Consider the following 57,522-nt stretch of genomic DNA (forward strand, 5'->3'; position numbering starts at 1 on the left):
ATCCTGAAGAACGGTGCCAAGGAGATTGCCGAGTCCGAAGGCAAGGCGATTTCCTTCATGTCCAAGTACAATTACGGGCTGGCCGGCAATTCCAGCCATATCCACAATTCGCTGTGGAGCGCCGACGGCAAGACGCCGCTGTTCTTCGACAAGAAGGCCGACTGGACGCTGTCGGCGCTTGGCCAGCAATGGGCGGCTGGACAGCTGAAATACGCCAAGGAATTCACCTGGTTCCTGGCGCCCTACATCAACTCCTACAAGCGCTTCCAGGTCGGCACCTTCGCGCCGACCAAGATCATGTGGAGCGAGGACAACCGCACCGCCGGCTTCCGCCTATGCGGTGAAGGCACCAAGGGCATCCGCATGGAATGCCGCATCGGCGGCGCAGACCTCAACCCCTATCTCGCCTTTGCGGCGCTGATCGCCGCCGGCCTTGCCGGCATCGACGAGAAGCTGGAACTGCAGAAGCCATTCGTCGGCGATGCCTATCAAGCGTCGCGTTTGCCGGAGATCCCGAAGACGCTGCGCGACGCCACCGAGACGCTGGCGAAGTCGAAGATGCTCAAGCAGGCGCTCGGCGAGGATGTGCTCGAACACTATGTCCACACCGCAAAGTGGGAGCAGTTTGAATACGACCGCCGCATAACTGATTGGGAACTGCACAGAGGGTTCGAGCGGTATTAAACTAGTTCGCGAACGTAGGCGCCGCCTCTCTCCGTACCCCTCCCGTGAAACACGGGCAGGGGACGCCCGCGCCGGAGCACTTCCCTTCTCCCCGTGACCATACGAGGCGAAGGTGCAGGGCGGGCGGATGAGGGGCGGCGCCAAGCCATAAGATTTTGTTGTAGAATGCGAGGACTAACAAAATGACCGAGACGGTCAAACTCAAATCCCCCATTGATGGCTCGATCTATGCCGAGCGGCCCGTGGCAACGGACCAGGCGATCAATGCCGCGGTCGAGCGCGCCAAGGCAGCGCAGGAGAAATGGGCCGAGACGCCGATCGTCGAGCGCGGCAAGTACATGCTGGCGATGCTGGAATCGCTGGTCGCGATGACCGACGAGATCGTGCCGGAGATCGCCTGGCAGATGGGGCGCCCGGTGCGCTATGGCGGCGAGTTCGGTGGCGTCAAGGAACGCACCAACTATATGGTCGAGATCGCCGAGGCGGCGCTCAAGGCGGTGCCGGCTTCCAACCCGAAGGACGGCTTCCGTCGCTATGTGAAAAAGGACCCGCTTGGCGTGGTCATGGTGATCGCGCCGTGGAACTATCCTTACCTTACCGCGGTCAACACCATCGTGCCGGCGCTGATGGCCGGCAACGCCGTCATCCTCAAGCATGCGGCGCAGACGCTGCTGGTCGGCGAGCGTTTCCAACAGGCTTTCGACAGGGTCGGCCTGCCCAAGGGCGTGTTCCAGAATGTCGTGCTCAACCATGCGCAGACCGAGAAGCTGCTCGGTTCGGGCAAGATCGACCACGTCAACTTCACCGGTTCGGTCGGCGGTGGCCGCGCCATTGAAAAGGCGGCGGCGGGCACCTTCATGACGCTCGGCCTCGAGCTTGGCGGCAAGGATCCGGCCTATGTGTTGCCTGATGCCAAGATGGATCATGCGGTCGCCAATCTGGTCGACGGCGCCTTCTACAATTCCGGCCAGTGCTGCTGCGGTATCGAGCGCGTCTATGTGCACGAAAAGGTCTATGACGAGTTCGTCGAGGGCTTCATCGCCGAGACCAAGAACTATGTCGTCGGCAATCCGCTCGACCAGGCAACGACGATGGGCCCGATGGCGCAGGCGCGTTTCGCCGACCTGATCCGCGAGCAGAAGGCCGAGGCGCTGCGCAAGGGCGCGGTGGCGCACATCAACATGAGGGTGGCCAACGACAAGGCCGGCTCGCCCTATCTGGCGCCGGAAGTGCTGACGCAAGTCGACCATCAGATGAGCGTCATGCGCGAGGAGAGCTTTGGGCCGATCGTCGGCATCATGAAGGTGCGCAACGATGAAGAGGCGATCGCGCTGATGAACGACAGTCCCTATGGGCTGACCGCTTCGATCTGGACCCGCGATACAGAGCATGCCGTGGCGATCGGCAACCGCGTCGAGACCGGCACGGTGTTCATGAACCGCTGCGACTACCTCGATCCGGCCCTGGTCTGGACCGGCGTCAAGGACACCGGCAAGGGTGCTGCCCTGTCGGCCATTGGCTACGACAACCTGACCAGGCCGAAGTCGTTCCACCTGCGCGAAGCCATCTGATTTTTCGAAAGACAAAAAATGTCCAAGCTCATCTCCAAATGGAACTATCCCACCACCGTTCGCTTCGGCGCCGGACGCATCAAGGAACTGCCTGAGGTGTTGGCGGCCACCGGCATCAAGCGGCCGTTGTTCGTCACCGATCCCGGGCTGGCGAAACTGCCGGTCGTTGCCTCGACCCTGAAGATCCTCGACGATGCCAAGGTCCCCTACGGCGTCTTCTCCGAAGTGAGGCCGAACCCGGTCGAGTCCAATCTGACCGCGGGTATCGCGGTGTTCAAGAAAGGCAAGCATGACGGCGTCATCGCCTTCGGCGGCGGCTCGGCGCTCGATCTCGGCAAGCTGATCGCCTTCCAGGCTGGCCAGACGCGTCCGGTGTGGGACTTCGAGGATGTCGACGACTGGTGGACGCGCGCCAATTCCGACGCGATCGCGCCGATCATCGCGGTGCCGACCACGGCCGGCACCGGATCGGAAGTCGGACGCGCCGGCGTCATCACCAATGAAGCGACGCACACCAAGAAGGTCATCTTCCATCCCAAATTGCTGCCAGCCATCGTCATTGCCGATCCGGAATTGTCGGTCGGCATGCCTGGCTTCATCACCGCCGGCACCGGCATGGATGCGCTTGCCCACTGCCTCGAGGCCTATTGCGCGCCGGGTTACCATCCGATGGCCGACGGCATCGCCGTCGAAGGTGTCCGGCTGGTCTTCGAGAACCTGCCGAAGGCCTATGCCAACGGCAAGGATCTCGTCGCGCGCGCCCATATGATGAGCGCCGCCGCGATGGGCGCCACCGCCTTCCAGAAGGGGCTGGGCGCCATCCACTCGCTGTCGCATCCGGTCGGCGCGCTCTACGACACTCATCACGGCATGACCAATGCGGTGTTCATGCCCTATGTGCTGGCCTTCAACAGGGACTCCATCGAGGAGCGCATCGGCCGGCTTGCCGCCTATTGCGGCATCAAGGGCGGCTTCGACGGCTTCGCCAAGGCGATCATCAAACTGCGCAAGGAACTCAAGGTGCCGCATGCGCTTCCGGGCCTGATCAAGGGGCTCGACATGGACAAGAAGCGCAAGGGGCTCATCGCCGACATGGCGGTGGTCGATCCGACCGCAGGCGGCAACCCGGTCAAGCTGACCAAGAAGGCGGCCCTGACCTTGCTTGAAAACGCTATCGCCGGCACGGTGTAAGACGGCTTTCTTGTTGAAAATTGATCTGGAAAATCAGGGCAAACCAAGGGGGAAAGGATGAAACACATGGCGGAAAGTAATTAGCCGGAAAAATAAGTGATGGCTAATTGCTACAGCCGGTTAAAAAGAGTTAAATTTTCGCGCTGCGAGCAGCCGGTTTCACAAAGCTTTCATCTGGCTGTCACATGAAAACGATACCGGATCGCAGGCGTCCAACGGCGTCAGTTCAACGGAGAGAACACATGTTCAAATTCACGGGGAAAGTGCTTTCCCTTACGGCCGCGACCCTTATGGCGTCGTCGGTGATTTCGTCCGCAGCTTCGCTGGACGATCTCGTCAAGGCCGCTAAGGCTGAAGGCCAGCTCACCACCATCGCCTTGCCACATGACTGGTGCGGCTACGGTGACGTCATCGCCGGCTTCAAGGCGAAGTATCCCGAAATCACTGTCAACGAGCTCAACCCCGATGCCGGCTCCGGCGACGAGGTCGAGGCAATCAAGGCGAACAAGGACAACAAGGGTCCGCAGGCGCCTGACGTCATCGACGTCGGCCTGTCCTTCGGCCCGTCCGCCAAGAAGGATGGTCTGATCCAGCCTTACAAGGTGTCGACCTGGGACTCGATCCCCGACAGCGCCAAGGATGCTGAAGGCTACTGGACCGGCGACTATTACGGCGTGCTGTCCTTCCAGGTGAACAAGGACATCGTCAAGGAAGCTCCGGCTGACTGGGCCGATCTGCTGAAGCCGGAATTCGCCAACACGGTCGCACTCGCCGGCGATCCGCGCGCGTCGAACCAGGCCATCCAGGGCGTCTATGCTGCTGGCCTGTCGTCGGGCGCCGCTGCTGGTGAAGCCGCCGGCACCGCTGGTCTCGACTTCTTCAAGAAGCTCAACGCCGCCGGCAATTTCGTCCCGGTCATCGGTAAAGCCGCGACGCTGGCCCAGGGCCAGACTCCGATCCTGATCACCTGGGACTACAACGCGCTCGCCGGCCGTGACACGCTGAAGGGCAATCCGCCCGTCGACGTCGTCGTGCCGAAGACCGGTGTCGTCGCCGGTGTCTACGTGCAGGCGATCAGCGCCTACGCGCCGCATCCGAACGCTGCCAAGCTGTGGCTGGAATACCTCTACTCCGACGAAGGCCAGATCGGCTGGCTCAAGGGCTATTGCCACCCGATCCGCTTCAATGATCTCGCCAAGAATGGCAAGATCCCCGCGGACGTGCTGGCCAAGCTGCCGCCGGCCGAATCCTACGCCGCGGCGGTGTTCCCGACGCTGGACGAGCAGGCCAAGTCCAAGGAAGCCATCACCAAGAACTGGGATGCCGTCGTCGGCGCCAACGTCAAGTAACTCACACCATGCCGGGCGGCCTCGAGGCCGCCCGGCCCTTTTCTCAAAGACGGTAGCCGGCGCATGACCGATATCCCAATGTCAGACCACGCTGTTGCCGGGAAGACCGCGCCTCCCGCCGAGGCACGCAGCATGAGGCTGCCGACGCAATGGCTCGGCGTTGCCCCCTTCTTCATCTTCGCCATCATGTTCCTGATCCTGCCCACGCTCTATCTGATGCTGGGCGCTTTCCAGAACGATGCGGGTGAGTTCACCTTCGAAAATATCGCAGCACTGGCGCAGCCGTCGATCGTTGCCGCCTACTGGATCTCGATCAAGGTCAGCCTTGCCTCATCGTTGATTGGTGCCTTCGCCGGTCTCGCCATCGCCATCGCCATCGTGCGCGGCGGTCTGCCGGAATGGATACGCTCCGCGACGTTGACCTTCTCCGGGGTCGCTTCCAATTTCGCCGGTGTGCCGCTGGCCTTCGCCTTTATCGCCACACTCGGCCGGCTGGGCCTTGCCACGGTGATCCTGAACACCTTGTTTGGCCTCAATATTTACGCTCACGGCTTCAACATCCTGTCGTTCTGGGGGCTGACGCTGACCTATGTCTACTTCCAGATCCCGCTGATGGTGGTGATCATCGTGCCGGCCATCGACGGCTTGAAGAAGGAATGGGGCGAGGCCGCCGCGACCCTCGGTGCAACCATGGCGCAGTACTGGCGCATGGTGGTCATTCCGGTGATCTGGCCAAGTTTCCTTGGCACCGTCATCCTGCTGTTCGCCAACGCCTTCGGCGCTATCGCCACCGCCTATGCGCTGACAGGCTCGTCGCTCAACATCGTGCCGATCCTGCTCTACGCGCAGATTCGCGGCGACGTGCTGCATAATGCCCATCTTGGCTACGCGATCGCTTTCGGCATGATCTTCATCACCGGCCTAGCCAATGTCTTCTATATCTGGTTCCGGACCCGTTCCGAGAGGTGGCTCAAATGAAGTCGGGAAAGTTCTGGGCCTGGGTCGTCTTCGCGCTGGGCGCAGCCTATTTCTTCATCCCGCTGATCGCGACGGTGGAGTTTTCCATGCGCATGCGGCGTGGCGCGTACTCCTTTGACGCCTACAAGGTGGTGTTGGGCGATCCTCGCTTCCAGGCGACCTTCGGCTATTCGGTGCTTGCCGCCGTCTTCACCATCATCCTCGGCGTGCTGATCGTGGTGCCGGCCGCCTACTGGATTCGGCTCCGCCTGCCGCAGCTGCGGCCGCTCGTCGAGTTCATCACGCTGTTGCCGCTGGTCATTCCGGCCATCGTCATCGTGTTCGGCTATATCAGGATGTACGGATCGAACTCGCCGCTGCCGTTCCTGGCCAGCGATACCGGTACGAACGCCCTGCTGGTTATCGGTTATGCCACGCTGTCGCTGCCCTATATGTACCGTGCGGTCGACACCGGGCTCAGAACCATCGATGTGCGAACGCTGACGGAGGCGGCGCAGATCCTTGGCGCCGGCTGGTCGACGATCATCACGCGCGTTATCCTGCCCAATGTGCTGATCGCGGTGCTGTCGGGCGCGTTCCTGACCTTCGCGATCGTCATTGGCGAGTTCACCATGGCCAGCCTGCTCAACCGGCCCGCTTTCGGCCCGTATCTACAGAACATCGGCGCCAACCGCGCCTATGAGCCGGCGGCCCTTGCCATCATCGCCTTTGCCATCACCTGGGGCTGCATGTCGCTGATCCAGATCCTGTCCCGTTTCGCGCCGAGATCGGCGAACCGCCCCAATTGATCGAAAAGTACTGATCGAAAGAGCAACACCATGGCCGACCCGTTCCTCTCCATCCAGCACGTGCGAAAATCCTTCGGTGCCACCACGGTGGTGGAGGATTTCAATCTCGACGTCGAGCGTGGCGAATTCGTCTCGTTCCTCGGCCCGTCCGGCTGCGGCAAGACCACCGTGCTGCGCATGGTCGCCGGCTTTGAGGAGCCGACTGCCGGCAAGATCGTGGTTGGTGGCAAGGACATCACGAGGCTGAAGCCCAACCAGCGCAATGTCGGCATGGTGTTCCAGGCCTATGCGCTGTTCCCGAACCTGACGGTGGCACAGAACATAGGCTTCGGCCTGAAGGTTGCCGGCATGCCTAGGGCGGACATCGATGCCCGTGTCGCCGAGATGCTCGGCATCATCAAACTGCCGCAGATGGCGGACCGCTATCCCTATCAGCTCTCGGGCGGCCAGCAGCAGCGCATAGCGCTAGCCCGCGCCATCGCGCCGAAGCCGAAGCTGCTCCTGCTCGACGAACCACTTTCGGCGCTCGACGCCAAGGTGCGCGTGTCGCTGCGCGAGGAAATCCGCTCCATCCAGAAGAAGCTCGGCATCACCACGATTTTCGTCACGCATGATCAGGAAGAGGCGCTGTCGATCTCGGACCGCATCGCCGTCATGTATGGCGGCAAGGCTGAACAGGTCGGCACGCCGTTCGAGATCTACAACCGTCCGGCAACCAAGTTCGTCGCCAATTTCGTCGGTACGCTGAACGTGCTCGAAGGCACAGTCACCGACGCTGCATCCGGCAAGGTGCAGGTCAACACGCAGGAAGTCTCGCTCAAGGGTAAGCTCAACGGCTCGAAGTCCGGCGACACCCTGTCGCTTGCCCTGCGTCCGGAAGCGATTTCGCTGGGCCTTCAGCCCGGTCGGGACTCCAGCCTTTCCGGCGAGATCTCCGAAGTGCATTTCCTCGGCTCGGTGATCCGGGTTCGCGTCGGCATCGGCGGCAACACCGTGTCGCTCGATACGTTCAACAGCCCGGCCACACCACCGCCCGCTGTCGGCGAAAAGGCCGAGATTTCGTTCTCGTCGAGCGATATGCTGGTGCTGCACTAGGCGGTAGAGCAGACGGGGCAGAGGAAGAACCAAGCCCCCTCAGGCCGGCGCTCTGATTGGCTGCATGACTGTCTGAAAGACCGGCAGCGCTTCCATTTTGCGGCATGTGCGTCCAGCGCCGGGAAGTCGGCCAGCAACACAAGCCCGGGATGCGCCTCGCCGATGAAGCGGAGCACGGCGGTGACCGCGATGTCGGCATGGCCGATGCGGTCGCCGAACCAGTAAGGTGTCGACCTTCCCTGACGATCGGCTTCCAGGACTGCAAGGACAGCCTCGATCTGTGTGCGGCAGCGCCCGGCCCAAAGGTCGGAAACTTTCTCATGCAGCCGCGTCTCATAGAACAGGCTGACCGCCTTGTCGCCGAGGCCGGTTGCCAGGGCTGTTATCCGCAGCGCCTGGTGACGCGCCGGTTCGGTCGCCGGAAACATCCTCCGCTCGGCCGGAACGAGGCTGTCGAGATAGTCGAGCATCAAATGGCTTTCGATCAGCACCTCGCCATTGTCCAGCACCAGGGTCGGCACCCGGGTCAGCGGGTTGTAGGGCCGGATCTTGTCGGCATCGCCGAAGGCCGACCATGGACGGTGCTCGTAGGCGATGCCGTACAAGGTCATCGTAATGCCGACGCGGCGAACGAAGGGGGAGTCAAATTGGCCGATGAGGATCATGGTCGGTGCCTTACGCTGCAAGTGACTGCTGGACATACTGCCACGGGGCTTGTGCGCAATGGTCAATCAACAGCATCTTGCTGGCTTGCCACTGCCAACAATGCAGCATCACGGGGGTAACAGGCCATGGCTCTTTTCGAACTGACGCTTGTCCTGCTTTTGACTGCCGTTGCGCTGACGGCGCTGTCGCGACGGCTGGAGATTCCCTATCCGTCCCTGCTGGCCTTGGCCGGGGTTGGGATTGCTTTCGTGCCTGGTGCTCCAATGATCGAGATCGATCCGGAACTGGCTCTTGCCCTGTTCATCGCGCCGGTGCTGCTGGATGCCGCCTACGACACATCGTTGCGGGATCTCAATCGCTACCGGCTGCCGCTCGCGCTGCTGGCGCTCGGCGCCGTCGTCTTCACCGCGGCGGTCGTTGCTTTCGTCGGCTGGAAGATGGCCGGGCTGCCGATCGCGGCGGCAATCGCGCTCGGCGCCATCGTCGCGCCGCCCGATGCGGTCGCGGCGAGCGCCGTACTCGGGCAGTTCAAGGTGCCGCACCGCATCACCGCCATCCTGCAGGGCGAGAGCCTGCTCAACGATGCCACCGCACTCCTGATCTACCGCCTGGCGGTTTCTGCAGCGCTCGGCTCGATCATGCTGAGCAACGCCATTCCGACGATCCTGCTGTCGACGATCGGCAGCCTCGCCGCGGGTTATCTGCTAKGCCGCTTTTCGCTGCTGACGCTCAGCCGGATCGAGGATGCGGCAAGCAGCACAGTGGTCCAATTCGCCGGGACATTCGGAGTCTGGATCCTGGCCGACAGGCTGGGCCTGTCCGCCATCATCACCATCGTCGTCTACGCCATGACCATTGCGCGGATGGCGCCGCGCCGCATGTCGGCCAGGCGGCGCGTCAGCACCTATTCGGTGTGGGAGTCGGCGGTCTTCGTGCTCAACGTGCTGGCCTTCGTGCTGATGGGCCTGCAGGCACGATCGATCGTCGGCCGCCTCTCCGGCGAAGGGCAAGGCGAAGCCTTTCTCTTCGCTGCAACGGTGCTGGCCGTCGTCATCGTGGCACGCCTCGTCTGGGTGGGGAGTTACGTTGCGATCATCCGATGGTTGGCCCGCTTCGGAAGCGAAGGCCAAAGGCGAGATGTGCCGACGTTTGGCGGCGCGGTGCTCGTCGGTTGGTGTGGCATGCGGGGCCTGGTGACGCTGGTGGTGGCCATTGCGCTGCCGGCGGGTTTTCCCGGCCGCGATCCGATCGTGCTTGCCGCCTTCGCGGTCGTTCTCGGCACGCTGGTGCTGCAAGGCATGACCCTGAAGCCGCTGCTGCGGATACTCAACTTCGACCCGGACAGAACGGTCGACAACGAGGTGGCGCAGGCGAGGGTGGCCATCATGCAGGCCGCCCTTGACGTGTTGAGCCGCAAGACGTCGGCCGCTGCTGCTGTTGTGCGCGAGCAGTATGAGGCGCAGCGCCTGATCGCTCAAAACCCGGAGGACGCACAGGCGGCAACCGAATATGACCGGCTGCGCCTCTATGCCATCAACCGCCAGCGCGACACGCTCGAGGAACTGCGCCGCAACGGCACAATCGGTGACGAGGCCTATCACCGGCTTGAAGAGGAAATCGACTGGTCGGAACTGGCGGCATCGCCAGCTGGAAGTTTCCAGCCGCTGACGACGTGAGATATCTGGCCCAAGCCGCTGCCATTTCCCTGCACATTGCAACCAATCTGCCGAACCGCTACTGCCATCATCGAAAATGAGCCGGATAAGCAATGAAGCTGGTCAGCTACAACATCCAGTACGGGTTCGGCAGCGACGGCCGCTACGATCTTTCGCGCGCCGCGCGCATCGTCGCCGGCGCCGACATCATCGCGCTGCAGGAAGTCGAGCGGCACTGGCAGCGCAGCAACTACGACGACCAGCCGGAGCTTATTTCCAGCCTGCTGCCGGACTATCACTGGGTCTATGGTCCGGCCTTCGACATGGACGCCAGCGAGCAGCGCGACGGCCGTCTGATCAACCGACGCCGGCAGTTCGGTACGATGGTGCTGTCGAAGCTGCCGATAGTCTGGTCGCGGCTGCATGCGCTGCCGATGCGCCGCACACTGCGGCCGCTCAACACGCGCAACGCGGCGCTTGAATGCATGATCCGAACGCCGGCCGGGCCGGTTCGGGTGTTTTCGTTGCATCTCGCCCATATCGCGGCGGAGGAGCGGCTGGAGCAGATCGATTACCTCTTGCGCGAACATCGCCGTCCGACCCGCGAGGGCGGACCGTGGAGCGGCGTCGATGACGAGCCGGCGCGCAACTGGAGCAATGGCGAGCCGGAGCCGGAAAATCCATTGGAAGCGATCTGGATGGGCGATTTCAACATGGAGCCGGGCAGCGCCGAATATGGCCGCATCGTCGGCAGCACGCCCTATCATCGCGGCGCCGCCTACCTCGATGGCTTCGTCGATGCCGCCGCCGTTGCCAGCCAGCCGACCGTGGATTTCCACACCCATGTGAAGACCATCGACGGCAAACTGGCCAAACGCCGGCTTGACCATTGCTTTGTCGGCGGCATGTTTGCCGGGCGCGTCCGCTCGGTCGGCGCCGATGTCGGCGAGGTCGCATCGGACCATTTCCCGCTGCGGATCGACATCGACCTCGAAACGCCGCTCGCCGTGCAGCGCGGCGGATGAGCCGGCAATGACGCCCTTCGTCTTCTTCGCGGTGCTTGCCGCCGCCGCCATGCACGCGATCTGGAACGCGCTGGTCAAGGTCCATCTCGACCGCTTCCTGTCGATCACGCTGATGACGCTGGGAATGGGCGCTGCCGCCCTTGTCGTGCTGCCTTTCGTCGAAGTGCCGAAGGCGCAGGTGTGGCCTTACATCATCGCCTCGGTGATCTTCCACATGGGCTACCGGACCTTCCTGATCGGCGCCTACCAGGCGGGCGATTTCGCCCAGACCTATCCACTGGCGCGTGGCACGGCACCTTTGCTGGCGGCGCTTGGCGGTATGTTCGTGGTCGCCGAGGTGCCGGCGCCGCTTGCCATTCTGGGTATTTTTCTGCTGTCGACCGGCACGCTGGTGATGTCGTTTCGCGGCGGAGCGCATCTGGAAAAGCTGAACCTGCGCGCGGTCGGCTTTGCGCTGGGCACCTCGGTCTTCATCGCCAGCTACACGCTGTCCGACGGCAGCGGCGCGCGGCTGGCCGCCACGGCGCAAAGCTACGCCGCCTGGCTGTTCATCTGCGATGCCCTCGGAGCGCTGGTGCTGTGCCTTATCTTCCGTGGGCCGAAAGCGCTGCCGGTCCTGGTGCGCGACTGGAAGGTGGGCCTGTTCACCGGCGTACTCAGCGGTGCGGCCTACTGGATCGTGATGTGGGCAATGACCAAGGCGCCGATCGCATCGGTGGCGTCGCTGCGCGAGACCTCGATCTTGTTCGCCATGATGATCTCGGTCTTCGCCCTCGGCGAGAAGATGACGGGCTGGCGCGCCGCCGCCGCGCTCAGCATTGTCGCCGGCGTTGTTGCGCTCCGACTGGGCTAGCTGCCGCCGTTAGCCCAGCACGGTCATCACTTGGCCGCGTCGCTCCGGACTGAAGCGGATGACGACGATGATGCAGACGGCAACCACGCCGGCAAAAAGCGCAAGCGCATATCCGTAGCTGCCTCCAGGGGCTTCCGCGATGCCTGCCTGGTAAGGGCCGCCATAGGACGCCGCGAGATTGCCGGCCTGATAGATGAAGCCGGGCAAGGTCGCACGCACGGACCCCGGCGAAAGCTCGTTGAGATGCACCGGGATGACGCCCCAGGCGCCCTGGACAGCGACCTGCATGACGAAGGCGCCGATGGCGAGCATGAAGGGCGTGGTGCTGTAGGCCCACAGTGGAATCGACGGCAAAGCAATCAGGCACGCCAGGGTGATGGCGTTGACGCGGCCGATCTTCTCGGACAGCGCGCCGAATGCCAGGCCGCCAACGATGGCGCCGATGTTGGCGACGATGGTGATCCAGCTCACCGTATGCGGATCGAAGCCATGCTGCTTCTTCAGGAAGGTCGGGTAGAGGTCTTGTGTGCCGTGGCTGAAGAAATTGAAGAACATCATCAGCACGACTGCATAGAGCGCGACGCCCCAGTGCTTTTGAAGGGTTTCCAACAGTCCCGGCCTGACGGTCTTCTGCGCGTCGACGAAGGCCGGCGATTCCGGCACGTGCGAGCGGATGAACAGCACGATCAGTGCCGGCACGAAGCTGAGCAGGAACATGGCGCGCCAGCCGATCGTGTAGCCGCCGATCGTCTGCTGGTAGAGCAGGCCATAGACCACTGCCGCCAAGAGGTAGCCCGTCGGATAGCCGCATTGCAGGATGCCCGAGACCATGCCGCGCGCGCTGGGCGGGATGGACTCCATGGCGAGCGAACTGCCAAGTCCCCATTCGCCGCCCATGGCGATGCCGAACAGGGCGCGCAGCGCCAGGAAGATGCCGAGATTGGGCGAGAAGGCGGCCAGCGCGCCAATCACCGAATAGCTGACGATGTTGAGCATGAGGATGGGCTTTCGCCCGTATTTGTCGGCAAGCATGCCGAAGAAAAAGGCGCCGATGAAACGAGTCGCCAAAGTCAGGAACAACGCCTTCGAGACGGCCGGGACGTCGGTCTGAAATTCAGTCGCAATATCCGTAAGCAGGAATGTCAGGAGGAAGAAATCGAAAGCGTCGAGCGTCCAGCCCAGAAATGAAGCCAGGACGGTTTTTTTCTGTTGGGAATTGAGGTTCAAGACCTTCCTCCTTTGCCGTCCCCGGGCAACGATATGTCGCCCGGTCGGCAAAAGAGAACAGCCGTCAGCCGGCTTTCGAAAATCCGGCGGTCACTTTTTCGTAAGGTCGAGATCGAAGACCATCAATCCGTCGGTGCCGCCTTCGAGAGCGGCGACCAGCCGGGCGCCGGCGCGCTGATGCGCCTCATGCACCAGATAGGCGTCGCGGGCGGCGGCATCGCGAAAATCGATGGTAAAGCCATGGGTGAAGCCGCGGCCGAACGGCTCGGGGCTGACATTGGCGCTGAATTGGACCGCTTCCATGCCCTCCAACACCTGTCGCAGCGCTTCGAGATCGGCATGGATTGCCATGCGCTCGGCGGCGGGAACATCGTTGCGAAACTTGGCGAAGACACAGTGCCTGATCATTTTTTGCTCCTAAGCCGCCCGGTTTCCGGAAAACACGGCCGGCGGCAGCGGCTCGCGGTCGAGGATCAGATCGGCACCCTTTTCGCCGACCATGATGGTCGGCGCATTGGTGTTGGAGGAGGGCACGCGCGGCATCACCGAGGCGTCGCAGACCCGCAGGCCCTCGATGCCGCGCAGCCGCAGATCCGGCGTCACCACGGCCATGTCATCATGGCCCATGCGGCAGGTGCCGACCGGATGATGGTCGGTCTTGGAACTGCGGCAGGCATAGTCGAACAGCTCGTCGTCGCTGGCGAGCGACGGGCCGGGCAGCACCTCGCGCAACACGTAGGGCGCAAGCGCCTTCTGCCGCATGATCTCGCGCGCCAGCCGCAGTCCCTTGATCGACATGGCGCGATCATAGGGATCGGACCAGTAGTTCGGGTCGATCAGCGGATGGTCGGCGGGGTCGGCGCTCTTCAGCCGAACCGTGCCGCGCGAGCGCGGGCGCAGGAAGGCGGAATTCAGCGTGACGCCCGGGTTATTCAGCTTCTCGACGCCGGCTTCGATGCCGGAGCCCAAGCCGAGGTGGAACTGGATGTCGGGCGAGGCGGCGGTTGGGTCGGCGTACCAGAAGCCGCCGGTCTCGAACAGGCTGGAGGCCACCGGTCCCTTCTTCAGCAGCAGATATTGCAGGCCGGCCCAGGCCGTGCGGTGCAGCTTGGCGTAATTGTCATAGGTGTGGTCGCCGGTGCATTCAGCGATGACGAACAGGTCGAGATGGTCCTGCATGTTGGAGCCGACGCCGGGCAGGTCATGCACCGGCGTGACGCCGACCGATTTCAGATGGTCGGCCGGGCCGATGCCCGACTGCATCAACAGCTTCGGCGAGCCGATGGCGCCGGACGAGACGATCACCTCGCGGTCGGCGCGCAGGATTTTCTTCTCGCCGCCCGGCCTGTCGACGATCTCGACACCGATGGCGCGGCCTCTCTCGACGACGATGCGCGTCACCAGCACGTCGGTCCTGACAGTAAGGTTCCTGCGAGCGCGGATCGGCTTCAAATAGGCGACCGAAGCGGAGGAACGCCTCGCATCCTTCTGGGTCAATTGGTAGTAGCCGACGCCCTCCTGGCTGGCGCCGTTGAAATCCGGGTTGAAGGGAATGCCCATCTCCTGGCCGGCGCGGAAATAGGCCTCGCAGATCGGCAGTGGCGAAATCGGGTTCGACACGCCGAGCGGGCCCTGGTCGCCATGAAAGTCGTTAGCGTAGCGCTGGTTGTTCTCGGCGCGTTTGAAATAGGGCAGCACATCGCGATAGCCCCAGCCGGCGAGACCTTCTTCCTTCTCCCAGGCGTCATAGTCGCGGGCATTGCCGCGCGTGTAGATCTGGGCGTTGATGGATGACCCGCCACCGACCACCTTGGCCTGCGTGTACCAGAAGACGCGGTCCTTCATGTGCTTCTGCGGCACCGTCGACCAGCCCCAGGAGGCAATGCCATTGGTCATCTTGGCAAAGCCCGCCGGCATATGGATATAAGGATGCCAGTCCTTGCCGCCGGCTTCCAGCAGCAGCACCTGATGCGTCGGATCCTCGCTCAACCGGTTGGCCAGAACGCAGCCGGCCGGGCCGGCGCCCACGATGATGTAGTCGGTCATGACACTATCCACCTTACAGCCGCGGCACGGAGAGCGCGCCGTCGACATTGATGATCGAGCCGGTCGAAAAGCCGAGTTTGCCGCCGGCAAGCGTCGCCACCACGGCAGCGATGTCCGATGCTTCGCCCCAGCGCTTTGCCGGCACCAGCCCACCGTCGATCAAGGCGCCGTATTTGGCGGTGACGCCTGATGTCATGTCGGTTCGGATGATGCCCGGCCGCACCTCGAACACAGCGATGTCTTCGGCGGCGAGCCTGAGCGCCAGGGTTTTCACCCACATCGACAGGCCGGCTTTCGAGATGCAGTAGTCCGGCCGTTCCGGCGACGCCATTTCGGCGCTGACCGAGGTGATGGTGATAATCGATTTCGGGTGATCTCCGGGGACAGCCAGCATCGCCTTGGCGACGGCCTGGCTGAGGAACACGGTGCCGCGCAGATTGATGTTGAGCGCCTTGTCGAAATTCTCGGGCTTCAGTTCCAGGAGGTCGCCGCGCACCACGGCGCCGACACCGGCATTGTTGACCAGGCAGTCGATGCGGCCGAAGGCGCGCATCGTGGCATCGACCAGTGCCGCATGGCCGCCGAGATCGGCGATGTCGCAGCTGACATAGGCGAACTGCGCGCCGTGCGTGATGATGTCCTCGGCTAACCCGTCAGCGGGTTTTTCGGCAAGGTCGGCGACGAGGATGTCGAAGCCGGCATCGGCAAGCGCCTGGGCGCAGGCAAGGCCGATGCCGCGCGCGCCGCCGGTGACGATGGCCGCCGGGCGGGTCATTGGGAAAGCTCGCTCTTGCGGATATGGTCGGCGACACGCAGCGCTTGCGCGGCGATCGACAGCGCCGGATTGACGGCGGCCGAATTCGGCAGGAAGCCGCCATCGACAACGAACAGATTCCGATGATCGAAGGACCGGCAGAACGGGTCGAGCGGCGCTGTGGCGGGATCGTCGCCCATCTTCACCGTGCCGCACTGGTGCGACGGCGTGCGCTTGTCAAAGGGGCGCGACAGCACGATCGGATAGCCGCAGGCGCGGAAGTTTTCGCGCATCACCTTGGTCAAACCGTCGAGCGACTGCATGTTGGAGCGCCGCCATTGCATGACAATGTCCTTGCCGTCGACCATGATGCGGCTTTCGGGATCGGGCAGGTCCTCGCACATCAAGTACCAATCGACGGCATGGCCGGCCATGAAATCGAGTGCGAATTTCGGCGCGAACTTCACATTTGCGCTGAGGATGTTGCCGTCGATCTTGCCGAGAAGCTGGACGTTGCCGAGCGGCTTGCCGCCCTTGCCGTCGGACAGATAATAATCGTTCAGCATCAGCGTCTTCTGGTAGACGGCATCGTTGCGGCGGCGCGGATCGATCGCCAGCATGGCGCTGGAATTGTGGTTCATGAAATTGCGGCCGACCTGGTCGGAGCGGTTGGCGAGGCCCTTGCCACCTCCCTTGCCGGTGGCGGGTGACGGCGAACGCAGCAGGATGACGGCGGAATTGACCGCACCGGCGGAGAGGATGACCAGCTTCGGCGTCAGCTTTTTCAACGCGCCATTCTGGCGGTAGTGAACAGCGACGATGGTTTTGCCGTCGGCCGAGGCTTCCAGATATTCGACGTAAGCGCCGGTCTCGAGCTTGATGTTCTGGTCGGTCAGCGCCGCCGTCAGGGGTCCCGTTTGCGCGTCGACCTTGCCCTGGCCGGTGTTGGGAAACGCGTCCCAGCCGGTCTTGCCCTCCTTCAGCCAGGTGTCGATGTCGACGCCGAGCGGCAGCGAGGCCGGATGCAGGCCGAGGCCCTGGAGCTCGGCGCGGGCGCGCGCGATCGGCGCCTCGTCGGGCACCGGCTTGAAGGCATAGGGGATCGAGTGGAACGGCTCGGTCGGGTCCTCGCCGAGCGAGCCGCGCACGCGAAACAATTGCTCAGCCTTCGAATACCAGGGTTCGAATTCTTCATAGGAAAACGGCCAGGCCGGCGAGACGCCGCCGAAATGCTCCATGGCCGCAAAATCTTCCCTGCGGTAGCGGATCAGCACCGCGCCGTAGAATTTCGAATTGCCGCCGACATAGTAATAGTTGCCGGGGTTGAAGGCCGCACCGCCGGCCTCGCGCCACATCTCCTTTGGCCGATAGTGGCCGTCGACGAAGATGGAACGGGTGTCGCGCGCATGCGGCGTTGCCGTCAACGGTTCGCCGCGCTCCAGCATCAGGATCGAGGCGCCGCTGCCGGCCAGACCGGAGGCGATCGTGGCGCCGCCGATGCCGGAGCCGATTATGACGATGTCGGGATTTGTCATCTCGGTCAGAGAATGCGGTTTTCGGTCGCCGGATCGAAGAACACCGCCTTGGTCAGGTTGAAGGCGAGCGGGGTGTTGGTGCCGGGCTGGATGTTGGCGTCGGCGCGTAGCCGCGCCACCACGCCCTTGCCGCCGAGATTGGTGACGGCGAAGGTGTCGGAGCCTGCCGGTTCGACGACCTCGATAAAGCAGTCGGCAGTGGCGATGTTCGAGGCATTGCGCTCGGCGCCTTCCGGATCGGTCAGGGCTTCGGGGCGGACGCCGAAGATGATCGGCTTGCCCTGGAATGCCGACAGGCCCGCCGGCGCATTGGCCATCGGCAGCGAGATCGGCTCGCGCGCCTCGCGCTGCAGCACGACGGACAGCGCATTGCCGTTGGTGCCGATCGTCGCCGGGATCAGGTTCATCGCCGGCGAGCCCATGAAATCGGCGACAAAGAGATTGGTCGGGTTGTTGTAGATCTCGGCCGGGGTGCCGAACTGCTGTACTTCGCCGTCGCGCATGACGGCGATCTTGGTCGCCAGCGTCATCGCCTCGATCTGGTCGTGGGTGACATAGACGATGGTGGTGCCGGTGGTGGCATGCAAACGCTTGATCTCGATGCGCATGTCGACACGCAGCTTGGCGTCGAGGTTGGACAACGGCTCGTCGAACAGGAACAGTTTTGGGTCGCGCACCAGCGCCCGGCCCATGGCGACGCGCTGGCGCTGGCCGCCGGAAAGCTGGCTTGGCTTGCGCTGCAGGAGGTGGCCGATCTGCAGCACCTTGGCCACCTTGTCGATCGCCTTCTGCCGTTCGGCCGCCGGCACGCCGCGCATCTCCATGCCGAAGGAGATGTTCCCGGCCACCGTCATGTTCGGATAGAGCGCATAGCTCTGGAACACCATGGCGATGTCGCGCTTGGACGGATGCAGATCGTTGATTGCGCGGCCTTCGACACGGATTTCGCCCGAGGTGATCGTCTCCAGGCCGGCGATGGTGTTGAGCAAAGTGGACTTGCCGCAGCCGGACGGGCCGACCAGCACCAGGAAGCCGCCCTTATCCAGTTCGACATCGATCCCCTTGAGGATTTCGACCTGGCCGAAGCGCTTTCTCAGGCCATCAATTTCCAGAAAAGCCATCAGATTATCCTTTGACGGCGCCCGCCATCAGACCGCGCACGAAATAGCGGCCGGCGAGCACATAAACGAGAAGGGTTGGCAGTGCGGCGATCATCGCGGCCGCCATGTTGACGTTGTATTCGACGACGCCGGTTGAGGTGTTGACGACGTTGTTGAGCGCCACAGTCATCGGCATCGCGTCGCCGGTGCCGGCATAGGCAGAGGCGAACAGGAAGTCGTTCCAGATGTTGGTGAACTGGTAGATGACGGTGACAACGAAGATCGGCATCGAGTTCGGCAGCATGATGCGACGGAAGATCTGGAAGAAGGAGGCGCCGTCGACCTGCGCCGCCTTGACCAGTTCGGTCGGGAACGCCTCGTAATAGTTGCGGAAGAACAAAGTGGTGAAACCGATGCCGTAGACGACGTGGACGAAGACGAGATTGACCGTGGCGTTGCCCAGGCCGAAGCTCGTTCCGACCGAGTTCTGCAGCGACACGCCGAAACGGCCAAGGCTGCCGAGGATCGTCGCCATCGGCAACAGCACCGACTGGAACGGGATGAAGCAGGCGAACAGCATCAGCCCGAACACCAGCGTTGCGCCGCGGAAGCGCCATTTGGTCAGCACGTAGCCGTTGAGGGCGCCGAGCATCGTCGAGATCAGCACGGCCGGAACCACCATCTTGATGGAGTTCCAGAAATAGCCCTTGATGCCGGCGCAGGTGAGGCCGACGCAGGTCTCGCCCCAGGCCTTCACCCACGGGTCGAAGGTCGGTGCCTGGGGCAGCGCCAGCATGTTGCCGTTCTGGATCTCATCCATGGTCTTGAACGAGGTGACCAGCATGACGAACAGCGGCATCAGGTAGAACAGCGCAAACAGCGCCAGCAGCCCGTAGATGACGATGCGGTTGACGATCCTAGCGTTGATGCCGCCTGAGGCCTGGCGGGCGGGCGTGGTGACGGCGCTCATCGCGGCTTCTCCCGCAGTTCCGAATAGAGATAGGGCACGATGATGGCGATGATGGTCATCAGCATAATCACCGCGCTGGCCGAGCCGACGGCCATTTCGTTGCGCTTGAAGGTGTACTCATACATGAAGTTCGACGGCAGCCAGGCCGAGCCGCCGGGGCCGCCGCTGGTCAACGCCACAACCAAGTCATACGACTTGATGGCGAGGTGGGCGAGCACGATGAAGGCCGACAGGAAGATCGGCCGCAGCAGCGGGATGACGATGCGGCGATAGAGCTGGAAGGTGGTGGCGCCATCGATCTGCGCCGCCTTCATGATCTCGCCGTCGATGCCGCGCAGGCCGGCCAGGAACATCGCCATGATGAAGCCGGAGGCCTGCCAGACGCCGGCAATGACCACGGTGTAGATGACGAAGTCCTTGTTCTTGATCCAGTCGAAATGGAAGCTCGTCCAGCCCCATTGATGCAAGGTCTGCTCGAGGCCGAGACCGGGATCGAGGAACCATTTCCAGGCGACGCCGGTGACGATGAAGGACAGCGCCATCGGGTAGAGATAGATCGGCCGCAGCACGCCTTCGCCGCGGATCTTCTGGTCGAGCAGGATGGCCAGGAAAAGGCCGAGCGCCAGGCAGATGAAGATGTAGAGAAAGCCGAAAATGCCCATGTTGGTGATCGATGTGTACCAGCTCGATGGCGGGTCGGTGTCGAAGGTCCAGCCCCAAAGCCGCTGGTAGGCGCGCGAGCCGGTGATGACATAGGACGGGAAGGTCTTGGAATTGGTGAAGGACAGATAGATCGTCCACAGGATGAAGCCGTAGACGAAGACAATGGTGATGGCGAAGCTCGGCGCCAGCACGATCTTCGGCAGCGCGTCCTGCAGGCGCGAGCGCACCGAGGCGCGCGGTCGGGCGTGCTCCGGCGTCAGCTTGATCTGGCTTGTCGCTACCGTGCTCATAGGGCTCCTCCCGTCGACGCGAGGCCAACCAGGTTAGCGGATCGGAGCCTTCCCCGCTGGAGCGGGGAAGGCGCTTTTGGTGTGTGGCGCTTACTTGGCGTCGTCGATCGCCTTGACCAGTTCGGTCACGGCCTCGTCCGAGGTCTTGATCTGACCATGGACGAACTTGGAGACGACATCCTTGTAGGCATTGGCGACCGCCGGAGGCGCGCCATAACCCTGGGCGAGCGAGCCGAACAGCGTGCCGCCGTCATTGGCTGCCTTCAGGTCGGCGATGCCCTTCTTGCCGCAAGCGTCGAAGTCGGTGTCCGGAACGTCGGTACGGGCCGGAACCGAACCCTTGACGACGTTGAAGGCCGACTGGAAGCTCTTCGACAGGGTGGCGGTGGCCAATGCGACCTGGGCGGCCTTGCGGTCATCCGGAACATTGAACATGCCGAACATGTCGGAGTTGTAGATCACCGAGCCGTCGGTGCCCGGGAAGCGATAGCACAGGAAGTCCGTGCCCGGGGTCTTCTTGGCGGCGTGGAATTCACCCTTGGCCCAGTCGCCCATGACCTGCACCAGGGCGTCGCCCTTGATGACCATGGCGGTGGCAAGGTTCCAGTCGCGGCCGGAGAAGTTCGGGTCGACATAGGTGACGAGCTTGGCGAGATTGTCGAACGACTTCTTCATCGTGTCGGACTTGAGCGAAGCGTCGTCGAGGTCGTTGAATGCCTTCTTGTAGAACTCAGGTCCACCGGTCGACAGCACAACCGAGTCGAACATGGTGGCTTCCTGCCAGTTCTGGCCGCCGAGAGCGAGCGGGATCACGCCTGCCGCCTTGGCTTTGTCGAGCAGGGCAACGAAGTCGTCGAAGGTCTTCGGCTCGGTGCCGCCGATCTTGTCCATGACTGCCTTGTTGATCCACAGCCAGTTCACCGAGTGGACGTTGACCGGAGCCGCGACCCACTTGCCGTCATAGACCGAGAACTTCTGCAGGGCGGCCGGAACGGACTTGTCCCAGCCTTCCTTCTTCGCCGTCTCGGTCAGGTCGCCCATCACGCCGGCCGCCGCATAGTCGAGCACGGTGTAGCCGAGCATCTGCGAGGCGGTCGGGTAGTTGCCGGCCGCGACCATCGCCTTCAGCGCGGTCATGGCTGCGTCGCCGCCGCCGCCGGCCACCGGCACGTCCTTCCAGGCATAGCCTTCCTTGGCCAGATCGCCCTTGAGGACGTTGAGAGCAGCCGCTTCGCCGCCCGACGTCCACCAATGCAGCATCTGGACTTCCTTGACGTCCTCGGCATGGGCCGCGAAAGCAAGGCCCGATGCGAGAGCCGTTCCGATAAGAAGTTTGCGCAACATGTACTTCCTCCCTTGTTGCATCTACACGACCGGCGAATGTCCGCCGGGTTCTTCTCAACTCAGCCGACCCACCATCCGGTGCGTTGGCCGCGATGAAACTGGATTGTCTTTTCTTCGGTATAGTCCTCTACGGCGCGTTTGCCGAGTTCGCGTCCGAGACCGGACTGCTTGTAGCCTCCGAATGGCAGCTCGGGGTAACCTTCCATGAACGTGTTTACCCAGACGGTTCCCGAACGCACATTCCGCGCCACCGACATGCAGGTGTCGATGCTGGCGCTCCACACGCCCGCAGACAAACCATAAGGCGTGTTGTTGGCGATGTGCAACGCCTTTTCAATCGTTTCAAAAGTCAGCACCGAGAGCACCGGTCCGAACACTTCCTCGCGCGCGATGGCCATGTCCTCGGTGACGCCGCGGATGATGGTGGGATCGAGGTACTGGCCGGCATTCGAGGCCAGCTGTTTGCCGCCGCTGTAGACGCTGCTGCCGTCGCTTGCCGCTGCCGTAACATAGCCGGCTACCTTGGCCAGATGGTCGGACGAGATCATCGCGCCGACCTTGGTTCGGTCGTCTAGTGGATCCCCAACGATCACCCTGGAAGTAAGCGCCTTCACGGCAGCAAGAAAATCGTCGGCGATCGCTTCGTGCACGATCAGCCGGCTGCCGGCATTGCAGCATTCGCCGGCGTTGAAGAAGCCGCCGAACACCGCCGCGTCGGCGGCCGCTTCGAGGTCCGCGTCCGGAAAGACGATCTGGCCGTTCTTGCCACCGAGTTCCATCGAGACTTTCTTCAAGGTTTGCGCGGCGGAGGCCATCGTCATCTTGCCGACCCGGGTGGAGCCGGTGAACGAGACCATCTCGACCAGGGGATGGCTGACCATCGGCGCGCCGACATCGGCGCCAAGACCGGCGAGGATGTTGACGACGCCGGCGGGCAAGCCGGCCTGCATGAGGATGTCACCGAGAACAAAGGTCGAGGCCGAGGTCATCTCGCTCGGCTTGACCACCGCCGTGCAGCCGGCGGCGAGCGCGAAAGGCAGTTTCTGGCTGACGATGAGGAAAGGGAAATTCCATGGCGTGATGATCGAGACGACGCCGATCGGCTCGCGCAGCACCACGCCAAGCATGGCGTCGCCGAGATTGGCGTAGGATTCGCCGTGCAAGGTGCGGGCGAGCGAGGCGGCATAGCGCCAGATGTCGACAGCACCACCAATTTCGCCGCGCGCCTGGGCGATCGGCTTGCCGGATTCCAGTGCGTCGAGCCGGGCGATCTCCTCCAGCCGTGCCTCGATCAGGTCGGCCGCCTTGAGCAGGATCGCGGCGCGCTCGGCCGCCTTCATGCGCGGCCATGGGCCGGTCTCGAACGCCCTGTGCGCGGCCTGCACCGCGGCTTCGACTTCGGCTTCGCCGGCCTGTGCATAGTGCGAGACGGTGAAGCCGTGGCCGGGGCTCTTGCGCTCCAGCGTGCGGCCATCGCGGGCATCGACATGCTTGCCGTCGATCAGCAGCCGATAGGTTCTTGGCGCTGCGGATGCCTCGGCGGGCATGATGATGTTGAGAGGGGCGTTCATCTAACTGTGTAATCCTCAGGATCTTGAAAATGCTGGTTTTTGCTTGGTCTTGAAAGAGCCGACGCCGGCTTTGAGATCGCCGGTCAGGGCGATGAAGCCGCTGGCCAGTGCTTCTGTCGCCGCGGCACTTTCCTCGTCTTCGGCGACCGCGATCATCAGCTTGGCGGCTTCCGTCGCCAGCGGGCCGCGCTCGGCGATCTTTTCGGCCCAGGCCCTGGCTTCCGTCAGGCTGCTGCCGGTTTCGACCACCCGGTCGACCACGCCGAGCGCCAGCGCTTCGGGAGCGAGCAGAATCTCGCCGCCCAGCGCCATGCGCCGCACCGTCTGCGCGCCGAAGCGGCGCACCGCGCGTTGTGTGCCGGACCAGCCGGGGACGACGCCGATCGAGGTTTCGGGGAAGCCTAATTTCACCTGTGTCTCCGCCAAGCGAAAGTCGCAGGCGACCGCCAGTTCCAGCCCGCCGCCCAGCGCATGGCCGGACAGCACGGCGATGGTCGGTTGCCGTAGCCGCGCCAACCGGTCGAAGACACGATGGCCGTAGCGCACCCATTGCACCTGGAAGTCGGCGGCACTCATCTGCGCCCACGCCTCGACGTCGCCGCCGGCGCAAAAGCCCTTGCCTTCGCCGCGCAGCAATACGACGCGCACGCCTTCCGCCATTTCCGCTTCGTCCAGCGCTGCCTCCAGCGCGCGCAGCATCGGAATATCCAGCGCGTTGAATTTCTCCGGCCGGCGCAAGGTGACGATGCCGATGGCGCCCTCCTGCTCGAAGGTGACGAGACGCTCAGCCATGCGCGCCTCCAAGCGAGGCGCCGCCATTCAGCGACAGCCCGATCGGCTGGTCCAGGTAGAGCGCTGCCGGTGTCGTCTTGAGATCCTTGGCGACACCGAGCGGGATCTCGGCCTGGGCCAGCACGTCGCGCTGCAGGTCGATGCCGGGTGCGAGTTCGGTGACGACCAGGCCCTCCGGCGTCAGCTTCATCACGCAGCGCTCGGTGACATAGGTGATGTCCTGTCCCTGCGCGACGGCTCGCTTGCCCGAGAAGGAGATGTGCTCGACCTCGTTGACCACCTTCTTGACCTTGCCCTCCTGGTCGATGCGGATGCCGCCATCGGCCAGGGAGAGTTTCGCCCCGGCGTTGAAGAAGCCCGAGAAGACGATCTTCCTTGCCCGCGCGGTGATGTCGACAAAGCCGCCGGCACCGGCGGTGACATGCGGCCGTGCGGACAGTTTCGAGACGTTGACCGAGCCGTGGCGGTCGATCTGTAGGAAGGACAGCAGCGACGCGTCGAAGCCGCCGGCCTGGAAATAGATGAACTGGTGCGGCGAGGGCATGATCGCCTCGGCGTTCGAAGCGCAGCCGAACTTGAAGTCGAGCAGCGGCACGCCACCGACGGCACCCTGTTCGATCACCCAGGTGACCTTGCCGTGCTGGCCTTCCTCGAGGAGGATGCGCGGCACATTGGCCGAGATGCCGAAGCCGATGTTGACGGCCATGCCGTCGCGGAGTTCCAAGGCGACGCGGCGCGCGATCACCTTCTGGACGTTCATCTCGGCGTTGCGGAAGCTCGACAGCGGCCGGAAGACCTCGCCCGAGATTGCCGGATCGTAGGGCGTCAGCGTTGTCTGCAACTGGTCGGGCGCGACGACGATGTGGTCGACCAGCACGCCGGGCACTCGCACGTCGTGCGGCTTCAGCGTGCCGTTCTCGACGACGCGCTTGACCTGGGCAATGACGACGCCGCCATTGTTGCGGGCGGCGAGCGCCTGTTCCAGGCCGCCAAGATAGGCGCCCTCATGCTCGTAGGTGAGGTTGCCGCGCTCGTCTGACGTGGTGGCGCGGATGATCGAGACCTGCGGCACGATCGAGCGGAAATAGAGCCATTCCTCGCCGTCGAACTGCTGCACCGAAACGATCGGCTCACTGGCGGCCGCGTTCATGGCGCAGCCCTGGTGGCGGGGGTCGGCGAACGTATCGAGGCCGACCTTGGTCAGCACACCCGGACGCTTGGCGGCGGCTTCGCGGTGCATGTCGAACAGGATGCCGGACGGCACATTGTAGGCGGCGACCGAATTGTCGCCGATCATCTTCCAGATCTGCGGCGGCTCGGACGAGGAGGGCCCCGACGGATAGGAGCCGCACAATGTGCGCTTCAACAGGCCAGGCTTGGCCAGATGGTCGATGCCCTTGATGCCATACATGTCGCCGGCGGCGATCGGGTGCAGCGTGGTGATGTCTTTCGGATGGCCTTCGCTGTCGAAGCGCTCGCCGATCGCGGCCAGCACCGCGTCCGGGCAGCCGAGACCGCTCGACGACGAGACGGACACCACCATGCCATCCTTGATCAGGCCTGCGGCTTCAGCGGCGGAAACGACCTTGCTCAATTCCTGCTCCCGAGTTTCGGGTCGATCTTGACGGCCTTGCCGGAACCGGCCGATTGAAGGGCTGCTTCGGCAGCTGTGAGCGACCAGATGCCGTCCTCGCCGGTGGCCGAAGGTTGGCCTTCGCCACGGATCGCGGCGTGGAACTGGCGCAGTGACCGGGAATAGAGGTCCTCGCGGTCGAAGCTCAGCTCCTCGCCGTTGGCCGTGCGCAGCAACACCGAGCCGACCGGTTTCTGCGTCATCACGTTCCTGGCGATCAGCGAGCCCTCAGAGCCATGCACCTCGAAACCGGTGTCGGCGAATTTGGTGGTGAAGCCTTCATGCGACTGGGCGATGACGCCCGATTTGAAGCGCCAGATGCACATGGCGCCGTCTTCCAGCCCACTACCGGCCATGCCGGCCGACTGCGTGAAGGCCGACACTTCGACCGGATCGTCGCCGAGCACGAAGCGCAGCGTGTCGGCATCATGCACGGTGATGTCGAGCACCACGCCCCCGCCTGCCTCAGGCTTCGTGATGCGCCAGCCCTGCAGGTTTTCGGGCAGGTAGACGGCATGGAAGACGCGCGCGGCGATCGGCTTGCCGATGCGGCCGGCGGCGATGGCCTCGCGCATAGCGCGGTGCGCGCCGGCATTGCGCAGATGGTGATTGGTGCCGAGCACGACGCCGGCTGCCTTCGCGGCGGCGACCATTGTGCGCGCGTCGTCGCTGGTCAGCGCCAGCGGCTTTTCGCACAGCACATGCTTTCCCGCCTTGGTGGCGGCCAGAGCCTGCTCGAGATGCAGTTCGTTGGTGGTCGAGATGTAGACCGCGTCGATGTCGGCGCCGAGCAGAGCGTCAAGCGTCGAAACAGCCAACGGGATGTTGTTTTCTCTGGCATAGGCCGTGGCGCGCTCGGGATTGGAACTCATGACCGCCGCGATCTCGCCATCGCCCTGCGAACGGATGGCGTTGATCATGAACTGTCTGGCGATCGTGCTGGCGCCGATCAAACCCCATCTGACGCTCATGCCGCATCCCCCATTCCTGCGGGCCTGTTTCGGGTGCGGCGATCCGGGCCGCAGCTTTCCCTGACCACCAGATTGACCGCACCGATATGATCTTCGGCCCGCGTCGTGCGCGACTGGATCATCTTAATCATGACATGGGCGGCACGTTCGCCGAGGCCGGCCGTGTCCACCGAGACGCTGGTCAAGGCCGGCATGTAGTGCTCGGCCTCCACCACGTCGTCGAAGCCGACGACGGCGAAATCCGGTCCCGGCTCAAGTCCGCGCTTGCGCAGAGCCAGCATGGCGCCAAAAGCGACCGCATCGTTGAAGCAGAGTGCCGCGGTCGGCGGCTCGGATGTTGCGAGAGCGGTATCCAGACAGGCGATACCGCCCCTGCGGCTGGTCTCGCCTTCGATCACGGTCATGTCACGGGCGGCGATGCCAAGCGTCTCACAGGCTTCACGAAAGCCGCCCAGCCGCTCTTGATAGACCACGAGGTCGGCCGAGCCGCCGAAGAAGGCCAGCCGGCGATGCCCCTTTCCGATGAGATGGGCGGCGGCCAGGTAGGCGCCGCGATGATTGTCGGGCGTGATCACCGGAATGCGGCTTTCGGGCAGCCGGCGCATGGCGAAGACGACCGGAACGCCCGCCATCTCCAGGCGGCGGAATGCGCCCGGCGTGGTGCCGCGCGCCGGCGACACGATGAGGCCGGCGACGCCTTGCTCCATCAGCGATTTGAGCACCTCTTCCTGGCGCACCGGATTTTCCGCCGTGTTGGCTATGAAAGGCACGATGCCGGCCGACTGGAAGACGCGCTCCATGCCGACCGCCAGTTCGGCGAAGAAGGGATTGGTGAGATCGTTGATGACCATGCCGATGACGTTGGAGTGAGCCTTGCGCAGATTGGCGGCGCCACGGTTGTAGACGTAACCGACATCCTCGATCGCCTTGCGAACCTTGACCGCGGTTTCAGGCCGGATCAGCCCGCTGCCCTGGAGCACGAGCGATACCGTCGATTTGGACACGCCGGCTTCGCGGGCGATGTCGAATATCGTTGCCTTGGCCCGGCTGGCCATCCAGATGCATCCTCCCTGATTTTCAAGCCGATCTATTGGAACGTTCTAATCACTAACCTCATCTGGAGTCAATCGAGGTTCTTTCCGGATTCGAAAAATTGATCCGGTGAGACCGGCGAGCCCATTCCATAAGGCTTTCTGTGTTGCGACGCAGCATTTATCCGCGAATGAGCTCTGAATCGTAAAGGTTCTTGATTTATTGGAACGTTCCATTTATAGGCACGGCGATAGGGAGAGATCGATGGACATTTCCTTGCCTGGTGAGGGTGGCCGCAGCAGCCGCTACGCTCTGGTCGGCCAGCCGGTGCAGCCGGCGGTCGGCGCACGGTTTTCGCGCATCGCTTATGCCGCGGCCCATGTCGTTGCCGATCCGCTGGCGATGACCGATCCGTGGTCGCAGCCGGCGGTCGACTGGGACAGGACGATGGCATTCCGTCATCATCTGTGGCGGCTCGGCTTCCGCATCGCCGAGGCGATGGATACCTCGCAGCGCGGCATGGGGTTCGACTGGACAAATGCGCAGGAATTGATCCGCCGCTCGATCGCGGAAGCGCGCACCGTCGAAGGCGCCGATCTCGCCTCGGGTGCCGGCACCGACCACCTGGCGCCAAGCGCCGCCCGGACGCTCGACGATGTCATCGCCGCCTATGAAGGGCAGTTCGCTTTCATCGAAGGGCTGGGCGGCAAGGCGATCATGATGGCCAGCCGCGCATTGGCGGCTGTTGCCAATGGCCCGGACGACTATGCCCGTGTCTACGACCGCATCCTGTCCCAAGCGTCCGGCAAGGTCATCCTGCACTGGCTGGGCGATATGTTCGACCCGGCACTCAGGGGCTATTGGGGYAGCGGCGATTTCGAGGCCGCGCTCGACACCGTCGTCGCGATCATCGAACGCCACGCCGGCAAGGTGGAGGGGATAAAAATCTCGCTGCTCGATGCCGGCAAGGAAGTCGCGCTCAGGAATCGGCTGCCGGACGGCGTCGTCATGTTCACCGGCGACGACTTCAACTATCCCGAACTGATCGCCGGCGACAGCCGCAAACACTCGCACGCGCTGCTCGGCATTTTCGATGCGATCGCGCCTGTCGCCAATGCGGCACTGGCGAAACTGGCGGACGGCGACCGCGCCGGCTATGACGCGCTGATGGCGCCGACCGTGCCGCTGTCGCGAAAAATCTTCGAGGCGCCGACCGAATACTATAAGGCCGGCATCGTCTTCATGGCCTGGCTGAACGGCCATCAGGATCATTTCGCGATGGTCGGCGGCATGCAGTCGGCGCGCGGTATCCGCCACTATGCCGATGTCTTCCGCCTTGCCGACCAGGCCGGGTTGCTTGCCGATCCGGAACTGGCGGTGGCCAGGATGAGAAGTTTGTGTGCCGTCGCGGGCATCTCAGGATAAATGTGGGCTCGTGCCCTGATCCACATTCCCTTTTCGTTTATGATCGAAAGGGTAGGCGTGCGATTTCGGGGGGCCGTGCTGGCGATGAAGCCAAGGATTTCCATCGGTTTCGTGGTTTTGCTGGCGGCGATCCCCTTGTCAGCCGCGCAAGGCGGTGATGGCGTCGATCAGGCTGACGCCAAGGCTGCGCTGCTCGAAGCCTACCCCGGCCTTTTTACCATCTCGGGCAATACGGTGACGTGGTCGGATGGTGCCACGATGGTGTGGGATGACGGCAAGGCACGCACAGCCGAGGAGTTGATCAAGTCCCCCGATATCGAGGACATGTTCCACTACATTTATCCGCCAGCCAGTGCCGGAGACCTTATCCCCGACGTGGATTTCGATCCCGGGCGGATTCGCAACGAGGCTTTCTTCAAAAAACTTTATGGAGCCAGTGCCGCGGCGGTCGGCGATCATTTGACGACCGTCAAATGGCTGCCCAAACTGGGCAAGTATCCGGTTCGGATAACCTCGCTCTTCGGTGTCGACGCGCGCCTCTCCAAAATCTCGAATGCCTTGCAGGAGTTGCCCGCCGACATGAGCCGCTACGGCCTCAAGCCAGGCGGCGGTTTCAACTGGCGGGTCATCGCCGGCACGGATCAGCTCAGCGTCCATTCCTTCGGCGCTGCATTCGATATCAATGTCGGTTATTCCGACTATTGGTTCTGGAACAAGCCCGATGACAAGGGCCGTATCCCGTTCAAGAACCGCATTCCCTTATCAATCGTCACGTTGTTTGAAAGGCAGGGTTTTATCTGGGGCGGGCGCTGGTATCACTACGACACCATGCATTTCGAATATCGGCCTGAATTGCTGCTCTACAAGGAAAAGCAGGGCTAGCCGGCCCTTGGATGCCTGGTCAGCGGAAACTCAACGCAACGTATTGATCGTCTGGGATTGGATGGTGGGCGTGACAGGGATTGAACCTGTGACCCCTGCAATGTCAATGCAGTGCTCTCCCGCTGAGCTACACGCCCATCCGAAGCCGCGCATACACCATTTTTGATCCAGCGCGTCAATAGCAGGAAAAAGGAAAGAAGGCGTCGTCTCGCCGCAGTGGCGACAAGGGTGCTTACGCCTAAAGCGCGTCGCGTTTGAACGGAATCAAGCGCCGCGCTTCAGGTCTTTGTTTTCTTGAATGTCGTTCTCCCAAAACCGGGGCCACTTTTGGGCGACATGCATTGGCTCGGAAAGCGGCTCAGGCCGCCTGCAGCATCTTTTCGACCTCGTTGACGAGGTCGCGCAGGTGGAACGGCTTCGACAGCACCTTGGCGTCCTTAGGCGCCTTGGAATCCGGATTCAACGCAACGGCGGCAAAACCGGTGATGAACATGACCTTGAGGTCGGGATCGATCTCAGTGGCGCGGCGCGCCAGTTCGATGCCGTCCATCTCCGGCATGACGATGTCGGTCAAAAGCAGCGAGAACGGTTCCTCGCGCAGCCGCTCATAGGCGCTGGCGCCATTGTCGAAATCGCTGACCTGGTAGCCGGCGCGCTCCAGCGCCTTGACGAGGAACCGACGCATATCGTCGTCGTCTTCCGCCAGTAGAATGCGTGCCATGATATCCCGTCCGAATCACCCGCTCGAGATTGCCGTTGGGCAAGCCCGTTAACCATCCTGTATATGAGGAGGTGAGGGTAAACATCAAGTGAACGAGAACCGGGATGGACCATATTTGCCCGGCCTGTGCTGCCGCTGAAATGCTGGACACGCGGCCAGCAAGGTGGCACCTTCATATCATGATGCACTGGTGTTTGCGGGTTCGCACAAATTGAAGACGGCAGCCGAGGATTTTTCGGTCTTTCCACCCTTCGAAATCCGTTCGGGCGCCGAGCAGCGCGTCCCCTTCCTTTTCAACTCACCGCATAGCGGCCGCTACTATCCGGAGCGCTTCCTTGCCATGGCAAGGCTGGACCGCAACGCCATCCGCCGGTCGGAAGACTGCTATGTCGACGAACTGTTCGGCGGCGCCGTGGCGCTGGGGGCGCCGATGCTGGCGGCGAATTTCCCGCGCGCCTATCTCGACGTCAACCGCGAGCCGTGGGAACTTGATCCGCGCATGTTCGCCGAGCCGGTGCCGTCGTTCTGCAACATCCGCTCGGCGCGGGTGGCTGGCGGGCTTGGCACGGTGCCCAAGCTGGTCGGCGAGGGGCTCGATATTTATTCCGGCCGCCTGCCGCTGTCCGAAGCGGTCGCCCGCATCGAGGCCGTCTACAAGCCCTATCACGAGACGCTGAAACGGCTTTTGACCAGGACCCATGCGCGTTTCGGCTTTGCCGTGCTGATAGACTGTCATTCGATGCCGGCGAGTATCCGCGTCGGCGACAACGGCTTGCGGCCTGACTTCATCATCGGTGACCGTTTCGGCATCTCGGCCACCGCGGCGTTGACCGAGACCGCGATCGGCCTGCTCACCGCCATGGGCTACGCCGTCGCCCACAACAAGCCCTATGCCGGCGGCTTCATCACCGAGCACTATGGCCGCCCGGCGCGCCATCTCCACGCCCTGCAGATCGAGGTCAATCGCGGGCTCTACATGAACGAGCGGACATTCGAGAAGGCCGCCGGCTTCGACGCGCTGGCCGACGATTTGTCGCGATTTTCGGCGGATCTGATGGCAATGCCGGACCATCATTTCATCGACCTGCCGCTGGCGGCGGAGTGAAACCTTGGTCCGGGGCGCTCCGGCGTAAAAAAAGACCGCATCGTTTGCACGATACGGTCGAAGTCTAGGGAGGAAACGCCCAAGGAGGGCATGGACAGGAAAACCTGTCCGAGGTTGAGGGTATTGTGCGCTGCACAAATGTCAAGCGACCTTCAGGCTTTTTTAATTCACTCTGATGTGGAAATTGCTTTTCGGTGACGCTTGTGTGACATCCGGGCAACAGGTGCCGTCGCGGAAAAATCGTCGAACAGCCTCGTTTAGGCAGGAAATTGGCGGCAGAGCACGGCTCGGGCATGCTGCAATGCGGGAGAATCAGTTGGATATCAGCATCGATTTCATGCGCCGCATCGCGCGGGCGGCCGCGGCGGAAACCTTGCCGCGCTTCCGCAGCCAGGGCGCCGTCGCCAACAAGGAAAAGGGCAGTTTCGACCCGGTCACCGAAGCCGATCGCGAGGCCGAGCGCGCCATCCGGGCGCTGATATCGGCTGAGTATCCCGACCATGGCATCCTTGGCGAGGAGCACGGCAGCGAAAACATTTCGAGCAAACATGTCTGGGTGATCGACCCCATCGACGGCACGCGCGCCTTCATCTCCGGCCTGCCTGTGTGGGGGACGCTGGTCGGACTGACGGTCGACGGCGATGCTGTTGCCGGCATGATGTCGCAACCTTTCACCGGCGAGCTCTACTACGCCAACGCCTCGGGCTCTCACTATGAGGGGCCGGGTGGCCCGCGCAAGCTGACAACCCGCAAGACGACGAAGCTCGCCGACGCGACTCTGTTCACCACCACGCCGGCACTGTTCAAGGGCGAGGCGCGCGAGCGCTACGACCAGTTCGAAAAGCAGGTGCAACTCGCCCGCTACGGCACCGATTGCTATGCCTTCGCCATGATCGCATCGGGAAGCGTCGATATCGTCGCCGATCCCGGATTGAAGCCGTACGACATCGTGGCGCTGATCCCGATCATCGAAAAGGCCGGCGGCGTGGTCACCACATTCGATGGCGGGCCGGCGGAGAAGGGCGGCGATGTCGTGGCAGCGGCGACGCCGGAGCTGCATGCGGCGGCGATGGCTGCGCTCCGAGGCTGACTTTTCCTGAACTGCTTCAGCGCGGCTTGATCGAGCGCTGGAACTCCGCTGGGGTGCGGCCGTAAACCAGCCTGAACGCGGAGCTGAAATGGCTGTGGCTGGAGAAGCCAAGGTCCATGCCCAGCGTCGTCAGATTGTCGTAGCGGCCAAGCAGGTCGAGCGCGCGCGCCAGCCGCAGGCGCAAATGATAACGGTAGAGCGGCATGGCCTCGACCTGCTGGAACATCTGCGTCAGGTAGACCGGCGAGACGCCGACCTCGGCGGCAATTTCGGCCAGAGTCCAGCGTCGCGACAGATCCGAGGACAAAACGAGCTTGGCACGGTCGACCAGTTTCTGTCGGCCCGGGCTGGGGCCGGCGACATGCGAGGTCCGCTCGCCGAGAGAGCGCCGCACCAGCGTCAGCGCCAGGGTTTCGGCCTCGAGCGTTTCGGCTATGTTGCGGCTCAAGCTGTGGCGCAGCAAAGCCACCAAAGCCTGCGCCCGTGGGTCGATGCGCCGGCGTTGGCGACGGAACGCCGGGGTCGCGCCGCTGCGCAATTGCTCCTTCGGCACCAGCTCCAGCAGCTGAGCCTCCTCGACGACGAGATCGAGGCAGGCGTCGCCACCGTCGACGGGGTGGCTGATCCGATAGGCTTCCGCCTCGTTGAAGAACAGCAGCTGATTGGCTTCGGCGACCGCATCATTGCGGCCGACATGGCGCACGAAGACGCCGCGATAGGGAAATACCAGATGCGTCGCCGACGTGCACTCTTCCTCGCTCCTGTGCCGGCATTGCCCGCTGCAGGCGACGTCGCGCACTCTGACAGTGCCGGTGTCGAGAAGCAGCTGGACCGTGAATTGGGATATGGCCATTGCGTTGTTTTCCTCTGCCGGGCCATGGGTCCTGCATCGGCACTCTACGCAATCGGCCGCCCATTCCTGTCAGGAGACTTCCAGGCAGGCCGCTTCTTAATGCGCGTCGCGTCAAAATGGATTCACGCGACGCGCTTTGAGTTTTTTTGTTTCACGCATGTCGTCGCCCCAAAACGGGGACCACTTTTCGGCGGTATGCATCAATCCCACAGCCGGCGCGTGAATTCTGAGTAAGCTTCGCCGCGCGACAGACCGATGTCCTTGAGTTGGTCGTCGGTCATCTCGAGCAAAGCGCGGCGGCTTCGGCGCCTCTCCATCTGACAACTGATCCAGCCAGCCGTCGCAATGAATTGTGCGTACAAAGTCTGGCGAATGGTCACGGTGCGGATTGCCGGTGCCTGCGTCGGCGCCGTGCCGGCCAGGCATTGCGTCGCCGTATGATCAGGGCGCATCGCTCAGTCCTCCCTAGTGCCGGCTGCCGAGGCGCCGGCTTCGTTCAGCGCTTGCGCGCATTCCTCGCAGCAGACTTCGACGGTCTTGCCGCCGACCTTGACGCGGATCGGGTTGGCGTCCAGCTGGCAATCGCAGGCGGCGCAGGTTTTCTCGGTCATGATCTCATCTCCATGGCGTTCAGTTCGACACGGACAGATGAGCACTGCGGGACGGCGCGGGCTGTCAGATTCTTTAGCACTTTGTGTGCGCGGGCAGCGCCGGCCCATCCCTACTGACAACAGGGTGTCAGTAGGGACCGACTATGGAAGGGGCCTTTCCAGAGGAGGACGAGACATGCCGACACAATCAACAGCCAGCCACGCCAATGACATTCCGGCGGACGGCCGCAGCGATTTCGACTTCTTCTTCGGCTGCTGGAATGTCAGCCATCGAAGGCTGCAAAAGCGCCTTGCGAGCGATACCAACTGGGACGAATTCGGCGGCACATGCGAGGTGCGTCCGCTGCTCGGCGGTCTTGGCAATGTCGACGACAATGTGATCGAGCTGCCGGACGGCGCCTATCGTGCCGCAACGGTGCGGACCTTCGATCCGGCGACACGGCAATGGTCGATCTGGTGGATCGATGGCCGCAACCCGCTGACCATCGACGTGCCGGTGCGCGGCGCGTTCACCGACGGTGTCGGCACGTTCCTGTGTGACGACGTCTTCGACGGGCGGCCGATCCAGGTTCGTTTCCTCTGGTCACGGATGATGGAGAATTCGGCGCGCTGGGAACAGGCCTTTTCGCTCGATGGCGGCACGAGCTGGGAGACCAACTGGGTCATGGAGTTCGCCCGCCAGGCGTGAGCCGGGGATCGGCGTCTGTCAGGCCGTAGGATCGTCGCTGCCGGGAATGAAGGCATCGAAGGCGGCGAGGAGTTGCTCGCGGTACATGTCGGCCTCCTGCAGGATTTCGTGGCGGGAGCCGTCGATCATCAGCAGTGAACCGAGCCGCAGACGCCTGGCATAGGCTTCCACCGCCTTGGTCGAGACGACCTGGTCGGCGCCGGCGGCGATTATCAGCATGGGGACCTGAATGCGAGCCATGAAGTCGGGGTCACTGACAGCCTCGGATGCTTTGGCGGCGGCCTGCAGCCAGCGGATGGTCGGGCCGCCGAGCGCCAGCTGCGGGTACTCTTCGTAGATCCGCGTGTTGCGCCGGTAGCGCACCGGGTCGGACGTCAGCTTGTTGGTCTCGAAAGGGGCCGGCATCTTCGGCCGTGGACCCCAGGCGGCATAGAGCCTGCCAAGGCCGAGCGCGCAGAAGAACGAACAGACGCGCCGAACCGTCGATATCGAGACCGGCAGGTCGGGCACGGTCAGGAATGGTGCGATCAGCACCATGCGCCGCACGCGGTTCACCATCGACGGCGTGGCAAGCAGCGTGATCACCGCACCGGCTGAATGGGCGAGGATGTAGTAGGGCCCGCGGCAGTCGGGCAGCACGATCTCCTCGAAGAACTGCTCAAGGTCGGCGGTGTAGTCGCGGAAGCTACGGACATAGCCGCGCTGGCGATCGCGGATCAGACGGGAAGAATCACCCTGGCCGCGCCAGTCGAGGGTGGCGACGCCAAAGCCACGGTCGGCAAGATTGCGGATGGTTTCGAAATATTTCTCGATGCACTCGTTGCGGCCGGTGAGCACGACCACGGTGCCCTTCAACGGGCGAGTGACTGCGCCGAACAGGCCGTAGCGGATCTTCTTGCGGTCGCGGGTGGTGAAGAAGCCGCCGCTGGCGTTTTCCGGTCGTGGATTGCCCTCGATTTCGTGAAAAAGGGGGATGTCTGGGACAAGATCCGTCATTCGGCGCTTCGTGCTCGTGCCCGCCCGTGCTGGCTGGCTCCGCTAAGGTGATAGACGCCCATGCGCCAAAAGCAAAGGAATTCCCGGTGACGCGAGACACACAATGGGGAAGGCCGGAAGCCGCTTGAAAGCGTGCTTCCGGCCTCTGTCGATCCGGGAGGAAGGGACGTTACACCCCGGTCGGCCTCGTTGCGGCGTCTCAAGAACGGTTCATCGTCCGGCGCGCCGCCAATCCTTGATCTTGGGCCCACTCTAGCGCCGGCTGTCTGAACGCGCGCCGAAGCTTTGGTTCATCTGCCGTTCATCAACGAACAGCCGCACGGTTTTTGCTGGCAGGAGAAATCTTGAAATGCCTTCGAGCGCTCCCCAAATGTCGGATGCGGTCGCCAATATCGGGGCCGCTGGTCCAGCCGAAACGCCGCTCAAGGGTTTCGCACCGGCCATACGCAAACCATGTTGCTCAACAGGAGAACACCTCATGCGTCACGTTGACTTTTCCCCGCTTTATCGCTCGACCGTCGGCTTCGACCGTCTCTTCACCATGCTCGATTCGCTTGCGCAGCCCGATGGCGCGCAGACTTATCCGCCCTACAACATCGAGCGCACCGGCGAGGATTCCTACCGGATCTCGATGGCTGTTGCCGGCTTCTCGGACGAGGAAATCTCGATCGAAGCCCATCGCAACGTGCTGACGGTAAAAGGTGAGCGCAAGGACGAGGGCACGGGCGAAGGTTCCGAACTGCTCTATCGCGGCATTGCCTCGAGGGCTTTCGAACGCCGCTTCCAGCTTGCCGACCATGTTGAAGTCGTCGGCGCCGCGCTGAAGAACGGCCTGCTCTTCGTCGACCTCAAGCGCAACATTCCCGAGGAGTTGAAGCCGCGCAAGATCGCGATCACCTCGGCTCCGGCCAAGGCCAAGCAGATCGAGGCCAAGACCGCCAACTAAAGACCGCCAACTAAACCGATAGCCTCCCAGGGCAAAGGCGGCGCCGAAGGGCGCCGCCTTTCTTATGTTCAGCTGGCAGTCCCCGAAGCCACCACGGCCTCAACGTTTTGTCGGTGAACGGCCTCGTATGGCGCGAAATAACCGACGGCACCGGAGGCAAACACTTCGGCAGCGAAGGCTCTCAGATCTTGCCTCACCAGATCGGGCTCGTGTCGGCAGCGAAGCAGCTTTTCGACATAGGATCGGGTAGCGGCAATGAACTCGCGACCGTACCCACCGGATTGGATCATCTGCAACGAACCGTGATTGGGTAGGATGCGGTCAAAGGTCCAGCCGGCCATGCGTTCGAGATCGTCCAGATGTTTAGTCAGCCGTTCCGGTTCGCCGACATAAGTGATCGGATCTTCAAGCGTATCGCCCGCAAAGAGCAGACCGGCGCTGGGCATGACCAACACGGTACCGTCGTGACTGTGGATTTCGACGTGCCGAAGGTCGACCGCTATCGACCCGACCATGAGGTCGAGATTGTCGTCGAATGTCCGATTCGGAAGGATAAGGGGTCTGATCGGCGGGTTCTCATTTTCCAGTTTGGTCCGGTTCTCTGCGAGAGCAGAGGCTGTGAGGTTGTTGGCGATGATTTCGCAATCCCGGAACACCTCGTTGCCGGCGACATGATCATCATGCCAATGACTGAGGACCACCCGCATCGAGGTGACGCCCATACCCTCTAGCGTTTGCCGGATGATCCGGGCGTGCTGAAGCGAAATATGCGTGTCATAGACAAGCGCTTCCGAGCCATCGACAATTGCATAGGTGCAAATGCCAAGGGCATAGGCGCCGTCATCGAGCCAATTGGGCTGATCCGACCAGCCGCGAACGCCCTCTATCCGGCCGTCATAAAAGCCGAGCACGTTTGGAGCGGGGCGGATCAGCCGCATAGTCGAGCCGAGCGGTGACATGGTCATAGGAAAAGCTCAAGCGATCAGGTGGCCAAGGTGGTCGATCTCTTCGGTCGTGGTCGCGAAGCTGGCGACGAAACGGTAGATCACTTCATTGTCGCCGAGGTGGCTGTCGAAGCCCTGCGGCAGACCCCATTCGTAGAATTTTGCCCCGGCCGCCTGCAGCTTTTCGGCTTTGGCGCGGTCGAGGATCGCGAACACTTCATTGGCCTGCGGCAGCCAGGCCAGCCGGCCTGCCGGTGCATCCTCGATCGTCGCGGCCAGCCGCGCGGCCATGGCATTGGCGTGGTGCGCCATCCTCAGCCAGAGATCGTCGGTGAAATAGGCTTCGAACTGAGCCGAGATGAAGCGCGCCTTGGAAAAGGTCTGCCCGGCGCGCTGGCGAAGCAGGCGCAGGTCGCGTGCCACGTCGGGGTTCAGGACCACCACCGCATCGGCCATCCAGCAGCCGTTCTTGGTGCCTCCGAAGGAGATGATATCGACGCCGCTCTTCCAGGTCATTTCTGCGGGACTGATTTCCGTCGCCGCAATCGCGTTGGCGAACCGCGCTCCGTCCATGTGCAGAGGCAGGCCGTGACGGCGGCTGACTTCGGCGATCGCCTTGACATCGTCGACGGTGTAGACAGTGCCGACCTCGGTCGCCTGGGTGATCGTCACCGCCATCGGCTGGCCGGCGGGGGCGAGGTCTTGCGAGTAGCGCGTGATGGCCCGGTCGAGGGCCTGCGGATTGATGCGCCCCAGTGGCCCCGGAACCGGCGACATGCGCGCTCCACCGGTGTAGAAGCCCGCGGCGCCGAATTCATCGACATTCATGTGCGCTTCGGAATGGCAGAAGGCGACGCCGCCGATGCGATTGCACGCCGCCATGGACAGCGCGTTGGCCGCCGTGCCGGTCGCGACAAAGAACACCGCGACATCCCGTTCGAAAATCTCGCTGAAGCGCCGGTAGACGGCGCGGTCGAGCTCGCCGTCGCCATAAGCGGTGGCGATGCCCGCGGCATGCCGGGATAAATTGGCCGAGATGTCGGGATGGACGCCCGCCCAGTTGTCGGATGCAAAAAACATCAGGAATCCTGCTTCGGTTGAAAACGGCGCGACCTTGGCTGCTTTGGGGTTTCACACGCAAGGGCCACGTGTCGGAAAAGCGGTAAAGCCAGCCAGATCCGAAAAGCTGCTGTGATCGAAGCTTACGTTTTTCCTCAACTTCACGTAATTTTATGTCGCTGGCGGTCCAAGTTTTTTGTGAATCGGTCTTGTGTGCGTCCAGGATTTCTGTCATAAAAATTTAGGACAGTAGTGCTGTCTTATTTTGTCGCACAAAACGAGCTGGATTGGCGTATCATTTGGGCCTCTCCGGCTGTTGCTGCGGGCGACAGGTTGGACAGCCAGACGCTGGCCTGTACGAATACGAACCATGCGGAAAGCCGTCTGGTTCGGCAAGGATTTCGCAAGACGTGCCGCAAGGATCAGGGTGAGCCAGGCGCTTGCCGGGGCAGACCAGCGCCCGAAGGGCTGGGAATGGAGGACCGAGAGATGACGGACATGACGCACTCTGCGACGAACGGCCAGGCCGCGCAGACGAAAGCGGCAACCGTCAAAACCGCGTCCCGAACCAATACTAGCCGAACCAACATCGGCGCCCAAGGCCTCTACGACCCGCGCAACGAGCATGATGCCTGCGGCGTCGGCTTCATCGTCAACATGAAGGGCGTGAAGTCGCATCAGATCGTCAAGGACGGCCTTGCCGTGCTCGAAAACCTGACGCATCGCGGCGCCGTCGGCGCCGATCCGCTGGTCGGCGATGGCGCCGGCGTGCTGGTGCAGCTTCCCGACCGTTTCTTCCGCGAGGAGATGGCAGCCCAGGGCATCGAACTGCCGCTGGTAGGTCAGTACGGCGTCGGACACTGGTTCATGCCGCAGGACGCGGCACTTCGCGCCCATATCGAGGACATCATCGCCGAATCGGCGCAGTCCGAGGGGCTTCCGCTCATCGGTTTCCGCGACGTGCCGGTCGACAATTCGTCGCTGTCGAAGGCGCCTGATATCGTCGCGTCCGAACCGTTCCATCGGCAGGTCTTCATCGGCCGCACATCAGACATCCCCGATGACGAGGAGTACGAGGCCAGGCTCTATCTGCTGCGCAAGGTCATATCGGGCCGCATCTACGCCGAGAACGACAACAAGGACATCGGCTCCTACTGTGTGTCGCTGTCGGCACGCACCATCGTCTACAAGGGCATGTTCCTCGCCTATCAGGTCGGCGCCTATTACAAGGACCTGACCGATCCGCGCTTCGAAACCGCGCTGATTCTTGTCCACCAGCGCTTCTCGACCAACACTTTCCCGTCGTGGAAGCTGGCGCATCCCTATCGCATGGTCGCCCACAATGGCGAGATCAACACCGTGCGTGGCAACAACAACTGGATGGCGGCGCGACAGGCGTCGGTCGATTCCGAACTGTTCGGCAACAACATCTCGAAGCTGTGGCCGATTTCCTATGAAGGCCAGTCCGACACCGCCTGTTTCGACAATGCGCTCGAATTCCTGTTCCAGGGTGGGTACAGCCTCAGCCATGCCATGATGATGCTGATCCCGGAAGCCTGGGCCGGCAACAAGCTCATGGATGCCGATCGCAAGGCCTTCTACGAATACCATGCCGCGCTGATGGAGCCGTGGGACGGACCGGCGGCGGTTGTCTTCACCGATGGCCGCCAGATCGGCGCCACGCTCGACCGCAACGGATTGCGCCCGGCGCGCTACATCGTCACCGACGATGACCGCGTCATCATGGCTTCGGAAGCCGGCGTGCTGCCGGTGCCGGAAGAGAAGATCGTCAAGAAGTGGCGGCTGCAGCCCGGCCGCATGCTGCTGATCGACCTGGAGAAGGGGCGCATCGTCTCGGACGAGGAGCTCAAGTCGGAGATCGCGACCAAGCACCCCTACAAGACCTGGCTCGCCAACACACAGCTCATCCTCGAAGACCTGAAGCCGGTCGAGCCGCGCGCGCTGCGCAAGGATGTCAGCCTGCTCGATCGCCAGCAGGCGTTCGGCTACTCCCAGGAAGACACCAAGCTGTTGATGTCGCCGATGGCGACGACAGGCCAGGAAGCCGTTGGTTCGATGGGCACCGATACGCCGATCTCGGCGATGTCGGACAAGTCGAAGCTGCTCTACACCTATTTCAAGCAGAACTTCGCCCAGGTCACAAACCCGCCGATCGACCCGATCCGCGAGGAACTGGTGATGAGCCTGGTGTCCTTCATCGGGCCGCGGCCGAACATCTTCGACTTGGTCGGCAATTCGCGCCGCAAGCGGCTCGAGGTGCGCCAGCCGATCCTGACCAATGGCGATCTGGAGAAGATCCGCTCCATCGGGCACACCGAGGACCGCTTCGACACCAAGACGATCGACATCACCTACGGCTCGAATGAAGGAGCCGCGGGCATGCAGGGCGCCATCGACCGCCTGTGCGAGCGGGCGGAGGCGGCTGTCGCCGGCGGCTACAACATCATCATCCTGTCCGACCGCCAGGTCGGGCCGGACCGCATCGCCATCCCGGCGCTCCTGGCGACGGCCGCGGTGCATCACCACCTGATCCGCAAGGGGCTGCGCACCTCGGTCGGCCTCGTCGTCGAATCCGGCGAGCCGCGCGAAGTGCATCATTTCTGCTGCCTTGCCGGCTATGGCGCCGAGGCGATCAACCCTTACCTCGCCTTCGACACGCTGCTCGACATGCACAAGCGCGGCGAACTGCCGAAAGAGGTCGACGCCTACGAAGTCGTCACGCGCTACATCAAGTCGATCGGCAAGGGCATCCTGAAGGTGATGTCCAAGATGGGCATCTCCACCTATCAGTCCTATTGCGGCGCGCAGATTTTCGACGCCATCGGGCTGAAGACCGATTTCGTCCAACAGTATTTCACCGGCACCGCGACGCTGATCGAAGGCGTCGGGCTGGACGAGATCGCGACCGAGACGCTCAGCCGCCACAATGACGGCTTCGGCAACGATCCGGTGCTGCGCAACAGCCTGGAAGTCGGCGGCGAATACATGTTCCGCATGCGCGGCGAGGCGCATATGTGGTCGCCCGACGCGGTCGCTACCCTGCAGCACGCCGTGCGCCAGGGCTCGTGGGAGACGTTCAAGGACTATTCCGCGCAGATCGACAGCGAGACGGCCCGGGCCCAGACCATTCGTGGCCTGTTCAGGATCAAGCTGGCCGAAGAAACCGGCCGCAAGAAGGTCGCGCTCGACGACGTCATGTCGGCGGCCGACATCGTCAAGCGGTTCTCGACCGGGGCGATGTCCTTCGGCTCGATCTCGCGCGAAGCGCACACCACGCTGGCGCGCGCCATGAACGCCATTGGCGGCAAGTCCAACACCGGCGAGGGCGGCGAAGAGGCGGACCGCTATCTGCCGCTGCCCGGCGGCGGCAAGAACCCGGAACGCTCGGCGATCAAGCAGATCGCCTCGGGCCGTTTCGGCGTGACGGCCGAATATCTCGTCAATTCCGACATGATGCAGATCAAGGTGGCGCAGGGCGCCAAGCCCGGCGAGGGCGGCCAGCTGCCCGGCCACAAGGTCGACGCGACCATCGCCAAGGTCCGGCACTCGACGCCGGGCGTCGGCCTGATCTCGCCGCCACCGCATCACGACATCTATTCGATCGAAGACCTGGCGCAGCTGATTTACGATCTGAAGAACGTCAACCCGGCGGCCGACGTGTCGGTCAAGCTGGTCTCGGAAGTCGGCGTCGGCACGGTTGCGGCCGGCGTCGCCAAGGCGCGCGCCGACCACATCACCATCTCGGGCTATGATGGCGGCACCGGTGCCTCGCCGCTGACGTCGCTGAAGCACGCCGGCAGCCCGTGGGAAATGGGCCTTGCCGAGACGCACCAGACGCTGGTGCTGAACGGTTTGCGCTCACGCGTGGCGCTGCAGGTCGATGGCGGCTTGCGCACCGGCCGCGACGTCATCGTCGGCGCGCTGCTCGGTGCCGACGAATTCGGCTTCTCGACCGCGCCGCTGATCGCGGCCGGCTGCATCATGATGCGCAAGTGCCATCTCAACACCTGTCCGGTCGGCGTGGCGACGCAGGATCCGGTGCTGCGCAAGCGCTTCAAGGGCACGCCCGAGCATGTCATCAACTTCTTCTTCTACGTGGCGGAAGAGGTGAGGGCGCTGCTCGCCGAGATGGGCTACACCCATATCGACCAGATCATCGGCGACGCCGACCTGCTGGAAAAGCGCGACCTGATCGTGCACTGGAAAGCGCGCGGGCTCGATTTCTCGAAGATGTTCTTCAAGCCGGACGCGCCGCATGAAGCGGTGCACTGGACCGAGCGGCAGAAGCACCCGATCGACGATGTGCTCGACCGCAAGCTGATCGAACTGGCGAAGCCCGCGCTCGAAAGCAAGCAGCCGGTCAAGATCGAGGTCGACATCCGCAATGTCGACCGCTCGACCGGCGCCATGCTGTCGGGCGAAGTGGCCAAGCGCTTCAAGCATAAGGGCCTGCGCGAGGATACGATCTCGGTGAAGCTGACCGGCACTGCCGGACAGTCCTTCGGCGCCTTCCTGGCGCGCGGCATCTCGTTCGATCTCGTCGGCGCCGGCAACGACTATGTCGGCAAGGGCCTGTCGGGCGGCCGTATCGTCATCCGGCCTCCGGAAGAGGCCAAGATCGTCGCGGCGGAGTCCATCATCGTCGGCAACACGGTGCTCTATGGCGCGACCGAAGGCGAGGCCTATTTCGCCGGCGTCGCCGGCGAGCGTTTCGCCGTGCGCAATTCGGGCGTGGCCGCCGTCGTCGAAGGCGTCGGCGACCATGGCTGCGAGTACATGACCGGCGGCATAGTCGTCGTCATCGGCAAGACCGGCCGCAACTTCGCTGCCGGCATGTCGGGCGGCGTCGCCTATGTGCTGGACGAGGCGGGCGATTTCGCCGAGCGCTGCAACATGGCGATGGTCGAGCTGGAACCGGTTCCGGAAGAAGACGACCTGATGGAAAGGCTGCTGCACCATGGCGGCGATCTCGACCACAAGGGTCGTGTCGACGTCTCCGGCGACATGACCAGCCATGACGAGGAGCGGCTCTACCAGCTGATCTCGAACCATGTGCACTACACCGGTTCGGTGCGCGGCCGCGAAATCCTCGACGACTGGACGACCTTCCGGCCGAAATTCCGCAAGATCATGCCGGTCGAATACCGCCGCGCACTGATCGAGATGGAACGCATGCGCATGGGCGTTGCGGCGGAATAGACTTGGCAGTTGCCGGGAGGCCCAGGTTTCCCGGTCCACTTTCATCGAAAGTTTGACCTCGAAGGCAAGGTTGCCATGGCTGCCTCAAGAGGTTAACGGGTGCGGCGAAAACCGCACCATCTGGACAGCAGGAACTGGACTATGGGCAAGGTAACAGGCTTTCTCGAAATCGACCGGCAGGTGCACAAGTACCAGCCGGCCTCCGACCGCATCCGGCATTTCCGCGAATTCACGCTGCCGATGTCGGACAAGGAGGTCGAGAAACAGGCCGCGCGCTGCATGGATTGCGGCATTCCGTTCTGCCATGGACCGACGGGCTGCCCGATCCACAACCAGATCCCGGACTGGAACGACCTCGTCTACAATGGCGACTGGGACAACGCGATCCGCAACCTGCATTCGACCAACAACTTCCCGGAGTTCACCGGCCGCATCTGCCCCGCGCCCTGCGAGGAAGCCTGCACGCTGAACCTCGAGGACATCCCCGTCGCCATCAAGACGGTCGAGCAGGCGATCGCCGACAAGGCCTATGAGACCGGCCATATCAGGCCCTATCCGCCGGAGAAGAAGACGGGAAAGCGCGTCGCCGTCATCGGCTCCGGCCCGGCCGGCATGGCGGCTGCCCAGCAGCTTGGCCGCGCCGGCCACGACGTCCATGTCTATGAGCGCGAAAGCCGGCCGGGCGGGCTGATGCGCTACGGCATTCCCGACTTCAAAATCGAGAAGCACTATATCGACCGGCGTATCGAGCAGATGCAGGGCGAGGGCGTGACCTTCCATTGCGGTGTCAATGTCGGTGTCGACAAGCCGGTTGCCGAGTTGCTCGCCGAACATGACGCCGTGCTCTATTGCGGCGGTTCCGAAACACCGCGCGCGGCCGGCATCCCGGGCGACGATCTCGGTGGCGTGCATGATGCGATGCCCTATCTGGTGCAGCAGAACAGGCGGGTCGGCGGCGAGCCGATCCAGTCGGTGGCCTGGCCGTCGCATCCGATCATCGCCGGCGGCCAGCATGTCGTCGTCGTCGGCGGTGGCGATACCGCGTCCGACTGCGTCGGCACCGCCTTCCGCCAAGGCGCCGTGCGCGTCACCCAGCTCGACATCCGCCCGCAGCCGCCGGAGAAGGAAGACAAGCTTTCGGTCTGGCCCTACTGGGCGACCAAGATGCGCACCTCGTCCTCGCAGGCCGAAGGGGCGGAGCGCGAATTCCAGGTGGCGACGCTCGAGTTCATCGGCGAGGAGGGTCAACTGACCGGCGTCAAGTGCTGCGAGGTCGACGAGAAGCGCAAGCCGATCGCCGGCACCGAATTCGTCATCCGAGCAGATCTCGCCTTCATCGCCATTGGCTTTGCCGGCCCGACCATCGCCGGCCTGGTGTCGGAATTGGACGGCCAGATGAAGATCGTCACCGACAGCCGCCGTTCCAGGAACGTAGAAGCCAATGATCGCGACTATAGGACCAGCGTCGACAGGCTCTATGCGGCGGGCGACGTGCGTCGCGGCCAGTCGCTGGTCGTCTGGGCGATCCGCGAGGGTCGCCAGGCGGCTCGCTCGATCGACGAGGCCTTGATGGGGTCCACCGTACTGCCCAGCTGAGCCCGTTGGAAATCTACTCCCGCAGCCATCTGGAGGCGTTTTCTGCGCTTCCGGTGCTCGCGGGAGCGAATTTCGAAACGGGCTCAGGGAGCCTCTAAGGATTTATCGCCGTCGTCGTGCCGGGTGCGGCCACCGCCGCCGCAGGCTGCGGCCGGGGTGGCCAGGAGAAATCGTCGGCGCGGCCGGGCGAGGCTTGCGGGGCCTTGCCTTCGACCACCAGTTTTTCACCGGGCAGATCCGGATTGGGCTTTGGCTGCGGCGCCGCGCCCAGAAGTTCGGAGCCGCCGTCGAGTGCCGGATCGCTGAGCAGCATCGGCGCGGTGCGGTCGATGACGATGGGCGCGGCGGCCGGCCCAGGCGCCTCGACGGGCGCGCCCGCCGGTGCGGTCGCCGGGGTTACGCTTCCSGGGGCGGCGAGGCCGAGGATCTTCATCAGCGGCTTTTCGGTATAGAAGGCGAGCTTGCGCTTGCCGGCCTTCGAGACGTTGATGCCGTCGTCGGCACGCAGCCGCACGGGCTGGCCGTTCATGTCGGGGCCGCTGATGACGAAGGCGCCGTTCTCGTCGACAAAGCCGTCCCAGACGTCGACGAATTCGCCGCCATGGCTTTCGGTGGCCTGATGGTAGATGTCGTTGAAGGCCAACATGTCGGAGGTCATCTTCGGCACCCGGAAGGCCGGCATGCCAACCCACAGGAAAGGCACCTTGGCGTCGGCGATGGCCTTGCCGAGCGCATCGGTGCGGCGCTCGTATTCCTTGGTCCAGTTCTCGGACCGGGGCTGCTCGCGCACATCCCCCACCTTCATCTGCTGACGGTCGTTGGAACCCAGCATGACGACGACGGCGGCCGGTTTTTCGGTCTCGATCAGCGCCTTGATCTGTTCGGGCCAGTTGTAGAAATCATCGCGCACGAAGCCGGACGAGCCATTGCTGCGAGCCACGATCCTGATGCCGGTGTTGTCGGCAAAGGCGGTGTCGAGGCCTTCGGCAAGCCCGGACGCCATGAAATCGCCGACCACCAGGACGGTACGGGCATCCGGGACTTTCTCGGCGATCGGCATTTGCGGCTCGGCCGGCGCACGCGGGACGCGGGGTTTGCGCGGCTTTGGCTTCGCCTTCTGGATGTTCAGCGGCGGCTCGATCTGCTCGCTGCGGCGTGGGAACAAAAGGTCGCGCAACGAGTCGCGCAACGACCAGCCGCGGTATTGCCGCTCCTGCGCCATGGCCGGCGCATGGAAGGCGCCAGCCAAGCCGACGGCGAGAACGACGACGGCCAGAATCAGCACCGGCATGCGACGAACAAGCCCTGCGATGCGCGCAGCCGAAGCCAATCGTTTCCTCCATCCCGTGGCGCACTGCCTTGAAAAGTCGCCTCGACTTTCGAAGGTCATTGCACCATACAGATTGCTACAGTGTCCTTTGCGAGTCCGAAAGACCGCGCGGCACCGCAGGTGGCCCTATTTCTGCCTGAGCCACTTCAGCACTTCCATGCTCGGATAGCCGTCCTGGGCCAATCCGGCCTTGGCCTGGAAGGCCATGATGGCGGTTTTCGAGCCATCGCCGATCTTGCCATCGAATTTGCCGTCGTAGAGGCCGTGCTGGGAAAGCCGCTTCTGCAGCTCCTGCCTTTCCTCGAAAGTGAGCTTGGTGAAAGGCCGCTTCCAGTCCTGCACGAGACCGCTGGAGCCGGCGATTTCGTCGGCGAGAAGACCGACGGCGAGCGCATATTTGTCGGCATTGTTGTAGGCCTTGATGACCGAGAAATTCTTGACCATCAGGAAGGCTGGCCCGCCGCGGCCGTCCGGCACTTTCAGCGTCGCCTTGTCGGAGCCGTTCTTGAACGGCTTGGCGTTGGCCCTGGCAACGCCGAGCGCCTGCCATTGCGACAGCGTCTTAGACCCGCCAGGAAGCTTGCCGGCCGGCAAGGTGACCTCATAGCCCCAGGTCTTGCCGGCCTGCCAGCCATTCTTCTTCAACAGGTTGGCGGCCGTCGCCAGCGCATCGGGGATCGAATTCCAGATGTCGCGCTTGCCGTTGCCGTCCATGTCGACGGCATAGTGCAGATAGCTGGTCGGGATGAACTGGGTGTGGCCCATGGCGCCGGCCCAGGATCCGCTCAGATGGCTTTCGTCGATATCGCCGGTCTGCAGGATCTTCAGCGCGGCGATCAACTGGGTGCGGGCGAATTTTGCCCGCTTCGGATCGGCATAGGCCAGGGTCGCCAGCGAGCGCACGACGTTGCGCATGATGTCGTCGCGCTTGAGGATTTCGCCATAGTTCGATTCCATCGACCAGATGGCGAGCAGGATGTAGCGGTCGACGCCGAACCTGGCCTCGATCCTGTCCAGCCATGGCTTCCACTTCTTGGCCATTTGCTGGCCGACGGCGACAGACTGGTCATGGACGCGGTTGTCGAAATAGTCCCAGGCAGGCGCGGTGAATTCAGGCTGCGTACGCGCCTTTTCCAGCACCACCGGGTCGATATCCCTGATGTCCCTGAAGGCCTGGTCGTAGAGGGCACCGGAAACGCCGCTCTGCACGGCTGTGGCACGGAAGCCGGCGACCCACTGCCGGAAACCGGCATCGGCGAAAGCCGGGCCGGGCATCAGCAGGGCGAGCGAGAGGCTGGCTGCCGCGATGACGCTGGTAAAACGCTTTGCGGCACTGCGAACGGACATCTTTTCCCCTTTCTCTGTCTCAGGAAAGACCATTCATCGCCGAACCAGGTTAGGAATTAGTTTACCATAGGTACTGCCGGGAACGAAAAGACGCCTCAAAGCTTTACCGGGGAATGTTCCCCTCAGTTGCTCGGTAGTCCTCAATTCCGGCGTGAAAATGTCTTGAAACGGGGATTGCGGAGCAGGCCATCAAATGGATAATTGACAGCATGAAGAGAGTTCGCAAGGCAGTCTTCCCGGTCGCCGGTCTCGGCACACGGTTTCTCCCGGCCACCAAGGCCATCCCCAAGGAAATGCTGACGGTCGTCGACCGGCCAGTGATCCAATATGTGGTGGATGAGGCGCGCGAGGCCGGTATCGAGCATTTCATCTTCGTCACCGGCCGAAACAAGGCCGTCATCGAGGACCATTTCGACGTCCAGTTCGAGCTCTATGACACGCTGGCCCAGCGCGGCAAGGACGACCAGCTTGCCCGCCTGCAACGCCTGCAGCCGGCGCCGGGGCAGACCAGCTTCACCCGCCAGCAAGTGCCGCTCGGCCTTGGCCATGCCGTCTGGTGCGCGCGCGAGCTGGTCGGCGACGAACCGTTCGCCCTTTTGTTGCCCGACATGATCATGCAGTCGGAAAAGAGCTGCATGAAGGACATGGTCGAGCTCTACCAGGAAACCGGCAACAACATCATCGCGGTGCAGGAATGCGACCCGGCCGAAGCCCATAAATACGGCATCGTTGGCCGCGGCGAGGATACGCATCACGGCTTCCGCATCACCGAGATGGTGGAAAAGCCGAAGACCGGTACCGCACCGTCCAATCTCTACATCAATGGGCGCTACATCCTGCAGCCCGAGATCTTCAAAATTCTCGAAGGCCAGGAAAAGGGCGCCGGCAACGAGATCCAGCTCACCGACGCGATGCTGAAGCTGGAAAAGCAGCAGCCCTTCTATGGCTACCACTATCAGGGCCGTACCTTTGATTGCGGATCGCCGGAAGGCTTCGTCGAGGCCAATGTCGCCTTCGCGCTGTGGCGCAGCGACATGAACGAGAACATGGCCGGCGTCATCCGCACGCTTCTCGACGAGCTGAAACCATTAGAGCGTCGCGGCGCCGCCTTCTAAGGTTATGTCGATATTCAGGTGAGGCCGGCCTGCGAGCGACGGTTTCTTGCGCTTCCGGTGCTGACGTACCCAACGTACGCTCCGCTCCGGTTCTCGGAGTCCATCGCTCTCGACTCGGCCTGACCTGAATCTCGACATACCCTTCTTGGCGCGGTGCTCAGCGCTGCACTTTCACGCCGAGGAATATGCTGTTTGCGGTGTAGTCGCGGCCCGGCAGGTTGCTGGTCAGCTTTTCGGTCCTCACCCGGGTGGTGAGGCCGGCATAGCGGTTCAGCCACCATGTCAGGCCGGCCTCGGCGCTCAGGGTCCTGTCATGGCCGTCGACGCCGATATAATCGCGCCAATCAAGGCCCAGAGCCGCATTTCCGGTGAGGTTGGCGCGGATCTGCCGCTCGCCCGTCAAGCGGCCTGAATAAAGGATATCGCCGCTTTGCCCGGCGATGGTCGTGGGCTCGACGGTGGTCACGCCGGTCAGGCCGATCGTGGTGCCGCGTTCCGGCGACCATTTGAGGTCGGCGTTGACGGTCGCCCCCGAAATCGCTTCGAGCCGATCGTCGTCGATCGCCTCCCGCAGCCAGCCGGCCGAGAATTCGCCCGACAGCTTCTCGCCCATGTCGAGCTCAAGGCCGGCGCGGCCTCCGAGGCCCGTCGAGGAGCGCTCGAAGCCATCGGTGTCGATGCGTTGATCATAGGTCCGGCGACCGACCTCGATTTCGGTGAAGGGGGTGAGTGCCGGAGAAATCTCGTAGCCGGTGCGCAGGGTTGCCGTATAGAGCGTGGAGTCGCGGTCCTTCTGCGACAACGAGGTGCCGTCCGAAAGCTCGGCGTCGCCATAGAAGTCGTGCGTCACCGTGCCGGTCAACGCATAGCGCATCTTGCCAACGTCCTTCTCGATGCCGAGGCTGCCGTCCACGGTCTGCCGCAGCGGCTGCGTGTTGACGCCAGCAATGGCGTCCGGCGAGGAGGCCGATTCCGGCACCGCCTCGTAGCCGAGCTTGGCGATGGCGCGCAGCTCGTTGTCGAGGTCGACGTTGAGCTGGCCTTCTATGCGGCCCTGCTCATCGTGAACCGAATAGCCCGACACGGTTTCGCGGAAAAGGCCATAGCCGTCGATCGTCGCCGAGTTCTCACGCCAGTCGGAGGCGGCGGAAAAGCGCAGCGCCGTCTCGGACAGCAGCGCCGACGTGCCGGCACTGCTCGCATCGCCGTTCGAGGTGGCGGTCAGGCCCTGTTCGATCGTCGGCCGAATGACGAAAGAGCCCCATTTGACGCCGGTGGCGGCAAACGGATCGTCCTCGGCCTTCTTGTCCTGGCCCTCGATGGAGGCGGTGGGTTCGGCGCCGCGGTCAAGCTTCTGGCTGTCGACGCTGTCGATGGTGAGCTCGCGGCGGTTGGCCGCCTCCTGATCCGCGTCATTGGTGTCGGTATCATCCGTCGTAGATGTGATGGCACCCGTGGTCGCGGCGTCCGTGGCCGCGGCCGTCGACTTTTTCTTCCTCGACTTGCCGGTCGCCTTGTCCTTGGCCTGATCCGCCGCACTTTGTCTGGCAGTCGATGGCCGGCGGCGAGGTTTTGGCGGTGCCGCGGTATCGGCGGAGGCATCGTCGATGGCCGAAGGTGGATCGAACACGCTGCCGGTCGCGGTCGCGGCACCAGCGTCCGTGTCATCAGGCACCGCGCCGGCGCTGGCCGGCAGGTAGGTTCGTGCCGGCGCATTGTCCTGCGCCGCGTTGACCGGCGCCTGCTGGCCTTGGGCTGCCAGAGCCAGCTGTCTCGCCTTGCGCTGCTGGTCGGACAGGATTGCCGTTTCGGAAACCTCGCCGCGCAGCTCCGTTTCCTGGGCATGGAGCGCCGTCGGGCGAAGCAAGGCAAGCATGCTGGTCGCCAGCAGCAAGGCGCAGGCAGCCTTGCCCTTTCGTCCTCCTGATTTTTCTGGCTGGCCCCCGGACATCGTCACCACTGCTTGCGCGGCGCACGCGCGCCATACTTACCGAACCGTAAATGGGGATGGTTAACGGAGGGTTGAGGCTGGAGGTCGTCAGCGGCCTCAAGTACCGATTTCCAAAGGGTTTCACGCGGCGTGCGTTAAGCCTTTTGCTTGCGTGTTTGTCACTGTCCCTAGCCACCGTGGGGCCATTTCTGTTGGACAGGCGGGCGGCAACGCGCTAATCGCATCAGCCATGCATGCGGGATCCTTGAATAAGAAGCCTTTGGACAGGCAAGCCTCGATCGCTTCGGCACTGAGAACGGTGGCAACGGAGCAGGCTGGTGTCGCGGCCCTTGCCGAGGCACTCGAGAACGGACTGGCTGGGCCTTTCGCCCAGGCCGTCGAGATGATCTCGAAGATCGAGGGTCGGCTGATCGTCACCGGCGTCGGCAAAAGCGGCCATATTGGTTCGAAGATCGCGGCGACGCTGGCCTCGACCGGCACACCGGCCTTTTTCGTCCATCCCGCCGAAGCCAATCACGGCGATCTCGGTATGATTGCCAGGGACGATGCCATCATCGCCATGTCGTGGTCGGGTGAGAGCAGGGAACTGATGGGCATTGTCGCCTATTCCAGGCGCTTCTCCATTCCGCTTATCGCCATCACCGCCGGAGAGACATCGGCGCTCGCGCGGGCCGCGGACGTCGTGCTGCTGCTGCCCCGCGCGCCTGAGGCCTGTCCACACGGCCTGGCGCCGACGACGTCGACGCTGCTGCAACTGGTGATGGGCGATGCGCTGGCGATCGCCCTGCTCGAAGCACGCGGCTTCACGCCGGACCATTTCCGTACTTTCCATCCTGGTGGTCAGCTCGGCGCCAACCTGACGCAGATCCACGAGATCATGCATGTCGGCGACAGGCTGCCGCTGGTGGCCACGGGCACCGGCATGCAGGATGCTATCCTTGAACTGTCGCGCAAGGGATTTGGTTGCGTGGCGATCACCGACGCGGACGGCGCGCTGGTCGGCATCATCACCGACGGTGACATAAGGCGTCACATCGGCAGCAATCTGCTAGCGATGACGGTGGATGAGGTGATGACAAAAGGACCGAAGACGGCGTCGCCGGATACGCTCGTGGCAACGGCGCTGCAGACGATCAACAATTCTTCCATCACCAGTCTGATGGTGGTGGAAGGCAGACGGCCGGTGGGCCTCATCCACCTGCACGATCTCCTGCGTATCGGCGCAGCCTAAGCGTTCAGACCCGCTCGACGGTCAGTTCCAGATCCGTGTCGGCCGCAGCCGTCACCCGCACCTGCGTGCCGGCGGGCAGGTCCGGGCCGGAGACACGCCACAGCGTATCGCCCAGCTTGATGCGGCCACGCCCGTCCCGGATCGGTTCGGCTAGCGTTGCCATCTTGCCGACCATCTGCGCGCCGCGCCGGTTGAGCAGCGGCTGGTCGGTCGGATCATCGTGACCACCGACCAGCTTCTTGCCGACATAGGCCGAGACCAGCGACAGCGCCAGGAAGGCGAGGACCTGGACTTGCCAGGTCCAGAAACCGGCATCCCAGATCAACAGCGACACTGCGCCGATGATCAGGGCGGCGATGCCGATCCACAGCATGAAGATGCCTGGCGCGATGATTTCCATCACCAGCAGGACGAAGCCCAGAACCATCCAGTTCCACGGGCCGAGTTCGGAAATGATGCGGTCCAACATGGGAGTATGCCCCTCAGTTCTCGCTTGGGCGAACCACCGGCGGGCGTGCGGCCTGCCTTTGCGCGCCGGCCGTGCCATCGCTGCGGAAGACTTCCTTGGCGATCTCGCCGATACCGCCAAGCGTGCCGATCAGCGACGAGGCTTCCATCGGCATCAGCACGATCTTGCTGTTGGTGGCTGTGCCGATCCTGCCAAGTGCCTCGGTGTATTTCAGCGCCACAAAGTAGTTCAGCGCCTGCACATCGCCCTTCGAGATCGCTTCCGACACCACCTGCGTGGCGCGCGCTTCGGCTTCGGCAGAACGCTCGCGCGCCTCGGCGTCGCGGAAGGCGGCCTCCTTGCGGCCCTCGGCCTCGAGGATCTGCGACTGCTTGAGGCCTTCGGCGGCGAGGATCTGCGCGCGCTTGTTGCGCTCGGCTGTCATCTGGCGGCCCATCGATTCGATGAGGTTGGCCGGCGGGTTGATGTCCTTGATCTCGACGCGGGTGATCTTGATGCCCCACGGATGCGCGGCTTCGTCGACGACGCGCAGCAGGCGCTCGTTGATGGCGTCGCGGTTCGACAGCAGCTCGTCGAGGTCCATCGAGCCCATGACGGTACGGATGTTGGTCATTGTCAGGTTGAGGATGGCGTTCTGCAGTCCGGCAACCTGGTAGGCGGCCTGCGCCGCATTGAGGATTTGGTAGAAGGCGATGCCGTCGACCCCGACGATGGCGTTGTCGCGGGTGATGATTTCCTGGCTCGGAACGTCGAGCACCTGCTCCATCATGTTCATCTTGGCGCCGATGCGGTCGACGAAAGGCGTGATGAGATTGAGGCCTGGACTCAGTGTCTTGGTGTAACGGCCAAAACGTTCGACCGTATAGTTATAGCCTTGCGGAATTGTCTTGATGCCTTTGAACAGCACCAGCACGACAAGCGCGACCAGAACAATGACCGCAATATCGAAACCACTGAAATCCATTTGGCTCTCCCTCAAAGGCAGGCCGCGAAAGCCATTCTCGCGCAGCCGGCTTCACCAAAGACTTAAGTGTGTTTCAGGAGCGTTACAATCAGGTGATGATGGATTGTTTGTGGGTCTGCTATCGACGGTTGAAGGCAAACAACTCTGCATCCGTGTCGCTCTGCCCGTTGATCGAGGCCGAGACAATCTCGGAAGCGATCTGCGAGAAGGTGATGCCGTTGCCGCCGTAACCCATGACGGCGTGGATGCGAGGGTGCCTGGGAATGGCGCCGATATAGGGCAGGCCGGTGGTCGTGGTGCCGAACGAACCGGTCCAGGCGAATTCCGGCCTGACGTCGAGATGCGGGAACAGGCGGCCAAGTTTTTCGGCGATGCTTGCACTCTTGTCGGCGATCAACTCGTCGCGCCGCGTCTCGTCGACAAAGTCCTCGTCCTCGCCGCCGCAGACGACCCTGCCATCTGATGTCGCGCGCATGTAAAGGTACGGGTCCGACGCCTCCCAGATGAATGCTGCGCGCGCCCAGATCTTTCGCGGTTGCGGGCGTGTCGCGATCGCCCATGTCGAGATGATCCGGTGGGCCGCCGCCGGCACGATGTCGACGAGTTCGTAGCCGGTGGCCAGAACAACATGCCGTGCCGTGATGGTGGGCCCATCCCTGGTTGCCACGACCACCTCGTCGGCACTGTCCTCGATCGCCGTCGCTTCGACGGGAGCATAGAAGCGTGCCTTGCGCTGCGAGGCCTTCAGCAGCCCGGCCGTCAGCTTGCGCGGATCAAGCGCGATGTTGCCGTGGCTGAGGATGGCGGCTTCGCGGTCGATGCCGAATTCCTCCGCCAGCGGTGCCGCCGTGAGATAGGTCGCGGCGATGCCTGCCTGTCTTCGTGCCTCGGCCTCGTCCCGGAGTTCCGACGGGCCGAGCAGAGTGCCCGCCAGATAGAGCGACGGGTTGCGGCTCGGGCTGCAGTTGATGTCGAGTTCGGCAATGCGGGCAGCGAGGTTGGAAACGGCGAGCCGCGAGCGCCGCCAGGCCTGCTCCGCCGAGGTCTTGCCGATCATCTTCGACAGCATCGAAAGCGGCTGGTCGATTTCGAACTGCACGAGAGCCGTGGTCGCGGACGTCGAGCCTCTCAGCGGGCCGCGCCGGTCGATGCAGATCACCGCATGGCCGTGCGCCGTCAGCGCCTCGGCCGTCATGGCGCCGCTGATGCCCATGCCGACGATCAGCACGTCAGCCTTGGCGTCACGGGTCAGCGCGGACATCGGGACAACTGGCGCCCGGTAGGCGGACCAGACGGGCCGGCCGCTTCTGAGGTCAAGTTTGCGAGGCATCAAAGTCTCCGGAGGTTCTGCTCAACGCCCCGGAGCTTGTGTTGTTCCGGTGTCAGACCCAGCCGGACAGCTCGCGCCGCACCATTGCCTCGATCACCGCCATGCCCTCGGCGCTGTCGTTGAGGCAAGGAATGTGGGCGAAGTTCTTGCCGCCGGCGTGATGGAAGGTCTCGGCCGCCTCGCGGCCGATCTCGTCCAGCGTCTCGATGCAGTCGACCGAAAAGCCCGGATTGACGATGGCGATCGACTTGACGCCGTCCCTGGCCAGTTTCTCCACGGTCTTGTCGGTATAGGGCTGCAGCCATTCCTGCGCGCCGAAGCGCGACTGGAAGGTGATGATCAGTCTGTTGTCATCCCAGCCGAGCCGTTCGCGCAACAGCCGCGTCGTCTTCTGGCAGTGGCAATGATACGGGTCGCCTTTCTCGAAATACGGTTTTGGGATGCCGTGAAAGGAGGCAATGACAACCTCCGGTTCGAAATCCAGCGTCGCCAGATGCCGCTCGATCGAACACGCCAGCGCTTCGATATAGACCGGTTCGTCGTAGTAAGGCGGCACGCTGCGGATGGCAGGTGCGCGGCGCATCTTCATCAGGGCACGAAACAGCTGGTCGTTGGCGGTGGCGGTGGTTGTCGCCGAATACTGCGGATAGAGCGGGAATGAAAGAATGCGGTCGCAGCCCTTTTCGACCAGCCCCTGGGCGACGCTCGCGGTCGAAGGATTGCCGTAGCGCATCGCCCAGTCGACGACGACCTCTGGCAGGTCGCGCAACGCGTCGGCCAGCTTTTCGCCCTGGGCGCGGGTGTAGGTGCGCAAGGGCGACTCGTTCCTCTCCCGGTTCCAGATCCGGGCGTAGTTGGCGCCCGACGCCTTCGGCCGCCTGGTGAGCACCAGCCCATAGAGGATCGGATACCAGATCGCCTTGTTGAGCTCGATGACGCGTGGATCGGACAGGAATTCACGGAGATAGCGCCACATCGGCTTGAAATCGGTGCCGTCCGGCGTGCCGAGATTGACCAGCATGACCCCGACCTTGCCAGCCTTGACCGACGGATGCCCGGCGGGCAACGGGCCGCCGGCCTTCGCGGCTTTGGGATCGGCAGGGTTGGATAGGGTCATACCTAGTCTCCGGATACGGCGCGAAACTAGCGATGCCACGCCAGTTTTCAATGCAGCGTCTGGCCGCACCTTAGCAGGTAACGAAAAAACCCGCCCGGTTTCCCGGGCGGGCGCGTCGTTGAAAGAGGCGCAGCGACCTTACTTTGGCGGGATGGTCAGGGTTGCGCCAAGCGCAAGCCGATGAGGCCTTTGGCCCTTGTTGGCCTCATAGATCAGCTTCCATTTGGTCGCGTCGCCATAGGCCTTCTTTGCCAGATCCCAATAGGTGTCGCCGGCAACGATGACATGGCTGCTTTCGGTCGGCGCGGCCTCTGCCGGCTTTGCCGGTTCGGCGGGGGCGGGCGCCGGTGCCGCTGCCGCAGGCTTGGCCGGTTCCGCGGCCGGTGCGGCCTCAGCGGGCTTTGCTGCTTCGGCAGGCTTGGCCGGCTCGGCCGCCGGCGCCGCCGCGACGGTCGCGGCGATCTCCGTGATGCGGCCATCGAGCTTTGGCGTGTAGGGCCGGTGCGCGCCGAGATAGTCGGCAACCACCTGTTCGAGGCCCGGACCGTAGTCATAGGCGTTCTTGGCCTTGTCGGCGAAGATCTTGTAGCCGTCGCCGCCCTGGCGGACATAGTTGTTGGTGGCGACCAGATAGTCCTTGTCCGGATTGATCGGCGTCCAGGCGCCGCCTTCCATGACTTCCACCGATTTGACGCGACCGGCATTGGGCGCAACCGACTTGTCGAAGGAATATTTCAGGCCGGCGACCT

At 63.2% G+C, this 57,522-nt stretch carries 49 protein-coding genes, 1 tRNA gene and 1 pseudogene (1 of these 51 only partly in view); 20 read left to right on the top strand and 31 right to left on the bottom strand.

Annotation, left to right across the window (positions count from 1 at the left end):
* From AC1D0I_RS12020 to AC1D0I_RS12050, 7 genes are all read left to right on the top strand, one after another.
* Positions 1–684 (top strand): type I glutamate--ammonia ligase (locus AC1D0I_RS12020; RefSeq protein WP_477395279.1); only part of this gene is annotated, 684 nt, incomplete at its 5' end.
* Positions 685–866: 182 nt separating this feature from the next.
* A complete protein-coding gene (locus tag AC1D0I_RS12025; RefSeq protein WP_477395281.1) occupies positions 867–2,255 on the top strand; it encodes an aldehyde dehydrogenase family protein in 1,389 nt (462 codons plus the stop codon).
* An 18-nt stretch (positions 2,256–2,273) separates the two neighbouring features.
* Positions 2,274–3,446 (top strand): iron-containing alcohol dehydrogenase, encoded by a 1,173-nt coding sequence (locus tag AC1D0I_RS12030; protein ID WP_477395283.1) that lies wholly within the window; start codon positions 2,274–2,276, stop codon positions 3,444–3,446.
* A 242-nt stretch (positions 3,447–3,688) separates the two neighbouring features.
* A complete protein-coding gene (locus AC1D0I_RS12035; RefSeq protein ID WP_477227980.1) occupies positions 3,689–4,795 on the top strand; it encodes an ABC transporter substrate-binding protein in 1,107 nt (368 codons plus the stop codon).
* 63 nt (positions 4,796–4,858) lie between these two features.
* Positions 4,859–5,773 carry an ABC transporter permease gene (locus AC1D0I_RS12040; protein ID WP_457152572.1) on the top strand — a complete coding sequence of 305 codons (915 nt, stop codon included), beginning with the start codon at positions 4,859–4,861 and terminating at the stop codon, positions 5,771–5,773.
* Positions 5,770–6,561, top strand: a complete 792-nt coding sequence (locus tag AC1D0I_RS12045; protein WP_184876711.1) for an ABC transporter permease — start codon at positions 5,770–5,772, stop codon at positions 6,559–6,561. Before AC1D0I_RS12040 ends, AC1D0I_RS12045 begins: the two co-directional genes overlap by 4 nt.
* A gap of 30 nt (positions 6,562–6,591) precedes the next feature.
* The gene (locus tag AC1D0I_RS12050) at positions 6,592–7,656 is read left to right on the top strand and encodes an ABC transporter ATP-binding protein (protein WP_477395285.1); all 1,065 of its coding nucleotides are present in this window, start codon (positions 6,592–6,594) and stop codon (positions 7,654–7,656) included.
* 39 nt (positions 7,657–7,695) lie between these two features.
* Here the strand turns inward: AC1D0I_RS12050 and AC1D0I_RS12055 are convergent.
* A pseudogene (locus AC1D0I_RS12055) lies at positions 7,696–8,321 on the bottom strand (glutathione S-transferase family protein).
* 126 nt (positions 8,322–8,447) lie between these two features.
* Between AC1D0I_RS12055 and AC1D0I_RS12060 the strand changes: the two are divergent.
* The 3 genes from AC1D0I_RS12060 to AC1D0I_RS12070 all read left to right on the top strand — a co-directional run bounded on the left by AC1D0I_RS12060 (position 8,448) and on the right by AC1D0I_RS12070 (position 11,855).
* Complete coding sequence (locus AC1D0I_RS12060) at positions 8,448–9,998, top strand: cation:proton antiporter (protein ID WP_477395287.1); 1,551 nt, start codon at positions 8,448–8,450, stop codon at positions 9,996–9,998.
* Positions 9,999–10,090: 92 nt separating this feature from the next.
* Positions 10,091–11,002, top strand: coding sequence for an endonuclease/exonuclease/phosphatase family protein (locus AC1D0I_RS12065; protein ID WP_477395289.1), 912 nt, complete (start codon positions 10,091–10,093; stop codon positions 11,000–11,002).
* 7 nt (positions 11,003–11,009) lie between these two features.
* Positions 11,010–11,855, top strand: coding sequence for an EamA family transporter (locus tag AC1D0I_RS12070; protein ID WP_477395291.1), 846 nt, complete (start codon positions 11,010–11,012; stop codon positions 11,853–11,855).
* A 9-nt stretch (positions 11,856–11,864) separates the two neighbouring features.
* Here the strand turns inward: AC1D0I_RS12070 and AC1D0I_RS12075 are convergent, their stop codons facing one another.
* From AC1D0I_RS12075 to AC1D0I_RS12140, 14 genes are all read right to left on the bottom strand, one after another.
* Positions 11,865–13,082, bottom strand: a complete 1,218-nt coding sequence (locus AC1D0I_RS12075; RefSeq protein WP_477395293.1) for an MFS transporter — start codon at positions 13,080–13,082, stop codon at positions 11,865–11,867.
* A 90-nt stretch (positions 13,083–13,172) separates the two neighbouring features.
* Complete coding sequence (locus AC1D0I_RS12080; protein WP_477395295.1) at positions 13,173–13,490, bottom strand: Dabb family protein; 318 nt, start codon at positions 13,488–13,490, stop codon at positions 13,173–13,175.
* Positions 13,491–13,499: 9 nt separating this feature from the next.
* Positions 13,500–15,128: a GMC family oxidoreductase gene (locus AC1D0I_RS12085; protein ID WP_477395297.1), complete on the bottom strand. Its 1,629-nt coding sequence runs from the start codon at positions 15,126–15,128 to the stop codon at positions 13,500–13,502.
* Positions 15,129–15,141: 13 nt separating this feature from the next.
* On the bottom strand, positions 15,142–15,903 hold the full coding sequence (locus AC1D0I_RS12090) for a 3-ketoacyl-ACP reductase (RefSeq protein ID WP_477395299.1): 762 nt from the start codon (positions 15,901–15,903) through the stop codon (positions 15,142–15,144).
* Positions 15,900–17,417, bottom strand: coding sequence for a GMC oxidoreductase (locus tag AC1D0I_RS12095; protein ID WP_477395301.1), 1,518 nt, complete (start codon positions 17,415–17,417; stop codon positions 15,900–15,902). Before AC1D0I_RS12095 ends, AC1D0I_RS12090 begins: the two co-directional genes overlap by 4 nt.
* 5 nt (positions 17,418–17,422) lie before the next feature.
* On the bottom strand, positions 17,423–18,538 hold the full coding sequence (locus AC1D0I_RS12100) for an ABC transporter ATP-binding protein (protein WP_457154399.1): 1,116 nt from the start codon (positions 18,536–18,538) through the stop codon (positions 17,423–17,425).
* 4 nt (positions 18,539–18,542) lie between these two features.
* A complete protein-coding gene (locus AC1D0I_RS12105; protein ID WP_477395303.1) occupies positions 18,543–19,487 on the bottom strand; it encodes a carbohydrate ABC transporter permease in 945 nt (314 codons plus the stop codon).
* A complete protein-coding gene (locus tag AC1D0I_RS12110; protein ID WP_477306523.1) occupies positions 19,484–20,440 on the bottom strand; it encodes a carbohydrate ABC transporter permease in 957 nt (318 codons plus the stop codon). Before AC1D0I_RS12110 ends, AC1D0I_RS12105 begins: the two co-directional genes overlap by 4 nt.
* A gap of 90 nt (positions 20,441–20,530) precedes the next feature.
* Positions 20,531–21,784, bottom strand: coding sequence for an ABC transporter substrate-binding protein (locus AC1D0I_RS12115; RefSeq protein WP_095084589.1), 1,254 nt, complete (start codon positions 21,782–21,784; stop codon positions 20,531–20,533).
* Positions 21,785–21,843: 59 nt separating this feature from the next.
* Entirely contained in the window at positions 21,844–23,355 is a 1,512-nt protein-coding gene (locus AC1D0I_RS12120; protein WP_477395305.1) for an aldehyde dehydrogenase family protein, read from the bottom strand.
* A 15-nt stretch (positions 23,356–23,370) separates the two neighbouring features.
* Entirely contained in the window at positions 23,371–24,147 is a 777-nt protein-coding gene (locus tag AC1D0I_RS12125) for an enoyl-CoA hydratase/isomerase family protein (RefSeq protein ID WP_477395307.1), read from the bottom strand.
* Positions 24,140–25,741 carry an acyl CoA:acetate/3-ketoacid CoA transferase gene (locus AC1D0I_RS12130; protein WP_184876676.1) on the bottom strand — a complete coding sequence of 534 codons (1,602 nt, stop codon included), beginning with the start codon at positions 25,739–25,741 and terminating at the stop codon, positions 24,140–24,142. Before AC1D0I_RS12130 ends, AC1D0I_RS12125 begins: the two co-directional genes overlap by 8 nt.
* On the bottom strand, positions 25,738–26,751 hold the full coding sequence (locus AC1D0I_RS12135) for a Gfo/Idh/MocA family protein (RefSeq protein WP_477395309.1): 1,014 nt from the start codon (positions 26,749–26,751) through the stop codon (positions 25,738–25,740). The genes AC1D0I_RS12130 and AC1D0I_RS12135 overlap by 4 nt, the downstream gene beginning before the upstream one ends.
* Positions 26,748–27,806: a LacI family DNA-binding transcriptional regulator gene (locus tag AC1D0I_RS12140; protein WP_477395311.1), complete on the bottom strand. Its 1,059-nt coding sequence runs from the start codon at positions 27,804–27,806 to the stop codon at positions 26,748–26,750. The genes AC1D0I_RS12135 and AC1D0I_RS12140 overlap by 4 nt, the downstream gene beginning before the upstream one ends.
* Positions 27,807–28,047: 241 nt before the next feature.
* Here AC1D0I_RS12140 and AC1D0I_RS12145 point away from each other — a divergent pair, with 241 nt between their 5' ends.
* Entirely contained in the window at positions 28,048–29,208 is a 1,161-nt protein-coding gene (locus tag AC1D0I_RS12145) for a dihydrodipicolinate synthase family protein (protein ID WP_477395313.1), read from the top strand.
* A gap of 57 nt (positions 29,209–29,265) precedes the next feature.
* Positions 29,266–30,090: a M15 family metallopeptidase gene (locus tag AC1D0I_RS12150; RefSeq protein ID WP_477395315.1), complete on the top strand. Its 825-nt coding sequence runs from the start codon at positions 29,266–29,268 to the stop codon at positions 30,088–30,090.
* A 62-nt stretch (positions 30,091–30,152) separates the two neighbouring features.
* Here the strand turns inward: AC1D0I_RS12150 and AC1D0I_RS12155 are convergent.
* Positions 30,153–30,227, bottom strand: a tRNA-Val gene (locus tag AC1D0I_RS12155).
* Positions 30,228–30,448: 221 nt separating this feature from the next.
* Positions 30,449–30,811, bottom strand: coding sequence for a cell cycle two-component system response regulator CpdR (gene cpdR, locus AC1D0I_RS12160; protein ID WP_006199474.1), 363 nt, complete (start codon positions 30,809–30,811; stop codon positions 30,449–30,451).
* Positions 30,812–30,974: 163 nt separating this feature from the next.
* On the opposite strand from cpdR, the gene AC1D0I_RS12165 reads away from it, so the two are divergent.
* Both AC1D0I_RS12165 and hisN read left to right on the top strand, forming a co-directional pair.
* Complete coding sequence (locus AC1D0I_RS12165) at positions 30,975–31,916, top strand: N-formylglutamate amidohydrolase (RefSeq protein WP_477395317.1); 942 nt, start codon at positions 30,975–30,977, stop codon at positions 31,914–31,916.
* Positions 31,917–32,232: 316 nt separating this feature from the next.
* The gene (gene hisN, locus AC1D0I_RS12170) at positions 32,233–33,006 is read left to right on the top strand and encodes a histidinol-phosphatase (RefSeq protein WP_095084986.1); all 774 of its coding nucleotides are present in this window, start codon (positions 32,233–32,235) and stop codon (positions 33,004–33,006) included.
* Positions 33,007–33,022: 16 nt separating this feature from the next.
* On the opposite strand, the gene AC1D0I_RS12175 is transcribed toward hisN, so the two are convergent.
* The 3 genes from AC1D0I_RS12175 to AC1D0I_RS12185 all read right to left on the bottom strand — a co-directional run bounded on the left by AC1D0I_RS12175 (position 33,023) and on the right by AC1D0I_RS12185 (position 34,470).
* The gene (locus AC1D0I_RS12175) at positions 33,023–33,853 is read right to left on the bottom strand and encodes a helix-turn-helix transcriptional regulator (RefSeq protein ID WP_477395431.1); all 831 of its coding nucleotides are present in this window, start codon (positions 33,851–33,853) and stop codon (positions 33,023–33,025) included.
* Between the two features lie 206 nt (positions 33,854–34,059).
* Positions 34,060–34,311 carry a DUF1127 domain-containing protein gene (locus AC1D0I_RS12180; protein ID WP_477395319.1) on the bottom strand — a complete coding sequence of 84 codons (252 nt, stop codon included), beginning with the start codon at positions 34,309–34,311 and terminating at the stop codon, positions 34,060–34,062.
* Positions 34,312–34,314: 3 nt separating this feature from the next.
* Positions 34,315–34,470, bottom strand: a complete 156-nt coding sequence (locus AC1D0I_RS12185) for a hypothetical protein (protein ID WP_167392101.1) — start codon at positions 34,468–34,470, stop codon at positions 34,315–34,317.
* Positions 34,471–34,645: 175 nt separating this feature from the next.
* Here AC1D0I_RS12185 and AC1D0I_RS12190 point away from each other — a divergent pair, with 175 nt between their 5' ends.
* Positions 34,646–35,158, top strand: a complete 513-nt coding sequence (locus tag AC1D0I_RS12190; protein WP_477227996.1) for a DUF1579 domain-containing protein — start codon at positions 34,646–34,648, stop codon at positions 35,156–35,158.
* Between the two features lie 18 nt (positions 35,159–35,176).
* Here AC1D0I_RS12190 and AC1D0I_RS12195 read toward each other — a convergent pair whose 3' ends face one another.
* Complete coding sequence (locus AC1D0I_RS12195) at positions 35,177–36,154, bottom strand: alpha/beta fold hydrolase (protein WP_477395320.1); 978 nt, start codon at positions 36,152–36,154, stop codon at positions 35,177–35,179.
* 478 nt (positions 36,155–36,632) lie between these two features.
* Here AC1D0I_RS12195 and AC1D0I_RS12200 point away from each other — a divergent pair, with 478 nt between their 5' ends.
* A complete protein-coding gene (locus AC1D0I_RS12200; protein ID WP_023759726.1) occupies positions 36,633–37,100 on the top strand; it encodes an Hsp20 family protein in 468 nt (155 codons plus the stop codon).
* Positions 37,101–37,168: 68 nt separating this feature from the next.
* Here the strand turns inward: AC1D0I_RS12200 and AC1D0I_RS12205 are convergent, their stop codons facing one another.
* Together AC1D0I_RS12205 and AC1D0I_RS12210 are read right to left on the bottom strand one after the other, a co-directional pair.
* A complete protein-coding gene (locus AC1D0I_RS12205) occupies positions 37,169–38,038 on the bottom strand; it encodes an MBL fold metallo-hydrolase (RefSeq protein WP_477395321.1) in 870 nt (289 codons plus the stop codon).
* Positions 38,039–38,074: 36 nt separating this feature from the next.
* On the bottom strand, positions 38,075–39,124 hold the full coding sequence (locus tag AC1D0I_RS12210) for a threonine aldolase family protein (RefSeq protein ID WP_477395323.1): 1,050 nt from the start codon (positions 39,122–39,124) through the stop codon (positions 38,075–38,077).
* A 468-nt stretch (positions 39,125–39,592) separates the two neighbouring features.
* On the opposite strand from AC1D0I_RS12210, the gene gltB reads away from it, so the two are divergent.
* Both gltB and AC1D0I_RS12220 read left to right on the top strand, forming a co-directional pair.
* Positions 39,593–44,323, top strand: coding sequence for a glutamate synthase large subunit (gene gltB / locus AC1D0I_RS12215; RefSeq protein ID WP_095084984.1), 4,731 nt, complete (start codon positions 39,593–39,595; stop codon positions 44,321–44,323).
* A 141-nt stretch (positions 44,324–44,464) separates the two neighbouring features.
* On the top strand, positions 44,465–45,919 hold the full coding sequence (locus AC1D0I_RS12220; RefSeq protein WP_457150803.1) for a glutamate synthase subunit beta: 1,455 nt from the start codon (positions 44,465–44,467) through the stop codon (positions 45,917–45,919).
* Positions 45,920–46,013: 94 nt separating this feature from the next.
* Here the strand turns inward: AC1D0I_RS12220 and AC1D0I_RS12225 are convergent, their stop codons facing one another.
* Entirely contained in the window at positions 46,014–47,249 is a 1,236-nt protein-coding gene (locus AC1D0I_RS12225; protein WP_477395325.1) for an SGNH/GDSL hydrolase family protein, read from the bottom strand.
* A 126-nt stretch (positions 47,250–47,375) separates the two neighbouring features.
* Complete coding sequence (locus AC1D0I_RS12230) at positions 47,376–48,596, bottom strand: lytic murein transglycosylase (RefSeq protein ID WP_477395327.1); 1,221 nt, start codon at positions 48,594–48,596, stop codon at positions 47,376–47,378.
* Positions 48,597–48,805: 209 nt separating this feature from the next.
* Here AC1D0I_RS12230 and galU point away from each other — a divergent pair, with 209 nt between their 5' ends.
* Positions 48,806–49,711 (top strand): UTP--glucose-1-phosphate uridylyltransferase GalU, encoded by a 906-nt coding sequence (galU, locus tag AC1D0I_RS12235; RefSeq protein ID WP_477395329.1) that lies wholly within the window; start codon positions 48,806–48,808, stop codon positions 49,709–49,711.
* Positions 49,712–49,868: 157 nt separating this feature from the next.
* Here the strand turns inward: galU and AC1D0I_RS12240 are convergent, their stop codons facing one another.
* Positions 49,869–51,662 carry an outer membrane beta-barrel protein gene (locus AC1D0I_RS12240; RefSeq protein WP_477395331.1) on the bottom strand — a complete coding sequence of 598 codons (1,794 nt, stop codon included), beginning with the start codon at positions 51,660–51,662 and terminating at the stop codon, positions 49,869–49,871.
* A gap of 229 nt (positions 51,663–51,891) precedes the next feature.
* On the opposite strand from AC1D0I_RS12240, the gene AC1D0I_RS12245 reads away from it, so the two are divergent.
* Positions 51,892–52,893, top strand: coding sequence for a KpsF/GutQ family sugar-phosphate isomerase (locus tag AC1D0I_RS12245; RefSeq protein ID WP_477395333.1), 1,002 nt, complete (start codon positions 51,892–51,894; stop codon positions 52,891–52,893).
* Positions 52,894–52,897: 4 nt separating this feature from the next.
* Here the strand turns inward: AC1D0I_RS12245 and AC1D0I_RS12250 are convergent, their stop codons facing one another.
* The 5 genes from AC1D0I_RS12250 to AC1D0I_RS12270 form a co-directional block, all read right to left on the bottom strand.
* On the bottom strand, positions 52,898–53,362 hold the full coding sequence (locus AC1D0I_RS12250) for an NfeD family protein (RefSeq protein ID WP_457150797.1): 465 nt from the start codon (positions 53,360–53,362) through the stop codon (positions 52,898–52,900).
* Between the two features lie 13 nt (positions 53,363–53,375).
* The gene (locus tag AC1D0I_RS12255; protein WP_095084570.1) at positions 53,376–54,326 is read right to left on the bottom strand and encodes an SPFH domain-containing protein; all 951 of its coding nucleotides are present in this window, start codon (positions 54,324–54,326) and stop codon (positions 53,376–53,378) included.
* A gap of 118 nt (positions 54,327–54,444) precedes the next feature.
* Entirely contained in the window at positions 54,445–55,656 is a 1,212-nt protein-coding gene (locus AC1D0I_RS12260) for an NAD(P)/FAD-dependent oxidoreductase (RefSeq protein WP_477395335.1), read from the bottom strand.
* Positions 55,657–55,708: 52 nt separating this feature from the next.
* Complete coding sequence (gene hemH / locus AC1D0I_RS12265) at positions 55,709–56,773, bottom strand: ferrochelatase (RefSeq protein ID WP_477395337.1); 1,065 nt, start codon at positions 56,771–56,773, stop codon at positions 55,709–55,711.
* 138 nt (positions 56,774–56,911) lie between these two features.
* Positions 56,912–57,522, bottom strand: the final stretch of a protein-coding gene (locus AC1D0I_RS12270) for a 5'-nucleotidase C-terminal domain-containing protein (RefSeq protein WP_477395339.1). 1,315 nt of this gene lie beyond the right edge of the window; the window shows 611 of its 1,926 coding nt (coding positions 1,316–1,926); the start codon falls outside the window, past its right edge; its stop codon occupies positions 56,912–56,914.

This window comes from Mesorhizobium sp. P2_D1, assembly GCF_056404455.1.

Excerpts from the sequence above, each read along its gene's own strand:
- AC1D0I_RS12230 (WP_477395327.1), bottom strand. The coding sequence starts at position 48,596 with ATGTCCGTTCGCAGTGCCGCAAAGCGTTTTACCAGCGTCATCGCGGCA.
- AC1D0I_RS12120 (WP_477395305.1), bottom strand. The coding sequence starts at position 23,355 with ATGAACGCCCCTCTCAACATCATCATGCCCGCCGAGGCATCCGCAGCG.
- AC1D0I_RS12250 (WP_457150797.1), bottom strand. The coding sequence starts at position 53,362 with ATGTTGGACCGCATCATTTCCGAACTCGGCCCGTGGAACTGGATGGTT.
- cpdR (WP_006199474.1), bottom strand. The coding sequence starts at position 30,811 with ATGGCACGCATTCTACTGGCGGAAGACGACGACGATATGCGTCGGTTC.
- AC1D0I_RS12180 (WP_477395319.1), bottom strand. The coding sequence starts at position 34,311 with ATGCGCCCTGATCATACGGCGACGCAATGCCTGGCCGGCACGGCGCCG.
- AC1D0I_RS12050 (WP_477395285.1), top strand. The coding sequence starts at position 6,592 with ATGGCCGACCCGTTCCTCTCCATCCAGCACGTGCGAAAATCCTTCGGT.
- hemH (WP_477395337.1), bottom strand. The coding sequence starts at position 56,773 with ATGACCCTATCCAACCCTGCCGATCCCAAAGCCGCGAAGGCCGGCGGC.
- gltB (WP_095084984.1), top strand. The coding sequence starts at position 39,593 with ATGACGGACATGACGCACTCTGCGACGAACGGCCAGGCCGCGCAGACG.
- AC1D0I_RS12245 (WP_477395333.1), top strand. The coding sequence starts at position 51,892 with ATGCATGCGGGATCCTTGAATAAGAAGCCTTTGGACAGGCAAGCCTCG.
- AC1D0I_RS12095 (WP_477395301.1), bottom strand. The coding sequence starts at position 17,417 with ATGACAAATCCCGACATCGTCATAATCGGCTCCGGCATCGGCGGCGCC.
- AC1D0I_RS12240 (WP_477395331.1), bottom strand. The coding sequence starts at position 51,662 with ATGTCCGGGGGCCAGCCAGAAAAATCAGGAGGACGAAAGGGCAAGGCT.
- AC1D0I_RS12185 (WP_167392101.1), bottom strand. The coding sequence starts at position 34,470 with ATGACCGAGAAAACCTGCGCCGCCTGCGATTGCCAGCTGGACGCCAAC.
- AC1D0I_RS12025 (WP_477395281.1), top strand. The coding sequence starts at position 867 with ATGACCGAGACGGTCAAACTCAAATCCCCCATTGATGGCTCGATCTAT.
- AC1D0I_RS12085 (WP_477395297.1), bottom strand. The coding sequence starts at position 15,128 with ATGACCGACTACATCATCGTGGGCGCCGGCCCGGCCGGCTGCGTTCTG.
- AC1D0I_RS12140 (WP_477395311.1), bottom strand. The coding sequence starts at position 27,806 with ATGGCCAGCCGGGCCAAGGCAACGATATTCGACATCGCCCGCGAAGCC.
- AC1D0I_RS12030 (WP_477395283.1), top strand. The coding sequence starts at position 2,274 with ATGTCCAAGCTCATCTCCAAATGGAACTATCCCACCACCGTTCGCTTC.
- AC1D0I_RS12195 (WP_477395320.1), bottom strand. The coding sequence starts at position 36,154 with ATGACGGATCTTGTCCCAGACATCCCCCTTTTTCACGAAATCGAGGGC.
- AC1D0I_RS12080 (WP_477395295.1), bottom strand. The coding sequence starts at position 13,490 with ATGATCAGGCACTGTGTCTTCGCCAAGTTTCGCAACGATGTTCCCGCC.
- AC1D0I_RS12210 (WP_477395323.1), bottom strand. The coding sequence starts at position 39,124 with ATGTTTTTTGCATCCGACAACTGGGCGGGCGTCCATCCCGACATCTCG.
- AC1D0I_RS12035 (WP_477227980.1), top strand. The coding sequence starts at position 3,689 with ATGTTCAAATTCACGGGGAAAGTGCTTTCCCTTACGGCCGCGACCCTT.
- AC1D0I_RS12090 (WP_477395299.1), bottom strand. The coding sequence starts at position 15,903 with ATGACCCGCCCGGCGGCCATCGTCACCGGCGGCGCGCGCGGCATCGGC.
- AC1D0I_RS12135 (WP_477395309.1), bottom strand. The coding sequence starts at position 26,751 with ATGAGCGTCAGATGGGGTTTGATCGGCGCCAGCACGATCGCCAGACAG.
- AC1D0I_RS12125 (WP_477395307.1), bottom strand. The coding sequence starts at position 24,147 with ATGGCTGAGCGTCTCGTCACCTTCGAGCAGGAGGGCGCCATCGGCATC.
- AC1D0I_RS12255 (WP_095084570.1), bottom strand. The coding sequence starts at position 54,326 with ATGGATTTCAGTGGTTTCGATATTGCGGTCATTGTTCTGGTCGCGCTT.
- AC1D0I_RS12190 (WP_477227996.1), top strand. The coding sequence starts at position 34,646 with ATGCCGACACAATCAACAGCCAGCCACGCCAATGACATTCCGGCGGAC.
- AC1D0I_RS12065 (WP_477395289.1), top strand. The coding sequence starts at position 10,091 with ATGAAGCTGGTCAGCTACAACATCCAGTACGGGTTCGGCAGCGACGGC.
- AC1D0I_RS12070 (WP_477395291.1), top strand. The coding sequence starts at position 11,010 with ATGACGCCCTTCGTCTTCTTCGCGGTGCTTGCCGCCGCCGCCATGCAC.
- AC1D0I_RS12200 (WP_023759726.1), top strand. The coding sequence starts at position 36,633 with ATGCGTCACGTTGACTTTTCCCCGCTTTATCGCTCGACCGTCGGCTTC.
- AC1D0I_RS12220 (WP_457150803.1), top strand. The coding sequence starts at position 44,465 with ATGGGCAAGGTAACAGGCTTTCTCGAAATCGACCGGCAGGTGCACAAG.
- AC1D0I_RS12205 (WP_477395321.1), bottom strand. The coding sequence starts at position 38,038 with ATGCGGCTGATCCGCCCCGCTCCAAACGTGCTCGGCTTTTATGACGGC.
- AC1D0I_RS12260 (WP_477395335.1), bottom strand. The coding sequence starts at position 55,656 with ATGCCTCGCAAACTTGACCTCAGAAGCGGCCGGCCCGTCTGGTCCGCC.
- AC1D0I_RS12100 (WP_457154399.1), bottom strand. The coding sequence starts at position 18,538 with ATGGCTTTTCTGGAAATTGATGGCCTGAGAAAGCGCTTCGGCCAGGTC.
- AC1D0I_RS12040 (WP_457152572.1), top strand. The coding sequence starts at position 4,859 with ATGACCGATATCCCAATGTCAGACCACGCTGTTGCCGGGAAGACCGCG.
- AC1D0I_RS12105 (WP_477395303.1), bottom strand. The coding sequence starts at position 19,487 with ATGAGCGCCGTCACCACGCCCGCCCGCCAGGCCTCAGGCGGCATCAAC.
- galU (WP_477395329.1), top strand. The coding sequence starts at position 48,806 with ATGAAGAGAGTTCGCAAGGCAGTCTTCCCGGTCGCCGGTCTCGGCACA.
- AC1D0I_RS12110 (WP_477306523.1), bottom strand. The coding sequence starts at position 20,440 with ATGAGCACGGTAGCGACAAGCCAGATCAAGCTGACGCCGGAGCACGCC.
- AC1D0I_RS12045 (WP_184876711.1), top strand. The coding sequence starts at position 5,770 with ATGAAGTCGGGAAAGTTCTGGGCCTGGGTCGTCTTCGCGCTGGGCGCA.
- AC1D0I_RS12115 (WP_095084589.1), bottom strand. The coding sequence starts at position 21,784 with ATGTTGCGCAAACTTCTTATCGGAACGGCTCTCGCATCGGGCCTTGCT.